The sequence below is a fragment of the Zeimonas sediminis genome (assembly GCF_023721795.1).
GTDB classification, from domain to species: domain Bacteria; phylum Pseudomonadota; class Gammaproteobacteria; order Burkholderiales; family Burkholderiaceae_E; genus Zeimonas; species Zeimonas sediminis.
In genome coordinates, this window is record NZ_JAMQYE010000001.1 from 2,290,066 (window position 1) to 2,345,287 (window position 55,222).

The 55,222-nt window shown below is 72.1% G+C and carries 54 protein-coding genes and 1 riboswitch (1 of these 55 cut by a window edge); of the genes, 20 read left to right on the top strand and 34 right to left on the bottom strand.

Going from position 1 to position 55,222, the window contains the following annotated elements; all coding sequences use genetic code 11:
* From M6I34_RS10790 to M6I34_RS10815, 6 genes are all read right to left on the bottom strand, one after another.
* Window positions 1-17: the start of a helical backbone metal receptor gene (locus tag M6I34_RS10790; RefSeq protein WP_272485684.1), read on the bottom strand. 799 nt of this gene lie to the left of the window's left edge; only the first 17 of its 816 coding nucleotides appear in the window; it begins with the start codon at window positions 15-17; its stop codon lies beyond the left edge, outside the window.
* 15 nt (window positions 18-32) lie between these two features.
* Window positions 33-842, bottom strand: a complete 810-nt coding sequence (locus tag M6I34_RS10795) for an SDR family oxidoreductase (RefSeq protein ID WP_272485685.1) — start codon at window positions 840-842, stop codon at window positions 33-35.
* Between the two features lie 4 nt (window positions 843-846).
* On the bottom strand, window positions 847-1,488 hold the full coding sequence (locus tag M6I34_RS10800; RefSeq protein WP_272485686.1) for a thiol:disulfide interchange protein DsbA/DsbL: 642 nt from the start codon (window positions 1,486-1,488) through the stop codon (window positions 847-849).
* A gap of 25 nt (window positions 1,489-1,513) precedes the next feature.
* Window positions 1,514-2,074 (bottom strand): SPOR domain-containing protein, encoded by a 561-nt coding sequence (locus tag M6I34_RS10805; RefSeq protein WP_272485687.1) that lies wholly within the window; start codon window positions 2,072-2,074, stop codon window positions 1,514-1,516.
* Window positions 2,074-3,882: an arginine--tRNA ligase gene (argS, locus tag M6I34_RS10810; protein ID WP_272485688.1), complete on the bottom strand. Its 1,809-nt coding sequence runs from the start codon at window positions 3,880-3,882 to the stop codon at window positions 2,074-2,076. The genes M6I34_RS10805 and argS overlap by 1 nt, the downstream gene beginning before the upstream one ends.
* Window positions 3,883-3,943: 61 nt before the next feature.
* On the bottom strand, window positions 3,944-5,626 hold the full coding sequence (locus M6I34_RS10815; protein WP_272485689.1) for an acyl-CoA synthetase: 1,683 nt from the start codon (window positions 5,624-5,626) through the stop codon (window positions 3,944-3,946).
* A gap of 179 nt (window positions 5,627-5,805) precedes the next feature.
* On the opposite strand from M6I34_RS10815, the gene trxA reads away from it, so the two are divergent.
* From trxA to M6I34_RS10830, 3 genes are read left to right on the top strand one after another with little or no spacing between them, the layout of a single operon-like run.
* Window positions 5,806-6,192, top strand: coding sequence for a thioredoxin (gene trxA, locus M6I34_RS10820; RefSeq protein WP_272485690.1), 387 nt, complete (start codon window positions 5,806-5,808; stop codon window positions 6,190-6,192).
* Between the two features lie 45 nt (window positions 6,193-6,237).
* Window positions 6,238-6,621: a DUF6394 family protein gene (locus M6I34_RS10825; protein ID WP_272485691.1), complete on the top strand. Its 384-nt coding sequence runs from the start codon at window positions 6,238-6,240 to the stop codon at window positions 6,619-6,621.
* 16 nt (window positions 6,622-6,637) lie between these two features.
* Window positions 6,638-8,428 carry a potassium channel family protein gene (locus tag M6I34_RS10830; RefSeq protein WP_272485692.1) on the top strand — a complete coding sequence of 597 codons (1,791 nt, stop codon included), beginning with the start codon at window positions 6,638-6,640 and terminating at the stop codon, window positions 8,426-8,428.
* Window positions 8,429-8,500: 72 nt separating this feature from the next.
* Here M6I34_RS10830 and metC read toward each other — a convergent pair whose 3' ends face one another.
* The 7 genes from metC to M6I34_RS10865 form a co-directional block, all read right to left on the bottom strand.
* A complete protein-coding gene (gene metC, locus M6I34_RS10835) occupies window positions 8,501-9,769 on the bottom strand; it encodes a cystathionine beta-lyase (RefSeq protein ID WP_272485693.1) in 1,269 nt (422 codons plus the stop codon).
* A 37-nt stretch (window positions 9,770-9,806) separates the two neighbouring features.
* Window positions 9,807-11,741 carry a PAS domain S-box protein gene (locus tag M6I34_RS10840; protein ID WP_272485694.1) on the bottom strand — a complete coding sequence of 645 codons (1,935 nt, stop codon included), beginning with the start codon at window positions 11,739-11,741 and terminating at the stop codon, window positions 9,807-9,809.
* 112 nt (window positions 11,742-11,853) lie between these two features.
* On the bottom strand, window positions 11,854-12,264 hold the full coding sequence (locus tag M6I34_RS10845) for a carboxymuconolactone decarboxylase family protein (RefSeq protein ID WP_272485695.1): 411 nt from the start codon (window positions 12,262-12,264) through the stop codon (window positions 11,854-11,856).
* Between the two features lie 83 nt (window positions 12,265-12,347).
* Complete coding sequence (locus tag M6I34_RS10850; protein ID WP_272485696.1) at window positions 12,348-13,331, bottom strand: LLM class flavin-dependent oxidoreductase; 984 nt, start codon at window positions 13,329-13,331, stop codon at window positions 12,348-12,350.
* A 9-nt stretch (window positions 13,332-13,340) separates the two neighbouring features.
* Window positions 13,341-14,585, bottom strand: coding sequence for a purine-cytosine permease family protein (locus M6I34_RS10855; RefSeq protein ID WP_272485697.1), 1,245 nt, complete (start codon window positions 14,583-14,585; stop codon window positions 13,341-13,343).
* A riboswitch (TPP riboswitch) is annotated at window positions 14,576-14,683 on the bottom strand. It overlaps the preceding gene by 10 nt.
* A gap of 100 nt (window positions 14,684-14,783) precedes the next feature.
* On the bottom strand, window positions 14,784-16,397 hold the full coding sequence (locus M6I34_RS10860) for a rhodanese-like domain-containing protein (protein ID WP_272485698.1): 1,614 nt from the start codon (window positions 16,395-16,397) through the stop codon (window positions 14,784-14,786).
* Window positions 16,398-16,479: 82 nt separating this feature from the next.
* Window positions 16,480-17,772 carry a nucleoside recognition domain-containing protein gene (locus M6I34_RS10865; RefSeq protein ID WP_272485699.1) on the bottom strand — a complete coding sequence of 431 codons (1,293 nt, stop codon included), beginning with the start codon at window positions 17,770-17,772 and terminating at the stop codon, window positions 16,480-16,482.
* A gap of 62 nt (window positions 17,773-17,834) precedes the next feature.
* Between M6I34_RS10865 and M6I34_RS10870 the strand changes: the two genes are divergently transcribed.
* From M6I34_RS10870 to M6I34_RS10905, 8 genes are all read left to right on the top strand, one after another.
* Complete coding sequence (locus M6I34_RS10870; RefSeq protein ID WP_272485700.1) at window positions 17,835-18,533, top strand: glutathione S-transferase family protein; 699 nt, start codon at window positions 17,835-17,837, stop codon at window positions 18,531-18,533.
* Between the two features lie 43 nt (window positions 18,534-18,576).
* The gene (locus M6I34_RS10875) at window positions 18,577-19,410 is read left to right on the top strand and encodes an aldo/keto reductase (RefSeq protein WP_272485701.1); all 834 of its coding nucleotides are present in this window, start codon (window positions 18,577-18,579) and stop codon (window positions 19,408-19,410) included.
* A 102-nt stretch (window positions 19,411-19,512) separates the two neighbouring features.
* Complete coding sequence (locus M6I34_RS10880) at window positions 19,513-20,079, top strand: NADPH-dependent FMN reductase (protein ID WP_272485702.1); 567 nt, start codon at window positions 19,513-19,515, stop codon at window positions 20,077-20,079.
* Window positions 20,046-20,462 carry a c-type cytochrome gene (locus tag M6I34_RS10885; protein ID WP_272485703.1) on the top strand — a complete coding sequence of 139 codons (417 nt, stop codon included), beginning with the start codon at window positions 20,046-20,048 and terminating at the stop codon, window positions 20,460-20,462. Before M6I34_RS10880 ends, M6I34_RS10885 begins: the two co-directional genes overlap by 34 nt.
* Window positions 20,459-21,280 (top strand): CPBP family glutamic-type intramembrane protease, encoded by an 822-nt coding sequence (locus M6I34_RS10890; RefSeq protein ID WP_272485704.1) that lies wholly within the window; start codon window positions 20,459-20,461, stop codon window positions 21,278-21,280. Before M6I34_RS10885 ends, M6I34_RS10890 begins: the two co-directional genes overlap by 4 nt.
* A gap of 62 nt (window positions 21,281-21,342) precedes the next feature.
* On the top strand, window positions 21,343-22,143 hold the full coding sequence (locus tag M6I34_RS10895; protein WP_272485705.1) for an SDR family NAD(P)-dependent oxidoreductase: 801 nt from the start codon (window positions 21,343-21,345) through the stop codon (window positions 22,141-22,143).
* A 29-nt stretch (window positions 22,144-22,172) separates the two neighbouring features.
* Entirely contained in the window at window positions 22,173-23,282 is a 1,110-nt protein-coding gene (locus M6I34_RS10900) for an AbrB family transcriptional regulator (protein ID WP_272485706.1), read from the top strand.
* Between the two features lie 54 nt (window positions 23,283-23,336).
* Complete coding sequence (locus M6I34_RS10905; protein ID WP_272485707.1) at window positions 23,337-24,584, top strand: aspartate aminotransferase family protein; 1,248 nt, start codon at window positions 23,337-23,339, stop codon at window positions 24,582-24,584.
* Window positions 24,585-24,663: 79 nt separating this feature from the next.
* Here M6I34_RS10905 and hpxZ read toward each other — a convergent pair whose 3' ends face one another.
* Genes hpxZ through M6I34_RS10925 form a run of 4 tightly spaced genes read right to left on the bottom strand, consistent with a single transcriptional unit; the run spans window position 24,664 to window position 29,883 of the window.
* Window positions 24,664-25,050: an oxalurate catabolism protein HpxZ gene (hpxZ, locus tag M6I34_RS10910; RefSeq protein WP_272485708.1), complete on the bottom strand. Its 387-nt coding sequence runs from the start codon at window positions 25,048-25,050 to the stop codon at window positions 24,664-24,666.
* 16 nt (window positions 25,051-25,066) lie between these two features.
* On the bottom strand, window positions 25,067-27,766 hold the full coding sequence (locus M6I34_RS10915) for a branched-chain amino acid ABC transporter ATP-binding protein/permease (protein WP_272485709.1): 2,700 nt from the start codon (window positions 27,764-27,766) through the stop codon (window positions 25,067-25,069).
* On the bottom strand, window positions 27,763-28,641 hold the full coding sequence (locus M6I34_RS10920; protein WP_272485710.1) for a branched-chain amino acid ABC transporter permease: 879 nt from the start codon (window positions 28,639-28,641) through the stop codon (window positions 27,763-27,765). Before M6I34_RS10920 ends, M6I34_RS10915 begins: the two co-directional genes overlap by 4 nt.
* A 45-nt stretch (window positions 28,642-28,686) precedes the next feature.
* Complete coding sequence (locus tag M6I34_RS10925; protein WP_272485711.1) at window positions 28,687-29,883, bottom strand: ABC transporter substrate-binding protein; 1,197 nt, start codon at window positions 29,881-29,883, stop codon at window positions 28,687-28,689.
* A gap of 303 nt (window positions 29,884-30,186) precedes the next feature.
* Here M6I34_RS10925 and M6I34_RS10930 point away from each other — a divergent pair, with 303 nt between their 5' ends.
* The 5 genes from M6I34_RS10930 (at window position 30,187) to M6I34_RS10950 (ending at window position 34,200) form a co-directional block, all read left to right on the top strand.
* Window positions 30,187-30,708 carry a nuclear transport factor 2 family protein gene (locus M6I34_RS10930; protein WP_418953552.1) on the top strand — a complete coding sequence of 174 codons (522 nt, stop codon included), beginning with the start codon at window positions 30,187-30,189 and terminating at the stop codon, window positions 30,706-30,708.
* On the top strand, window positions 30,705-31,628 hold the full coding sequence (locus M6I34_RS10935) for a polysaccharide deacetylase family protein (RefSeq protein ID WP_272485712.1): 924 nt from the start codon (window positions 30,705-30,707) through the stop codon (window positions 31,626-31,628). The genes M6I34_RS10930 and M6I34_RS10935 overlap by 4 nt, the downstream gene beginning before the upstream one ends.
* The gene (locus tag M6I34_RS10940; protein WP_272485713.1) at window positions 31,625-32,848 is read left to right on the top strand and encodes an amidase; all 1,224 of its coding nucleotides are present in this window, start codon (window positions 31,625-31,627) and stop codon (window positions 32,846-32,848) included. The genes M6I34_RS10935 and M6I34_RS10940 overlap by 4 nt, the downstream gene beginning before the upstream one ends.
* A 31-nt stretch (window positions 32,849-32,879) precedes the next feature.
* A complete protein-coding gene (locus M6I34_RS10945) occupies window positions 32,880-33,635 on the top strand; it encodes a GntR family transcriptional regulator (RefSeq protein WP_272485714.1) in 756 nt (251 codons plus the stop codon).
* A gap of 73 nt (window positions 33,636-33,708) precedes the next feature.
* Window positions 33,709-34,200, top strand: coding sequence for an RcnB family protein (locus M6I34_RS10950; RefSeq protein WP_272485715.1), 492 nt, complete (start codon window positions 33,709-33,711; stop codon window positions 34,198-34,200).
* Here the strand turns inward: M6I34_RS10950 and queE are convergent.
* Together queE and M6I34_RS10960 are read right to left on the bottom strand one after the other, a co-directional pair.
* Window positions 34,197-34,835, bottom strand: coding sequence for a 7-carboxy-7-deazaguanine synthase (queE, locus tag M6I34_RS10955; protein ID WP_272485716.1), 639 nt, complete (start codon window positions 34,833-34,835; stop codon window positions 34,197-34,199). The genes M6I34_RS10950 and queE overlap by 4 nt on opposite strands.
* A gap of 43 nt (window positions 34,836-34,878) precedes the next feature.
* Window positions 34,879-36,033, bottom strand: a complete 1,155-nt coding sequence (locus M6I34_RS10960; RefSeq protein ID WP_272485717.1) for a 6-carboxytetrahydropterin synthase — start codon at window positions 36,031-36,033, stop codon at window positions 34,879-34,881.
* On the opposite strand from M6I34_RS10960, the gene M6I34_RS10965 reads away from it, so the two are divergent.
* Complete coding sequence (locus M6I34_RS10965) at window positions 36,013-37,140, top strand: restriction endonuclease (RefSeq protein WP_272485718.1); 1,128 nt, start codon at window positions 36,013-36,015, stop codon at window positions 37,138-37,140. The two genes, M6I34_RS10960 and M6I34_RS10965, sit on opposite strands and share 21 nt — an antisense overlap.
* A 6-nt stretch (window positions 37,141-37,146) precedes the next feature.
* Here the strand turns inward: M6I34_RS10965 and M6I34_RS10970 are convergent, their stop codons facing one another.
* Window positions 37,147-37,995, bottom strand: a complete 849-nt coding sequence (locus M6I34_RS10970) for a PA4780 family RIO1-like protein kinase (RefSeq protein ID WP_272485719.1) — start codon at window positions 37,993-37,995, stop codon at window positions 37,147-37,149.
* Between the two features lie 44 nt (window positions 37,996-38,039).
* On the opposite strand from M6I34_RS10970, the gene dbpA reads away from it, so the two are divergent.
* Window positions 38,040-39,509, top strand: coding sequence for an ATP-dependent RNA helicase DbpA (dbpA, locus tag M6I34_RS10975; protein WP_272485720.1), 1,470 nt, complete (start codon window positions 38,040-38,042; stop codon window positions 39,507-39,509).
* A 12-nt stretch (window positions 39,510-39,521) separates the two neighbouring features.
* Here the strand turns inward: dbpA and M6I34_RS10980 are convergent, their stop codons facing one another.
* A complete protein-coding gene (locus M6I34_RS10980; protein ID WP_272485721.1) occupies window positions 39,522-40,529 on the bottom strand; it encodes a hypothetical protein in 1,008 nt (335 codons plus the stop codon).
* Window positions 40,530-40,816: 287 nt separating this feature from the next.
* On the opposite strand from M6I34_RS10980, the gene M6I34_RS10985 reads away from it, so the two are divergent.
* Window positions 40,817-41,974, top strand: coding sequence for an NADH:flavin oxidoreductase/NADH oxidase (locus M6I34_RS10985; protein WP_272485722.1), 1,158 nt, complete (start codon window positions 40,817-40,819; stop codon window positions 41,972-41,974).
* 5 nt (window positions 41,975-41,979) lie between these two features.
* Here M6I34_RS10985 and M6I34_RS10990 read toward each other — a convergent pair whose 3' ends face one another.
* The 7 genes from M6I34_RS10990 to M6I34_RS11020 all read right to left on the bottom strand — a co-directional run bounded on the left by M6I34_RS10990 (window position 41,980) and on the right by M6I34_RS11020 (window position 48,224).
* Window positions 41,980-42,273, bottom strand: a complete 294-nt coding sequence (locus tag M6I34_RS10990) for an XRE family transcriptional regulator (protein ID WP_272485723.1) — start codon at window positions 42,271-42,273, stop codon at window positions 41,980-41,982.
* A 25-nt stretch (window positions 42,274-42,298) separates the two neighbouring features.
* A complete protein-coding gene (locus M6I34_RS10995; RefSeq protein ID WP_272486660.1) occupies window positions 42,299-42,691 on the bottom strand; it encodes a type II toxin-antitoxin system RelE/ParE family toxin in 393 nt (130 codons plus the stop codon).
* Window positions 42,692-42,856: 165 nt separating this feature from the next.
* Window positions 42,857-44,323, bottom strand: coding sequence for an MFS transporter (locus M6I34_RS11000; protein WP_272485724.1), 1,467 nt, complete (start codon window positions 44,321-44,323; stop codon window positions 42,857-42,859).
* Window positions 44,324-44,372: 49 nt separating this feature from the next.
* A complete protein-coding gene (locus tag M6I34_RS11005) occupies window positions 44,373-45,650 on the bottom strand; it encodes a TRAP transporter large permease (protein WP_272485725.1) in 1,278 nt (425 codons plus the stop codon).
* Window positions 45,651-46,220 carry a TRAP transporter small permease gene (locus tag M6I34_RS11010; RefSeq protein ID WP_272485726.1) on the bottom strand — a complete coding sequence of 190 codons (570 nt, stop codon included), beginning with the start codon at window positions 46,218-46,220 and terminating at the stop codon, window positions 45,651-45,653.
* A 43-nt stretch (window positions 46,221-46,263) separates the two neighbouring features.
* Entirely contained in the window at window positions 46,264-47,265 is a 1,002-nt protein-coding gene (locus M6I34_RS11015; RefSeq protein ID WP_272485727.1) for a TRAP transporter substrate-binding protein, read from the bottom strand.
* A 59-nt stretch (window positions 47,266-47,324) separates the two neighbouring features.
* Window positions 47,325-48,224, bottom strand: coding sequence for an amidohydrolase family protein (locus tag M6I34_RS11020; protein WP_272485728.1), 900 nt, complete (start codon window positions 48,222-48,224; stop codon window positions 47,325-47,327).
* Between the two features lie 259 nt (window positions 48,225-48,483).
* Here M6I34_RS11020 and M6I34_RS11025 point away from each other — a divergent pair, with 259 nt between their 5' ends.
* Window positions 48,484-49,731, top strand: a complete 1,248-nt coding sequence (locus M6I34_RS11025; RefSeq protein ID WP_272485729.1) for an MFS transporter — start codon at window positions 48,484-48,486, stop codon at window positions 49,729-49,731.
* A 54-nt stretch (window positions 49,732-49,785) separates the two neighbouring features.
* Here the strand turns inward: M6I34_RS11025 and cnbZ are convergent, their stop codons facing one another.
* The 6 genes from cnbZ to M6I34_RS11055 all read right to left on the bottom strand — a co-directional run bounded on the left by cnbZ (window position 49,786) and on the right by M6I34_RS11055 (window position 55,200).
* Complete coding sequence (gene cnbZ / locus M6I34_RS11030; protein WP_272485730.1) at window positions 49,786-50,538, bottom strand: 2-amino-5-chloromuconate deaminase CnbZ; 753 nt, start codon at window positions 50,536-50,538, stop codon at window positions 49,786-49,788.
* A gap of 25 nt (window positions 50,539-50,563) precedes the next feature.
* Window positions 50,564-51,322, bottom strand: coding sequence for an ABC transporter ATP-binding protein (locus tag M6I34_RS11035; protein WP_272485731.1), 759 nt, complete (start codon window positions 51,320-51,322; stop codon window positions 50,564-50,566).
* A complete protein-coding gene (locus M6I34_RS11040; RefSeq protein WP_272485732.1) occupies window positions 51,319-52,065 on the bottom strand; it encodes an ABC transporter ATP-binding protein in 747 nt (248 codons plus the stop codon). Before M6I34_RS11040 ends, M6I34_RS11035 begins: the two co-directional genes overlap by 4 nt.
* A complete protein-coding gene (locus M6I34_RS11045) occupies window positions 52,062-53,003 on the bottom strand; it encodes a branched-chain amino acid ABC transporter permease (RefSeq protein ID WP_272485733.1) in 942 nt (313 codons plus the stop codon). Before M6I34_RS11045 ends, M6I34_RS11040 begins: the two co-directional genes overlap by 4 nt.
* Entirely contained in the window at window positions 53,000-53,866 is an 867-nt protein-coding gene (locus M6I34_RS11050) for a branched-chain amino acid ABC transporter permease (protein WP_272485734.1), read from the bottom strand. Before M6I34_RS11050 ends, M6I34_RS11045 begins: the two co-directional genes overlap by 4 nt.
* A gap of 98 nt (window positions 53,867-53,964) precedes the next feature.
* Window positions 53,965-55,200, bottom strand: coding sequence for an amino acid ABC transporter substrate-binding protein (locus M6I34_RS11055; protein ID WP_272485735.1), 1,236 nt, complete (start codon window positions 55,198-55,200; stop codon window positions 53,965-53,967).
* Window positions 55,201-55,222: the final 22 nt, after the last annotated feature.

Consider the following 55,222-nt stretch of genomic DNA (forward strand, 5'->3'; position numbering starts at 1 on the left):
ACGATCCGCGCATGCATCGCACTGCCCCGCCGTCAGCCGTCGGCGCCGACGCGCGCCTTGCGCGGCGCGCGCGCGAACAGCCGGTCGAACACGGGGTTGGGCAGCCCGCGCAGCAGCCCGGCCACGATTCGCATCTGCCACGGAATCACGACGAAGCCGCGGCCGGCGTCGATCGCCCGCACCGCGCGCCGCGCGAACACGTCGGCGTCGGTCAGGAAGGGCATCGGGTAGCGGTTGCCGGCGGTCATCGGGGTGCGGATGTAGCCGGGCGCGATCGTGACGACCCGCAGCCCGCTGCCGCGCATCTCGACCCGCAGGCTCTCCATGTACGCGATCGCGGCGGCCTTCGAGGCGCTGTACGCGCCCGCGCCCGGCAGGCCGCGAATGCCGGCCACGCTGGCGATTCCGACCAGCGTGCCGCTGCCGCGCGCGCGCATCGGGCCCACGAAGGGCGCGAAGGTCTCCGGCAGCGCGATCAGGTTGGTCTCGACGATCCGGCGAAACACCTCGGCGTCGGCCGCCTCGCCGGTGATCGTGCCGGCGCTGATGCCGGCATTGGCGATGACCACGTCGGGCACGCCGGCCTCGGCGACGAAGCGGCCGGCCGCCTCGGCGAGCGCAGCGCGGTCGGTGACGTCGGCGACCAGCTCGAGCGCGGACGCTCGACCGCCCGACTCGGCGCGAACCGCCTCGCCGACCTCGCCCAACCCGGCGGCACGCCGGCCGAGCAGCCCGATCCGGGCGCCGGGATGCCGCCGCGCGTACTCGATCGCGAGTGCCGCCCCGAGCCCGCTCGAGGCGCCGGTCACGAAGACCGTCGGCGCGCGACCGGCAGCGCTCATCGCATCACTTGCGCGCCCTGCGCTCGATCTCGATCAGCTGGTCGAGCATGCGCAGCGCGCCGGCGTTCGAGCCGACCATGCTGGGCGCGGTGTAGTACTTGCCGTTGACCGCCATGGCCGGCACGCCGTCCACGCCGTAGGCGTCGACGACCTGCGCCGCGCGGCGCATCTTGGTGCGCACCGCGAACGAGTCGAAGGTCTCGCGGAAGGTCTTGCCGTCGATCCCGTGCTTGCCGAGCAGCGCGACCATCTTGTCGACCGTGTCGAGGCGGTCGCGGTCGACGTGGATCGCGCGGAAGATCGCGTCGTTGACCTCGGCGGCCTTGCCCATCGACTCGAGCGTGTAGAAGAGCTGCTGGTGCCTGCGCTCGCCGAAGGGCACGTGCAGCTTGCGGAACACCACGTCGTCGGGCAGCTTGGCCACCCAGTCCTTGAGCAGCGGCTCGAGCGAGTTGCAGTGCGGGCAGCCGTACCAGAAGAACTCGATCACCTCGATCTTGCCGGGCGGTACGTCGGTCGGCTGGGCCGGTCGCACCGGCCGGAAGTCCTTGCCCTCGCGGGGGGCCTGCGCCAGCGCACCGATGGGCGCAGCGATCGCCGCCGCACCGGCGGCCATGATCATCGAACGTCGGATTCGATCGGTCATTGCGTTGTTCCTCTTGTTGGCGGCGTCAGCGCTGGCGGACCACGGACGACTCGAAGCCGCCGTCGATCAGCCGCGCCCGAGCGCGGTTCGCCTCTTCCTGTGTCGCGAACGGCCCGATCCTGACACGGTGCATCGTCTGTCCGTTGACCTCGGCCTGCACCACCCGGGCCTCGAAGCCGAGCAAGGCCAGCCTGGCCTTCATGCCTTCGGCGTCGTCGACCGAGCGGAAGGCCGCGACCTGCAGCAGGTAGCCGCCGTCGGCGGTAGCGGGCGCCGAGCCGGCCGGCGCGCCGGCAGCCGGCGGCTGGGGCGTTGCCTGCGACGGCGCGGCGGCGGGCGCGCCCCCGGGCGCCGTGCCGCCCTCGGGCGCGGGCTGGCGCCCGAGGAGCGGCGCGTTCGGGTCCGGCAGCGGCGCGCCGGCCTCCGGCGCGGTCACCGTTTCGGGGGCCCGGTGCGACTTCTTCACGAAGGGCACCGGCGCGCGGGTCACGAACAGCGCGACGACCACCGCGATGCCCAGGCCCAGGACCAGACCCGCCAGGAATCCGAGCAGCGTTCCACCGCGCTGCGACCGGGTCTTCGCCATCACATCCTCTCGGGGGCCGACACGCCGATCAGCGCGAGCCCGTTTCGCAGCACCTGGCGCGCGGCCACCAACAGGGCCAGCCGCGCATTGCGCAGAGCCTCGTCGTCGACGAGGAACCTCTCGGCATTATAGTAAGAGTGAACTTCCGAGGCTAAATCCTTGAGATAAAAGGCAATGGCGTGCGGCGCCAGTTCATCGACCGCCTCGGCCACGCGCTCCGGAAACTCGGCGAGCCGGGCGATCAGCGCGAACTCCCTGGGCGACGCGAGCGGCGACAGGTCGACCCTGCCGGCAGCCGCCTCCGAGGCCAGCCCGGCGACGTCGCCGCCCCACTGCGCGAACACCGAGCACAGCCGCGCGTGCGCGTACTGCACGTAGTACACCGGGTTCTCGTCGCTGCGGGCGAGCGCCAGGTCGACGTCGAAGACGAACTCGCTGTCGGCCTTGCGCGAGATCAGGAAGAAGCGAACCGCGTCGCGGCCGCGCTGCTCGTCGGCGCCGGTCGGCTGCCCGGCCTGGTCGCGCAGCTCGCCGCTCCAGGTGATCAGGTCGCGCAGCGTCACGTAGGAGCCGGCGCGCTTGGAGATCTTCACCTCCTCGCCGCCGCGCATCACGGTGACCATCTTGTGCAGCACGTAGTCCGGATAGCCTTCCGGGATGCCGGCGCCGAGCGCCTGCAGGCCCGCGCGCACCCGCGCGATGGTTCCGTGGTGGTCGGAGCCCTGGATGTTGATCGCGCGCTGGTAGCCGCGCTCCCACTTGGTCACGTGATAGGCGACGTCGGGCACGAAGTAGGTGAACCCGCCCTCGGACTTGCGCATCACGCGGTCCTTGTCGTCGCCGTAGTCGGTGGTGCGCAGCCACAGCGCGCCGCCGTCCTCGTAGGTGCGGCCCGCTGCGACCAGCGCGTCGACCGCCTTCTGCACCCGGCCGTCGGCATACAGCGACGACTCGAGGTAATAGTTGTCGAAGCGCACGCCGAAGGCGCGCAGGTCGAGGTCCTGCTCGCGGCGCAGGTAGGCCACCGCGAAGCGCCGGATCGCGTCGAGGTCTTCCGGGTCGCCGGCGCCGGTCACCTCGGGCACCCGCTCGGCCGAAACGGTGGCGCGGGCCAGGTAGTCGTTCGCGATGTCGACGATGTAGTCGCCCCGGTAGCCGTCGGCCGGGAAGGACGGGTCGTCGGGCGACAGCCCGCGGGCGCGCGCCTGCACCGAGCGCGCCAGGTTCTCGATCTGGGCGCCGGCGTCGTTGTAGTAGAACTCGCGCGTGACCGCCCAGCCGTCGGCCTGCAGCAGCGCCGACAGCGCGTCGCCGAGCGCACCCTGCCGGCCGTGCCCCACGTGCAGCGGGCCGGTCGGGTTGGCCGACACGAACTCGACGACCACCTTGCGGCCGGCGCCCCGCGCCCCGCGGCCGAAGGCCTCGCCGTCGGCGAGCACCTGCGGCACCGCCGCGCGCTTCGCATCGTCGCGCAGCCGGATGTTGATGAAGCCGGGCCCGGCGATCTCGAGCGCCTCGATCATCGAGGCGAGCGTGTGCGGCGGCGCCACAGCGCCGTCGTCGGTCGAGCAGTCGACGTCGAGCTCGCGCACCCGCTCGGCGAGGTCCTCGGCGATCTTGCGCGGCGCGGCCTTCAGCGGGCGCGCCAGCTGCATCGCCAGGTTGCAGGCGAGGTCGCCGTGGGCGGCCTGCTTGGGCCGGTCCAGCGTGACCTCGGGCGCGGGAAGATCGACGCCGGCCCGCGCGGCCAGCTCGGTGGCAGCCTGCGCGAACAGCGCGGCCAGCCGGGATTTCTGTTCCTTCAGCATGGGGCGCGATTGTACTTGGCCGCGCCCTGGAACACCCGAACCGCCACCTCGGCGCGCGTTCTCAGCCGATCGCGTCCGCGGAGCCTACCTTCGCCCTTAGCAGGTGCTTCTGGATCTTGCCGGTCGAGGTCTTGGGCACCTCGCCGAAGCGCACCTCGCGCGGGCACTTGAAGTGGGCCAGCAGCTTGCGACAGTGCGCGATCAGCTCCTCGGCCAGCGCCTTCTCGGCCTCGGGCGAATCGGGCATCCGGTCGGCCTTGAGCTCCACGAAGGCGAGCGGCGTCTCGCCCCACTTGGGATCGGGCCGCGCGACGACCGCCGCCGCGAGCACCGCCGGATGCTTGTAGAGCGCGTCCTCGACCTCGATCGAGCTGATGTTCTCGCCGCCCGAGATGATGATGTCCTTGGCCCGGTCCTTCAGCTTCACGTAACCGTCGGCGTGCAGCACGCCCAGGTCGCCGGTGTGGAACCAGCCGCCGCGGAAGGCCTCCTCGCTCGCCTTCGGGTTCTTCAGGTAGCCCTTCATCACGATGTTGCCGCGGAACACGACCTCGCCCATCGTCTCGCCGTCGCGCGGCACCTCGGCCATGGTCTCCGGATCGACAACCGTGAGCCCCTGCTGCACCTGGTAGCGAACGCCCTGCCGGCCGTTCTTGTCTACCCGGCCGGCAAGGTCCAGCGATTCCCAGGCCTCCTGCTTCACGCAGACCGACGCCGGACCGTAGACCTCGGTCAGCCCGTACACGTGGGTGACCTCCCAGCCCATCCGCTCCATCCCCTCGATCATCGAGGCCGGCGGCGCCGCGCCCGCCACCATCGCCTTGACCTGCCAGTCGATGCCCGCCTTGAGTTCCGCGGGCGCGTTGATCAGCGTGCTGTGCACGATCGGGGCGCCGCAGTAGTGGGTGACGCGGTGCTCGCGGATCAGCGAGAGGATCAGCGCCGCGTCGACCTTGCGCAGGCACACGTTGGTGCCCGCCACCGCCGGAAGCGTCCACGGGAAGCACCAGCCGTTGCAGTGGAACATCGGCAGCGTCCACAGGTAGACCGGGTGGCGCGGCAGCGCCCACGACATCACGTTGCCCACCGAGTTCAGGTAGGCGCCCCGGTGGTGCACGACCACACCCTTCGGATCGCCGGTCGTGCCCGACGTGTAGTTCAGGCCGATCGCGTCCCACTCGTCGGCCGGCAGCGACCAGGCGTGCGCCGGGTCGCCCTGCGCGATCCAGTCCTCGAACTCGACCTCGCCGATCCGCTCGCCGGGGCCTTCGTGGACCGGATCGTCGACGTCGACGACGAAGGGCGCGGCCAGCCCCTGCTGGGCGTTGATCGCGAGCGCCTGCCTGGCGACCGGCGAGAACTCCCGGTCGACGACCAGCACCTTCGCGCCCGAGTGCCGCAGCTGGAAGGCGACCGTGGCGGCGTCGAGCCGGGTGTTGATCGTGTTCAGCACCGCGCCGGTCATCGGCACGCCGAAGTGGGCGTCGATCATCGCCGGGATGTTCGGCAGGATCACCGAGACCGTGTCGCCGTCGCCGATGCCGCGGGCGGCCAGCACCGACGCGAGCTGCCGGGCCCGCCGGTACATCTCTCCCCAGCTTCGCCGGATCGGCCCGTGGATCACCGCGCAGCGGTCCGGGAACACGTCGGCCGCCCACTCGACGAAGCTGAGCGGCGTGAGCGGCACGTGGTTCGCCGGGTTGCGGTCGAGATCCTGACGGTAGGGGTTCGGCTGGGTGGGCATCTCGCGTGTCTCCTGGTGCGCGCCCCGGATCGCCTGGGGCCGCGCGTCTTCCTCGGTTCGGTCCGGCGATTGTAGGTCGACTCGCGTCGCGGCGGCGTCACCGCGTAGACTTCACGGTGGCGACGGGGCGGCTGCGCGGGCCGTCGGCCCCGGCCCCCACCCTGACGGAGCGAACCGACATGGCCGCAGAAGCGCTGACCGCCGAGAATTTCGACGCCACGATCACCGGCAACGACGTCGTCGTCGTCGACTTCTGGGCGCCCTGGTGCGGCCCCTGCAAGGGCTTCGCGCCGGTGTTCGACGCGGTGGCCGACGAGAACCCCGACCTGAAGTTCGTCAAGGTCAACACCGACGAGGAGCAGGCGCTGGCCGGCCACTTCGGCATCCGCTCGATCCCCACGCTGATGATCTTCCGCGAGCAGGTCATCGTGTTCCAGCAGCCCGGCGCGCTGCCCAAGGGCGCGCTCGACGACATCCTGCGGCAGGTGCGCGGCCTCGACATGGCCGAAGTCAAGCGCGCCGCGCGTCCCTTCGACCCGGACGCGGCGGACGACGCGACGCACTGACGCAAGCCCGGCCGGCTTTCGCTCTCGCCCCTCCGGAGTCCCACGATGAATCTCGGCAAGGTCGTCTTCGGCTTCTCGATCCTGCTCGCCGCCACGCTGAATTTCGGCTTCGTGTACGGCGACATCGACAACCCGTCGCACCATCACGTGTCGGAACTCTTCGCCGCGATCGTCGTGAACCTGATCGCCACGATCATGAAGTTCGGCGACCGCACCCAGGTCGGCGCGGTGCATCTGGCCACCAGCCTCGTCGCCGACGTGCAGCTGATCCTCGCAGCGCTGGTCTGGGCCTGGACGGCCCACGCCGCCGGCGCCGGCGAGTCCCCTGCGGCGACGGCCAGCATCGTTTCGCTCGCCGCCGGCGCGCTGTTCGCCAACGTGGTGTCGGTGCTGCTGCTGATCGGCGAGACCCTCGCGCTGCGGCGCTGACACGGAGGCCGGCCCGATGGCGGACGGCGACGCGGCGGACCGCAGCGGCCACGGCGGCGGGGCCGAGCGCGCCGCGCGTGGCGTCGGCTCGCCGCTGGCCGCGCAGAGCGTGCTCTTCATGGTACTGCGCCGGCTGCGCACGCCGCTGATCGTCATCGTGCTGTCCTACTCGGTGTCGGTGCTGGGCCTCACGCTGATCCCGGGCGTCGCCGACGACGGCTCGCCGGCGCCGCCGATGAGCTTCTTCCACGCGTTCTACTTCGTCAGCTACACCGCCACCACGATCGGCTTCGGCGAGGTGCCTGCCACCTTCTCCGACGCGCAGCGTATGTGGACGATCGTCATCATCCACCTGACCGTGATCGGCTGGACCTACGCGCTGCTGAACGTGCTGTCGCTGTTCCAGGACCGGGCGTTCCAGCGCGCGGTCGGGCAGATCCGGCTGGCCGGGCGCGTGCGGCGCACGCGCGAGCCCTTCCACCTGATCTGCGGGGCCGGCGACACGGGCCAGCGGCTGGCCCGGCTGCTCGACCGCCGCGACATGCGCTTCGTGATCGTCGAGAAGGACGAGGGCCGGATCGCCGAGCTCGAGCTCGAGGACCTGCGCATCGACCCGCCGATCCTTCACGCCGACGCCGCGCTGCCCCAGTCGCTGCTCACCGCCGGCCTGCGCCACCCGATGTGCCGCGGCGTGCTCGCGCTGACCCCCGACGACGGGGCCAACCTGGCGATCGCGACCGCCGCCCGGCTGCTCAACCGCGGTGTGCCGGTGATCGCCGGCGCGCAGTCGCCGCGCACCGCCACCAGCATGCGGGCCTTCGGCACCCACCACGTGATCAGCCCCTTCGACACCTTCGCCGACCAGCTGATCCTGGCAATGCGCGAGCCGGGCTGCTACCGGCTGCTCAGCTGGCTGACCGCGCCGCTCGACGCCGAGCTCGAGAAGGAGCACGAGCCGCCGCGCGGGCCCTGGGTGGTCTGCGGCCACGGCCGCTTCGGCCACGCGGTGAGCCGGCGACTGATCGCCGAGGGGCTGCAGGTGACCGCGGTCGACCCCGCCCACGACGACGGCGACGCCGACCCGGCCGAGGGCCTGCCCGCCCGCCTGCGCGGGGTGGGCACCGAGACCGAGGTGCTGGCCCGCGCCGGCATCGACGAGGCGGTCGGACTGGTCGCCGCCGCGGACAACGACGTCACCAACCTGGCGATCGCCGCGCTGGCCCGGTCGCGCAACCCGAAGCTGTTCGTCGTGCTGCGCCAGAACGAGGCCGCCAACCAGGTGCTGTTCGACGCATTCCGGGCCGACATGGTCATGAAGCCGAGCGAGATCATCGCCGACGAGTGCGTGGCCCTGCTGACCACCCCGCTGCTCGACCGCTTCCTGGCGGTGGTCCGCCGCAAGAACGACGCCTGGGCCGACGAGGTGATCCACCAGCTGCGCAAGCGGGTCGGCACCCGCTCGCCGCGCGCCTGGACGGTTCGCCTCGACCCGGCCGAGGCCCCCGCAGTGAGCGCTCGCCTGCACGCGGAGAACCGCCCGACCACGATCGGCGAGTTGCTGCGCGACCCTCGCAACCGGAAGGACCGCTTGCCAGCCCAGGCGCTGATGCTGTTGCGTGGCGGCGGCGAGCTGCTGCTGCCGAACGACGACACGGCGCTCGCGGCCGGCGACCGGATCCTGTTTGCGGGCCGCGGCGACGCGCGGCGGCGGATGCAGGCGGCGCTGTTCGACGAGAAGCTGCTCGAGTACCTGTGCACCGGCCGCGACACGCCCGGCGGCTGGCTCTTCGAGCGGCGCGCCGGCTGAGCCCGCGACGGGCGGAGCACCGCCGGCGCGAGCCGGATGGCAGGCCGCGGGCAGGGCCAGGCCTGCGCGGCGCTAGTCCTGCGGCGCTTCGTCGCGAACCCGCCGCATCGCCTCGAAGCCGGCTTCCAGGTCGGCGATCAGGTCGGCAGGCTCCTCGAGCCCGACGTGCAGCCGCACCAGCGGGCCGCCCTGCCAGGGCCGGGCCGTGCGCAGGCTGCCGATCTTCGCGGGCATGATCAGGCTCTCGAAGCCGCCCCACGAGTAGCCGATCCCGAAGTGCCGGCGCCCCTCGCATAGCGCCGCGAGCGCGCGTTGCGCGCCGGCCGCGTCGGCGCCGAACGCCTCGGCCCGCAGCTCGAACGAGAACAGGCCGCTGGAGCCGCCGAAGTCGCGCTTCCAAAGCGCGTGCTGCGGATGGCTCTCCAGCGCAGGGTGCAGCACCGACGCCACCTCCGGGCGCCCGGCCAGCCAGCGGGCGACCCGCAGCGCCGACTGCTCGTGGGCGCGCATCCGGACCTCGGCGGTGCGCAGGCCGCGCAGCACCAGCCAGGCGTCGTCGCCGCCGACGCATACGCCGAGCTGGCGGACCGCGGTCCAGAGCCTGGGCCAGTGCTCCTCGCGGATCACGACCGCTCCCATCAGCAGGTCGGAGTGCCCGCCCCAGTACTTGGTGAGCGGCAGGATCGACGCGTCGACGCCCCAGTCGAAGGGCCGCGAGAAGACCGGCGAGGCCCAGGCGTTGTCGATCATCGTGAGCACGCCGCGGGCGCGCGCCTCGACGCAGATCGCCGGCACGTCCTGGATCTCGAAGGTGTAGCTGCCCGGGCTCTCCAGGTACACGATCCGCGTCTCGGGCCGGATCAGCTGCGCGATGCCGGCACCGATCGTCGGGTCGTAGTACTCGGTTCGCACGCCGTAGCGGGACAGCATGCCGTCGCAGAAGGCCCGGGTCGGGCCATAGACCGAATCCGACACCAGCAGGTGATCGCCGGGCGACAGGAAGGCGAGCAGCGCGGTCGAGATCGCCGACAGCCCGGAAGGCATCAGCGCCGCGCGGCACGCGTGGCCCGGCGCCTCGACCTCGGCAAGCGCGTCGGCCAGCGCCAGCGTGCCGGGCGTGCCGGCGGTCGCATAGGTCGTGGCGTGGCGCTCTCCGCGGCCGGTGGCCTGCCCCGCCGCCTCGGCATGCGCCAGCGAATCGAACAGCACGGTCGAGGCGCGCCAGGCCGGCAGGTTGGCGGTGGCGATCCGGTCGTCGAAGCGCCGGCCCGCGTCGACGACGCGGGTCCGCGGCGCGGGACCGTCGCTCAGTGGATCGGTGGGCGGTTCGTCGCGATGCATGCGGAGATGGGAATGGAGCCGATCGGCGATGTGCCGATTATCGCCCGCCCTCGCCGCCGGCTAGCGAGAAGCGGAAGCGGGCGCCGCCCCCGGGCGCGCCATCGGCCTCGAGCCTGCCCCCGTGCCGCCGCAGGATCCGCCCGACGGTGGCCAGGCCGATGCCGTTGCCCGGGAACTCCGACGGCGAGTGCAGCCTCTGGAACACCCCGAAGGACGGGTCCCGCCAGGCCCCCGGCAGGCCGGTGCCGTTGTCGGTGACCTCGCAGGCGGCCCCGCCGTCCTGGCGTGCGTGCGCCGCGAAGCGGACCCTCGCCACCGGCTCGCGCGCGGTGAACTTCAAGGCGTTGTCGAACAGGTTGTCGAGCACGACCGCGATCAGCCGCCGGTCGGCCCGCACCACGAGGCTGCCCTCGGCTGCGAACTCGATCTCGCGACCGGCGTAGCGCGCCTGGACCGAGGCCATCGTCTCGCGGGCCAGCGCCACGATGTCGAACTCGCCCAGGTCGAGCGGCTCGCGCGACACCCGCGACAGCCTCAGGATGTCCTGGATCAGCTGCCCCATCCGCTGGGTGTTGGCGACGATCCGGCCCAGGTATTCCCGGGCCGTGTCGTCGACCGAGCCGACCTCCCCATTCGACAGGGCCTCGCTGAAGCCCTGGATCACGTGAAGCGGCGCGCGCAGGTCGTGCGAGACGGTCCACGAGAAGGCCTCCAGGTCGGCATTGGTCTGTTCGACCAGCTCCCGGCTGCGCTCGAGCTCGGTGATGTCGGTGTCCACGCCGATCCACTGCTCGATCGCTCCGTCCGACCCCGACACGGGGGCCGCATAGAACAGCGTGGTGCGCCAGCCGCCGTCACGCGCGCGGATCCGGCGCTTGCCCTGCATCGGCTCGCCTTTCTGCCGCGCGGCGAAGAAGGCCTTGCGCACCGCGGGCAGGTCCTCGGGGTGGACCGCCTCGAACCAGTCGAAACCCAGCCAGTCCGGCGGATCGCCGCCGACCATCGTGTACCAGGCCCGGTTCAGGTAGGTCAGGGCCCCGCGCGCGTCCGCGCTCCACACGACCTGCGGCGCGAGCTCGGCCAGCGCCCGGTAGCGACGCTCGCTCGCCTCGAGCTGCGCGGTTCGCTCGGCCACGCGGCGCTCCAGTGCCTCGTTGGCCTGGCGCAGCGCCTCGGCCGCCCGGTACTCGCCGGTTCGATCGACCGGCGCGACCATCCGCAGCTTGCGGCCGTCGACCTCGACCGGCCGGCCGAAGGTGTCGACCAGCAGTTCCTCGCCGCGCGCGGTGCGGTGGCGCCAGGGCACGCCCTGCCGGATCGCTTGCGGATCCACGAGTGCCGCCTCGAGCTGCGGCACGTGCTCGGGATCGCGCAGGTCGCGCAGCGTCATGCGCAGGAACTGCTCGCGGCTGTAGCCGTACTTCTCGATCGCCGCCGGGTTCACGTCGACGATCTGCAGGCTCCCCGGCTCGTAGAGCCAAAGCGGCAGCGGGTGCGCCTCGAACAGCGCGCGGTAGCGCTGCTCCGACGCGACCAGCCGGCGATTCGCGTTCGCACGCTCGAGCGCGTAGCGGATCACCCTCGCGAGCGGGGCGGGGTTCAGCGCGTCGCGCCGCAGGGAGTCGTCGGCGCCGGCGCGAAGCGCGGCGATCTCGGCGTCGTCGTCGGCCTGTTGCGCGACTGGCCCCTGGCGCGCCTGGGTCAGCGCGACCAGCGGCAGCAGCGGATGGCGCGCCCGCACCACGCGCAACAGTTTCAGCGCGCTGTCGCCCTCTCGGCAGCCGACGAAGGCGATGTCGAAGCCGGAGGCGTCGTCGCGCATCAGCGCGTCGCGCGCGTCGACGCAGCGCAGGAAGTGCACCAGCGACGCCGAGCCGCCCAGGCCGTGGTCCAGCGCGTCGCCGAACGCGGCCGCGGCGTCGGCGTCCTCGTCGACCAGCAGCACTCTAAGGATGCCCGATCCCTGCTCCACGCCTGCTCCGTTGCCTCGTTCGAGACGGCCGCCCCGGTCGCGGCCCGTGCGTCGCGAGCCTACCACTGCCCGAAGAACACGCCCGCCTTGCCCGCGCCGATCGGTGCCGGCCTCACCCGGCCGCGCCTGCGTCGAAGGCCGGATCGACCGGCACCTGCAGGCCGGTGACCAGCTGGTTGGTCTTCGCCGCAAGCGCCACCACCTTGAGCAGGTCGGCGTGCTGCGCGTCGGTCATCCCCTTGGCGCGCGCCGCGGCGGTGTGGGAATGCACGCAGTACGAGCAGCTGTTGGTGACCGACACCGCAATGTAGAGCAGCTCCTTGGTCAACGGATCGAGCGCGGACGGCGCGACCATGACCTCCTTGACCTCGGCCCAGGTGCGCTCGAGCAGCGCGGCGTCGAAGGCCAGGTAGCGCCAGAAGGCATTGACGAAATCGGACCTGCGGGTGGCGCGGATGTCGTCGAACACCGCGCGCACGCGGGGATCCGACTCGGGATCGGGACGCGGAGCGATCGTGGCCATGGTGGGAACCCCGGAGGTTGGCGATTCCGCGATCTTAGGGCCGGCGCCCCCCGGCGCGCGAGCCCGGCCGCCCCGGGGCGGATTCAGCCGCGGCCGATCTCGGCGAGGATCTCGTAGGAACGCAGCCGGGCCGCATGGTCGTAGACCGCGCCGCTGGCCATCAGCTCGTTCGCGCCGGTCTGCTCGACGAAGCGCTCGAGCTGCGCCTTCACGCTCGCCTTCGAGCCGACGAAGGAGCAGGCCAGCATCCTCGATGCCTGCACCTTCTCGGCCGGCGTCCAGTAGCTCTCGATGTCGTCGATCGGCGGCGAGAGCTGGCCGCGCTGGTTGCGGATCATGTCCACGAAGCGCTGCTGGATGCTGGTGAACAGCCGGCGCGCCTCGTCGTCGGTGTCGGCGGCCACCACGTTGATGCCCGGCATCACGTAGGGCTTGTCGAGCTGGGCCGAAGGCTGGAAGCGCTCGCGGTAGATCCGGATCGCGTCGAACAGCGCGTCGGGCGCGAAGTGCGACGCGAAGGCGTAGGGCAGGCCGTAGTGCGCCGCCACCTGCGCGCCGTACAGGCTCGAGCCGAGGATCCACAGCGGCACCCGCAGGCCGGCGCCCGGCACCGCGCGGATGCGCTGGCCCGGCTGCACCGGCTCGAAGAAGGCCTGCAGCTCGAGCACGTCTTCCGGGAAGCGGTCGGCCGAGTGCCAGTCGCGGCGCAGCGCGCGCAGCGTGGCCTGGTCGGTGCCCGGGGCGCGGCCCAGCCCCAGGTCGATGCGGCCCGGGTAGAGGGACTCGAGCGTGCCGAACTGCTCGGCGATCACCAGCGGCGAGTGGTTGGGCAGCATGATGCCGCCTGCGCCCACCCGGATCGTGCTGGTGCCGCCGGCCACGTAGCCGATCACCACCGAGGTCGCGGCGCTGGCGATGCCGGTCATGTTGTGGTGCTCGGCCATCCAGTAGCGGCGATAGCCCCAGCGCTCGCAGTGCTGCGCCAGGTCGAGCGTGTTCCGAAGCGCATCGGCCGGCGCATCGCCGACGCGGATCGGGACGAGGTCGAGGACGGAGAGCGGGATCATGCCGCGATGCTACCGCGACAGCCGCGCCAGCACGAAGGTCAGCGCCAGCGTCGGCAGCGCCGAGCCGAGCTGGGTCGACACCTGCGGCAGCAGGTGGAAGGTCGCCACGCCGAGCAGCCAGATCGCGACCGCGCCGCGATTCACCCTGGCCGAGCCGACCAGCGAGGCCACCTCCGCCCGGCCGCCGAGCCGGCCCAGGATCACGCCGTAGAGCGGCACGAACACCGAGCTCAGCATCAGCAGGAAGGGCTCGAGCGAGTGCATCGGCAGCACCATCGCCAGGCCGGTGCACAGCACGGCCAGTGCGATGCCCCAGGTGCGGGTGCCCCACTTCGGCACCAGGCTGTGTCCGGCCACCGAGCCCGAGTACAGGTCGCCGTAGGCATTGTCGACCTCGTCGACCAGGATCAGGCCGAGCGCGATCAGGCCGCCCTGCGCGAGCAGCAGCGCGGACACCAGGTCGGTCGACGGCGTGGTCAGCGCGACCAGCACGCCGAGCGAATAGCACCAGGCATTGGCGATCGCGTAGCCGAGCCAGGTGCCGCGCAGCGCGCTGCCGCCGTCGCGGCCGTGGCGCGAGAAGTCGGCCACCAGCGGCAGCCACGAGATCGGCATCGCGATCACCAGGTCGAGCGCGCCCATCGTGCTCATGCCGCCCGAACCCGGCCGGTTCCAGATCTCCGACCAGCCCATCGCCTGCGCCTTGCCGAGGAACTGCCAGCTCAGCCACAGCAGCGACAGGATCACCAGCGGCAGCGCGTAGCGCCCGATGAAGCGGCGCACCAGCGTGACCATCGATCCGGTCAGCAGCCCGATCAGCAGCAGGCCGAAGGCCAGCGTGACCAGGACCAGCGGCAGCGAGACCCCGGCGCGCTGCCCGATCGCCAGCACGCCGTCGCGCATCACGACCATCTCGAAGGTGGTCCAGCCGATCAGCTGCACGATGTTCAGCAGCACCGGCAGTCGCGCGAAGCTGCTGCCGTAGGCCGCGTGCATCAGGCCCGCGCTGGACAGCCCGCTGTCGCAGCCGAGCTTCGCGGTCCACGCGAGCAGCCCGGCGCCGAGCACCGAGCCGAACACGATCGCGATCGCCGCGGCCTGGGTGCCGAGCGCCGGCACGAGAAAGGAGCCGACCTGCATCACCAGCAGGCCCACGCCGAGGCTCAGCCAGAGCGAGGCGTGGTCGCGCCAGCCGAACAAGCGCTCGGCGGCAGAAAGCGGAATCAGGGCGGTGTTGCGGGCGATCGTCGTCATGGCGGCTTCCCTGCGCGGGCATTACCCCGATCAGGTTCGAAGGGTTTGCTCTCAGCCTCGCCCGAGCGGATCCGGGCGCGGCACCCCCAGCAATGCGCCGGCGGCGGGCATGGCCGCCAGCGCGGACAGAGTGTAGCCGAAGCCCCCGGCGCGCCGGCCGCCGCGTGCGATTGCGGCAGCCCGGGCAGTCCGCGCGCCTCAGCCGGCGGCCGGAAACTCCGGGAAGGCGATCCCTTCGCGCGCCAGCTGCTCGACCAGGCCCACCTCCCAGCTCAAATACTCGGCCATCGCCTTGCCCAGGTCCTCGTGGTCGTAGGGGCTGTACCAGACGTCGTCGGGCTCGCTGGCCAGCCGCTCGAAGCCGCCGGCCAAGGGCAGGCCGGCGGCGGCCCAGGCGCGCGTGCCGCCGGCCAGCACCCTCACCTTGCGCCCCGGCGCCGCCGCGATCGCGTCGGCGGCGGCCAGCCGGGCGAACTCGCCGTCGTCCGACGCCAGCACCAGTTCGCCCTGCGCGGGCAGCTTCGCGAAGGCCTCGTCGAAGCGCGCCCGCACCGCGAACCAGGCGCCCGGGACGTGGCCGGCGCGATAGCGAAGGCTGCTCGCCAGGTCGACGACCACCGCCGCGCCCGCATCGACGAGCGACTGCAGCTCGCCGGCGGACACGGTCTCGCAGGCGCGCCCCGCATCGTCGCCGAGCGCGGGTGCCGGCTCGGGCCCCTTCTCGAGCGAGAGGCCCGCGGCCCTCAGCCCGCCGGCGAGCACGCACGCGTCGCCCCAGCCGATCTGCCTGAGCCACGACGCGGTCATCCGCGCGCGCACGCCGTTGTCGTCGACCAGCACGATCCGGGCGCCGCGAGTTCCGGCGTAGAAGTCGGTCGATTGCACCAGCTGACCACCGGGCGCCGAACGCGAGCCGGGCAGGTGCCCGGCCTCGTACTCCTCGGGTGTGCGAACGTCGAACAGGTACAGCGTCCGCCGGCCGGCCTCGTCCTGGAAGCGCCGCAGCGTGTCGGCACCGATCTCCTCGACCCCGAAGCGCGCGGCCACCCGACGCGAGGCCTCGACCGCCCGCGCGAGGCCCTCGACGCCCGGCGGCGGCGCGACCGCCCGGCTGCCGTGCGCGAGCGCCTCGCCCGCCAGGTGCCAGCCGCCGGTGCCGTTCCTCAGCGCGACCACCGGATTGGGAATCCCGGCGTTGATCAGCGACTGCGCGCCGATGATGCTGCGCGTGCGCCCGGCGCAGTTCACGACGATCGTCGTCGCGTCGTCGACCAGGCCGAAGGCGCGGTGCACCAGCTCGGCGCCCGGGCAGTCGATGCCGCCCGGTAGGCTGAAGCGATGGAACTCGTCGAAGGGCCGGCTGTCGAGCACCACGACCGGCCTGCCCTCGGCGCGCCAGGCCTTCAGCTGCGCCGGGTCGATGCTCGGCGTGCCGTCGCGATGCTCGACGACCTCGCCGAAGGCCTTGCTCGGCACGTGCACGCCGGCGAACACCTCGAAGCCGGCGTCGCGCCAGCCCCGCAGCCCGCCGTCGAGGATCGCCACGTCTTCGTAGCCCCAGGCGGAGATCCGTTCGGCAGCGCGCCGCACGAGCCCGCCGCCGTCGTCATCCATCAGCACGACGCGCGTGCCGCGGCGCGGCACCAGAAGGCCGAGCCGGCGCTCGAGATGGCTGAAAGGCGCGGGCACCGCCCAGAAGGCGTGAGCGCGGCTGAAGACGCCCTCCTCGCGCACGTCGAGGAAGGCGATCTCCTGCCCGTCGGAGAGCATGGCTCGCACCCGCTCGGCGGACACGGCGCGCATCGTCGTCATCGGCATCTCCTGAAAATCGATCGACCTGCTTCGCTCGCCCACCGGACTCGCTCGAGCTGGCCTGGCTCGTCTGCGGACTCGCTCACCCGAACAGCCAGCTGCAGATCGCCACCGCCGCGATCACCGCCACCACGTCGGCGGTCAGCGCGGCCGCCAGCGCGTGACGCATGCGCCGCACCTGCACCGCGCCGAAGTACACCGCCAGCACGTAGAAGGTGGTTTCGGTCGAACCCTGCAGGGTGGTCACCAGGTAGCCCACGTAGCTGTCCGGCCCGGTCGCCGGGTCCTGGATGATCGAGGCCATCACGCCGTAGGCGCCGGAGCCGGACAGCGGCCGCAGCAGCGCCATCGGCAGCGCCTCGGCGGGCAGGCCGAAGCGCGAGGTGAGGCCGCCGAGCACCGACACCATCGCGTCGAGCGCGCCGCTCGCGCGGAACATGCCGACCGCCACCAGGATCGCGACCAGATAGGGGATGATCCGCAGCGCCACCTGGAAGCCTTCCTTGGCGCCGTCGACGAACACCTCGTAGACGGCCACCCGGCGCAGCGCGCCGAACAGCAGGAAGCCGACCATCAGGCCCGGCAGGATCCACGGCGACACCGCGCGGCCCCACACGATCGTCGCCGGGATCATCGCGACGATCGCGCCGAGCGCGAGCATCGACACCCACAGCGGGTAGCCGCGGTCGGCGGCCTCGACGCCAGTGCCGGAGCCCTCGCGAACCCAAGGACGATCGATCGCCGCGGCCGCCGGATCGGCCGGACCGACCGGCGCGAAGCGCTGGTACAGCTTGGCCGCGACGATCGCGGCGATCGTCGAGCAGACGGTCGCGAACAGCGTGGTCGGCAGGATCGCAGCCGGGTCGGCCGAGCCGGCGGCAGCCCGGATCGCGATCACGCCGGTGGGCAACAGCGTGATGCCCGAGGTGTTGATCGCGAGGAAAAGCGCCATCGCGTTGGTCGCGGTGCCGGGCCGCGCGTTCAGCTTGTCGAGCTCCTGCATCGCGCGGATGCCGAAGGGCGTGGCGGCGTTGCCGAGCCCGAGCGCATTGGCCGACATGTTCAGGATCATCGCGCCCATCGCCGGGTGGTCGGCCGGCACGTCGGGAAACAGCCGCGTCATCAGCGGCCGGATCAGCCGCGCGATGATCACCAGCATGCCGCCGGCCTCGGCCACCTTCATCAGCCCCAGGAACAGCGTCATCACGCCGACCAGCCCGATCGCGAGCTCGACCGCGCCGCCGGCCGACGCGATCATCGCCGCCGACAGCTCCTCCATCGGCGACTTCGCGCCCTCGGTCGCCACGTGCCCCGCCTGCCGCCAGGCCGCCGCGCCGAAGGCGATCAGGACGATTCCGAGAAAGATCCGGTTCATGGCGGGCCGCGGCTGGAAAATGCCCGATCATAAGGGCCCGCCAACCTACCGGACAGGCTTCGATGATCAGGTTCTACTACAACGCGGCCCCGAACCCGATGAAGGTCGCGCTTCTGCTCGAGGAGCTCGGGCTGCCCTACCAGCCGATCCCGGTCGACACCCGCAAGGGCGAGCAGCACGCCCCCGAGTTCCTGCGGGTGAACCCGAATGCCAAGGTGCCCGCGATCGTCGACGGCGAGGCGGTCGTGTTCGACAGCAACGCGATCCTGCTCTACCTGGCCGACAAGGCGGGCCGCTTCGTGCCGACCGACCCGGGCTCGCCCGAGCGCGGCCGGATGCTGGCCTGGCTGATGTTCGTCGCCAGCGGCATCGGCCCCTTCTCTGGCCAGTCGGTGCATTTCCGGCACTACGCGCCCGCGCCGCAGGAATACGCGCTGAACCGCTACGACTTCGAGGCGCATCGCCACTGGAAGGTCGTCGACGACCGCCTGGCGCAGAGCCGCTGGCTGGCCGGCGACGACTACGGCATCGCCGACATGGCCCTGTGGGGCTGGGCCCGCCTGGTGCCCCACGTGCTCGGCATCGACGACGCGTGGCAGCGCTACCCGAACGTCAAGCGGCTGCTCGACGAGATCAACGCGCGGCCGGCAGCGGCCCGCGTCGAGACGCTGCGGGCGAGCCACGCCTTCAAGACGCAGATGGACGCCGACGCGAACCGCTTCATGTTCCCGTCGAACGAGCGACTGCGGAAAGAGACCTGAAACCGGCCGCGCTGCCCTCGCGGCCTCGAACCGGAATGCGCGCATGAGATTCGTGACCCTTCCTTCCGGCGAGCGAGTCCCCGCCCTCGGCCAGGGCACCTGGACGATGGGCGAGCGCCGCTCTGCGCGCGCCAGCGAGCTTGCAGCGCTTCGCGCCGGCCTGGACCTCGGCCTGTCGCTGATCGACACCGCCGAGATGTACGGCGAGGGTCTCGCCGAGGAACTGGTGGCGGAGGCGATCGAGGGCCGGCGCGACCAGGTCTTCGTCGTCAGCAAGGTCTACCCGCACAATGCCTCGCGGCGCGGCGTGGCCGCGGCTTGCGAGCGCAGCCTGAAGCGGCTTCGAACCGACCGGATCGACCTGTACCTGCTGCACTGGCGCGGCCAGGTGCCCCTCGCCGAAACGGTCCGGGGCTTCGAGGACCTGCAGCGCGCCGGCAAGATCCGCCACTGGGGCGTCAGCAACCTGGACCTGGCCGACATGGGCGAGCTGTGGGCGGTGCCGGGCGGCGCGCGCGCAGCGACCAACCAGCTGCTCTACAACCTCGACCGGCGCGGCATCGAGTGGGACCTGCTGCCCTGGCTGCGCGAGCGCCATGTGCCGGTGATGGCCTATTCGCCGATCGAGCAGGCCCGGCTGCTGCGCCATCGGGGCCTGCGCGACTTCGCGCAACGGCACGGCATGACCCCGGCGCAGGCGGCGCTGGCCTGGCTGCTGCGCCACGACGACGTGATCGCGATCCCGAAGGCCTCGCACGCCGAACGGGTGCGCGAGAACGCCGGGGCGCTCGCGCACCGGCTCGACGCGGCGCAGCTCGCGGAGCTCGACCGGCTGTTCGCGCCGCCCGACCGTGCGACGCCGCTCGACATGCTCTGAGGCCGGACGCGGCCCTCCCGGCTTGCCGGAACGGGTGCCGGAACGCCCCGCGCCGCGCCGGCTTAAGATGCTCTCTCGCGCCCTGCAAGGAGGAGAACGCCCATGAGCCCGAAGCTCAACGTGATCACGGTCAGCACCCGCCCCGGCCGGGTCGGTCCCTCGGTCGCCAATTGGTTCCGCGACTTCGCCACCGCGCACGGCAAGTTCGACGTGCGGGCGGTGGACCTGGCCGAGTTCGCGCTGCCGGTCTACGACGAGCCGAACCACCCGGTCATGCAGAAGTACGTGCACGAGCACACGAAGCGCTGGGCCGCCAGCGTGGCCGAGGCCGACGCCTACGTGTTCGTGCTCCCCGAGTACAACTTCAACCCGCCGCCGTCCTTCTACAACGCGCTGAACTACGTCTACAAGGAGTGGAACTACAAGCCGGCGGGCTTCGTGAGCTACGGCGGCGCTTCCGGCGGCCTGCGCGCCACGCAGATGGCCAAGCAGCTGGTGACCACGCTGAAGATGATGCCGATGTACGAGGGCGTCATGGTGCCGATGGTGGCCCAGCAGCTCGACGAGCAACGCAATTTCCGGTCCAACGAGCTGATCGACAAGTCGGCCGGCGCGATGCTCGACGAACTGCTGAAGTGGGCGACGGCGATGAAGCCGATGCGGGGCTGATCGTGGACGAGCTTTCGTTCGCCGGCCGGCAGCCGCGCCGGCGCCATCCGCTCCGGCCGTTCGCGGCGCTCGCTCTGGCGGCCGGCCTGTGCGCGCCGGCACTGGCCGAGGACCTGCCGGCCGGCGCCGCGCTGGCCGTCGAGATGGGCTGCTTCAACTGCCACGGCAAGGGGCCGCGCCGCGACGCGCCGGGCTTCCCGGAGCTCGCCGCGGAGTTCGCGAAGCATCGGGGCGATCCCCAGGCCGCGGCCCGGATCGGCGCCGAGCTGCGCGAAGGCGAACCCTTCCACGCCCGCATCGTGGCCCACGAGCAGATGTCCGCCGGCACCGCCACCAAGCTGATGCAGTGGATCATCGACGGGGCGCCGCAGGGCGCGCGGTGAGCTCGCCGAAGACTGCGCCTGGCTTCCTGCGACGCTTCCTGCCGGTGCTCGCGCTCGGGGCGGGCGGCGCGACCGGCCTGCTGGCGATGCCGCCCGCGATCGACCCGGCCGCGCTGCCGCCGGAGCTTCGCGAACTTCCCGACGCGACGCGCCGGCTGCTGCTGCTCGTCAACCCGCTGGTGCTGGTGGCGGTGGCCGCCGCGGTCGGCGCCGGCCTGGCGCACCGGGCAGGCCTGCGCAGCCTGGCCGCCGGAACGGCAGTCGTCGCCTCGTGGCGATCGCTCGGGCGCAGCCTGCTTCGGGCGAGCGTGCTGGGCCTCCTGCTGGCCGCCGCGATCTCCGCGGCCGACGCAGCGCTGGCGCCCTGGCTCGGCGAGACATGGCTCGAACTGGTCGCGCGCGCCGAGGCCCGGCCGGCGCTGCCCGCGCTGGTGGGCGGCGTGCTCTACGGAGGGCTCGCCGAGGAGGTCATGCTCCGGTGGGGACTGATGAGCCTGCTGGCCTGGCTGGCGATGCGAGCGGCCGGCCCCGCCCGTGGACCCGCCGGGTCGACGGCGGCCGGGGCAGGCGGCGCGTCGCTGCGCCCGACGGCCGCCTGGCTTGCGATCGCGATCGCCGCTCTCGCGTTTGGCGCGGCCCACCTGCCTGCCGTCGCGGCCGCCGTCGAGCTCACGCCCGCCCTGGTCGCCCGCACGATCGCGCTGAACGCGCTCGGCGGCCTCGCGTACGGGTGGCTGTTCTGGCGCCACGGCCTCGAACACGCCTTCGCCGCCCACGCCTCGACCCATGTCGGCTTCTTCGTTCTGAAAGTGCTTTGACGGCCAGCGGGCGCGAGCCGGGCCTTCCTATAATCGTCGACCCCCCTCCCCGAATCGCGCCGATGAACGCCACCGCCCCGAACCCTTCGCCGAACGTCGCCCTGGTCACCGGCGCCGCCCGCGGCATCGGCCTGGCCGTCGCCCGCCGCTTCCTGCGCGAAGGCTGGAACGTCGGCCTGCTCGACATCGACGCACCCGAGCTCGCGAAGGCGATGGCAGCGATCGGCGAGCCCGGGCGTACCCTGGCGCTCGAATGCGACGTGGCGATCGGCGCGCAGGTCGACTCGGCGGTGGCCAGGCTCGTCGAGCGCTTCGGCCGGATCGACGCGTTGGTGAACAACGCGGGCGTCGCGGTGTTCAAGCCACTGCTCGAGCACACCGCCGCCGAGTGGGAGCGTGTCATCGCGGTGAACCTGACCGGCCCCTTCCTGTGCGCGCAGGCCTGCGCGCCGGTCATGCTGCGCAACGGCGGCGGCAGCATCGTCAACATCGCGTCGATCTCGGGGCTGCGCGCGAGCATGCTCAGGGTCGCCTACGGCACCAGCAAGGCCGGCGTGGTCCACCTGACCAAGCAGCAGGCGGCCGAGCTCGGCAACCTCGGCATCCGCGTCAACGCGATCGCGCCCGGCCCGGTCGACACCGCGATGGCGAAGCAGCTGCACACGCCCGACATCCGCGCGGACTATCACGACGCGATTCCGCTGAACCGCTACGGCACCGAGGACGAGATCGCCGCCGGCGTGTGGTTCCTGTGCAGCCCCGAGGCGAGCTACGTGAACGGCCAGACGCTGGCGGTCGACGGCGGCTTCGACGCGGTCGGCATCGGGCTCCCGAGCCTGCGCGGCGCGCGCCGCGGCGACTGACCCGGCTCCTCACACCGCGACGAGCCAACGTGTCGACCGGCCCTGGCGCCGCCCCGCCACACGGCCCCGCCGCCCCGCCCGACGGCGAGCCCGGACTGCCGGCAGCCTCGCGCGCCTTCGCGCTGGCCGTCGTCGTCGGCACCGTCGGTGGCGCCCTGTTCGCCTGGATCGGCACGCCGTTGCCCTGGCTGCTCGGGGCGCTGTTCGCCTGCGCGGCGTCGAACCTCGCCGGCGCAGGCCTGCGCGCGCCGGTCGTCGCGCGGCACGCCGGGCAGTGGGTGATCGGCGCGGCGCTCGGGCTCTACTTCACGCCCGATGCGCTCGAGCGCCTGCTCGCGCTGGGGCCCTACATCGCTGCGGGAGCCGTGTACGCGATCCTGCTGGGATTCGCCTTCGCGTGGTCGCTCTTCCGCTTCGCACGGGTCGACGTGCCCACCGCGTTCTTCGCCGGCGCGATCGGCGGCGCCTCGGAGATGGCGGCGCAGGGCGAGCGCGCCGGGGGCTCGGTCCAGCTGATCGCGGCCGCGCACGTGATGCGCATCCTGCTGGTGGTCTCGACGCTGCCCTTCGTCTACCAGTGGCTGCGGGTGCAGGGCACCGACGCGTGGACGCAATCGGCCGCGGCGGTCGAACCCGCCGGCCTGGCGCTGCTGGTCGGGGCCACCTGTGCGGGCGGCCTGCTGGTGCGCAGGCTCGGCGCGCCGAACGCATGGGTGATCGGCCCGCTGCTGGTCGCCGGCGGCCTCACCGGATCCGGCGTCGCGCTGAGCAGCCTGCCGGCCTGGGTGATCGTGGCGGGCCAGGTGCTGATCGGCATCGCGCTGGGCAGCCGCTTCCGACCCGGATTCTTCGCCGAGGCGCCGCGCTTTCTCGCAGTGGTGGCCGCGTCGACCCTGGCCGGCATCGCGGTGTCGGCCCTTTTCGGCTGGGCGCTGGCGCGCGCGGCCGGCATCTCGCCGGCCACGATGATCCTCGCCACCTCGCCCGGCGCGATCGCCGAGATGAGCCTCACCGCCAAGGCGCTGCGGCTCGGCGTCCCGGTGGTCGCGGTCTTCCACGTGATGCGCTACGTGGTGCTGGTGCTGACCGTGGGCGTGCTGTACAGGCTGGCGCTTCACGCGATCGCGCGGCGGTGCTAGCTTTCCGGTCCGTGCCGGCAATGGCACGACTGCCACGACACGAGGGCCAGACCGATGGAACAGAGCCAGGGCCGCGGACGCGCCGCGTTCGAACCGCAGTCGCCGGCACGCTTCGACGAATCGAAGCGCCGGATCGCGGCGGCGAGCCGCTTCATGCCCGGCGGCGTGTCGAGCAACTTCCGCCACGGCATCGCACCCACGCCGCTCGTGTTCGAGCGCGCCGACGGCCCCTGGCTGTTCGACGTCGACGGCAACCGGCTGATCGACTACTACCTGGGCATGGGGCCGATGATCCTCGGCCACACCCCCGAGCCGGTGCGCCGGGCGGTCGCCGCACAGCTCGAGCGCGGCATCCTCTACGGCGGGCAGAGCGCGGTCGAGGCCGAGGCCGCCGAGCTGTTCTGCTCGCTGGTGCCCTGCGCCGAGAAGCTGCGCTTCGCAAGCTCCGGCAGCGAGGCGGTCCAGGCCGCGCTGGCGCTGGCCCGCGCGGCCACCGGCCGGCGCACGGTCGTCGACTTCGAGGGCCACTACCACGGCTGGATTCCGCGCGGCGACGTCGAGCTGCTCGCCTGGAACGACCTGGCCGCCGTCGAGGCCCGGCTCGCGGCCGGCGACGTGGCCGCGGTGATCATGGAGCCGGCGATGTGCAACGCGGGCGCGATCGCGCCCCTGCCCGGCTATCTCGAGGGCGTGCGCGCCGCCTGCTCGCGACACGGCACGGTGCTGATCTTCGACGAAGTGATCACCGGCTTTCGCGTGGCGCCCGGCGGCGCGCAGCAACTGTTCGGCGTCACGCCCGACCTGGCCACCTTCGGAAAGTGCGTGGCCAACGGCTTCCCGGTCGCGGTCGTCGCCGGCCGCGCCGAACTGCTCGACCTGTTCGTGAGCGGCGCCGCGATGCACGGCGGCACCTACAACGCCAACCCGATCAGCATGGCCGCCACGGTGGCGACCCTCCGCGCGCTCGCCGACGGCAGCGTGATGAAAGCGATCGAACCGCTCGGGCGCAAGCTGATGCAGGGGCTGGACTCGGCGCTTCGCGCGGCCGGCATCCAGGCGGTGGTCGCCGGGTTCCCGCAGATCTTCCACGTCGGCTTCGGGCTCGCCGGGCCGGCCCGCGACCATCGCGACCTGGCGCGCGTGGACAGGGCCCGCTACGTGCGCTTCTGCGGCGAGCTGCTCTCTCGCCGCGTGCGCGCGCTCGAGCGCGGCGCCTGGTTCCTGTCGGCGGCCCACGACGCAGCCGTGATCGACGAGACGATCGAGGCGGCCGCGGCCGCGGCGCTCGCCATCCGCGAGTGAGGGCCGGCGGGACGGCCGCCCGGCGTAGCAGCCGCCCGGCCAGGAAGGCCCGGGGCCGGTCAGCCGCGGCCCGACGCGCTCACCGGTCCATCCACGACACGTGCGCCGCCACGATCCGCCAGCCTTCGGGCATCCGGACCCAGGTCTGGGTCTGGCGGCCGACGCGCGACTCGCCCTCGCGAACGAACTCGGTGCTCGCGTGGCCGAAGCGGTCGCCCCAGGTGGTGATCACCGTGTTGCGCAGCGTGCGCATCAGCCCCTTGGGCGAGCGCGTCTTGCGGAAGGCCTGGATCTCGTCGTAGCCGTAGAGGTTCTCGGTGGCGCCCAGGCGCACCGTCAGCGGGCTGTCCAGGAACAGCTCGTCGAGCACCGCCACGTCGTTGCCGGTCAGCGCACGCTCGTAGCGCGCGAAGGCCTCGCGCAGCTCGGCCAACGGACCGGGAAGATCGATCGCGATCGCGTCCATCAGGCTTCTCCGGCCATCAGTGTCCGCCCAGGTAGGCGCGTGCCAGGTTCGGATCGTTCGCGATCTCCACGGCCGTGCCCTGGGCCACGATCCGCCCGCCCTCGATCACGTAGGCGCGGTCGGCGAGCGACAGCGCCAGCGCGGCCATCTGGTCGACGAGAAGCAGCGTCATGCCCTCCGCGCGCAGCCGATCGAGCGCGGCGAACAGCTCGGCGATCACCTTCGGCGCGAGCCCCAGCGAGGGCTCGTCGAGCAGCAGCACCTTCGGCCGCGACATCAGCGCGCGCGCGATCGCCAGCATCTGCTGCTCGCCGCCGGACAGCAGGCCGGCGCGCTGGTGAAGGCGCTCGCGCAATCGGGGGAAGCGCTCGAGCATCTGCTCGACGCGCGCGTCGCGGTCGGTCGGGTCGAGGAAGGCGCCGAGCCGGATGTTGTCGAGCACGCTGAGCTCCGGGAACACCTGGCGGCCCTCGGGCACGAGCACCATGCCGAGCGAGACGATCCGCTCGGCGCCCAGCGCGTCGAGCGCCCTACCTTCCAGGTGGATGCCACCGCCCGCGAGCGGCCGGTGCAGGCCGGCGAGCGCGCGCATCAGCGTCGACTTGCCGGCGCCGTTCGCGCCGAGCAGCGCAACCACCTCGCCGCGGCGAACGTTCAGGTCGATGCCGTGCAGCACCGGCTCGGCGCCGTAGCCCGCCACCAGCGCGCCGACGCCGAGCACCTCGGGCCGGGGCTCGTGCGCCTCGGCATCCGCCACGCCGGCGCCGCCGTGGCCGGGCTCGACGGCCGCGGCGCGGCCGATCGCTGCCGCTGCCTCGGATCCGCCTTCCGCGCTGCCCCTGGCGCCGCCGTCGGCCGACTCACCGAGATAGGCCTGGCGCACCGCGGGATCCGCTTGCACCTGTGCCGGCGTGCCCACCGCCAGTCGCTGCCCGGCGTCGAGCACGACGACCCGATCGGAGATGCCCATCACGAGCGGCATGTCGTGCTCGACCAGCAGCACCGCGATGCCCGACGCCGCGATCCGCCGCAGCAGGCCTGCGAGCCGCGTCTTGTCCTCGCTCGACAAGCCGGCCGCCGGCTCGTCGAGCAGCAGCGCGTCGGGGTCGAGCGCCAGCGCCCGCGCGATCTCGACCAGCCGGCGGTCGACGTGCGGCAGCGAGTCGGCGCGCGCCGTCGGCGAGCCGAGGTAGCCGCACCAGGCGAGCAGGTCCCTCGCGCGCCGGCGCAGCGGCGCGGCCTGCAGGCGCGACAGGCCGAGCAGCGGCCCGAGGCGGCCGCGGGCCATCGCCAGCACCACGTTGTCGAGCACGCTCAGGCTGCCGAAGAGCTGCGAAGTCTGGTAGGTGCGCGCGATCCCGGCCCGCGCGACCCGCAGCGCCGGCAGGCCGCCAAGCGGGCGGTCGCCGAGCCGGAAGCCTCCCGAGGTCGGGCGGTAGAAGCCGCCGATCATGTTCAGCGCGGTGGTCTTGCCGGCCCCGTTCGGTCCTATCAGCGCGGTCACCTCGCCGGCCTTCGCCTCGAAGCTCAGGTCGCCGACCGCTCGCACGCCGCCGAACTGCATCGTCAGCGAATCGGCCAGGATCCCGCGCCTCGGGCGGGTCGCGACCAGCGGCAGCCGCCCGTCGTTCGAGACCTCGGCGCCCCGACCCCCGGACTGCGCCGGCACGTCGACGCCGGCAATGCCGCCCGCCGCCGCCCCGGGCAAGCTCGAGCGCAGCCACCCGAGCAGCCCCCGCCACATGCCGACGATGCCGCCCGGAGCCGCCCACAGCACCACGAGCAGCAGGCCGCCGAAGAACAGCAGCCGGTACTCCTCCAGGCTCGCCAGCAACTCGGGCAACAGGCCGACGACCAGCGCGCCGACCAGCGGGCCCGCGACCGACCCCGCGCCGCCGAGCATCACGACCAGCACGAACAGGATCGACTGGACGAAACCGAAGGTGTGCGGCGTCACGAAGCCAGACAGCGGCGCGAACAGCGCGCCCGCCGCGCCGGCGCAGACCGCCGACACCGCGAAGGCCACGGTTCGCAGCGCGAGCGGGTTCAGGCCGATCGATTCGGCCGCCGTCTCCGAGTCGCGCGCGGCGCGCATCGCCGCGCCCCAGGTGCCGTTGGCCAGCCGCGCGCAGGCCGCCAGCCCGATACCGGCCGCCGCGAGCGCAAGCAAGGCCACCGCGCGCTCGCCCTGCGCGAGCCCGCCCAGCGAAGGCGCGCCGATGCCCATGATGCCGTTCTGACCGCCGGTGAGCTCGCGCATCTCGACGATGCCGTGCTCGACGATGAAGCCGAAGGCGATCGTGATCATCGCCAGGTAGGGCCCCCTGACCCGCAGCGCCGGAATCGCGAGCACCGCCCCCATCGCGCCGGCCAGCAGCGCCGCGACCGGCCAGGCCAGCCAGAAGCTCAGGCCCGCCTTCGTGGTGAGGATCGCGACCGTGTAGGCGCCGATCGCGTAGAAGCCGACGTGCCCGAACGAGACCTGCCCGCTCAGGCCGATCAGCACGTTCAGGCCGACGCCGACCAGCGCGAGCAAGGCCACGTTGGCGAGCACGAACACGTAGTAGCCGTTGACCGACAGCGCGAGCAGCGCGCCGGCCACCAGAAGCGCGAGCGCAAGGCCGATCTGCGCCGGCGTGCCGATGCCCAGCACGAGGCCCGAGGACCGCGGCACGACGAGCCGGGACGGCGGCGGGGCCATGCGGATCGCGCTCATACCTTCCTGACCTCGGCCCGGCCGAACAGGCCGTTGGGCCGCCACGCCAGCGCCAGGATCACCAGCGCGAAGGTGATGATCTGCGTGTACCCCGAACCCATCGTGGCGGTGACGAGCGCCTCGACGATGCCGAAGATCAGCCCCGCGATCATCACGCCCCACGCGCTTGTGATGCCGCCCAGGATCGCGACCGCGAAGGCCTTCAGGCCGAACAGGGTGCCCATGTCGGAGTGCACGTTGAACAGCGGCGCGATCAGCACCCCGGCGATGCCCGCGAACAGGGTCGACAGCGCGAAGGCCGCGGCCACCGCCCGCTTGATCGGGATGCCCATCAGCCGCGCCGCCGCCCGGTTCTGCACGACGGCCAGCATCCCGGTGCCCCAGCGGGTGCGCCGAGACAGCGCGTGCAGCGCCGCCGCGAGCGCCAGCCCGACCACCGGGATCAGCAGCTGCAGCGGATACACGCCCAGCCCCAGCCCGCCGATCTCGAGCGGTGTCTGCGCCAGCGGCGAGGGAAGGCTGCGCGGCTCCTTGCCGAAGGTGAACATCACCAGGTTGTCGAGCACGATGCCCAGCGCCACGGTGGCCATCAGCCAGGCGTCCGACCCCCGGCTGGCGAAGGGCCTCACCGCGGCGAACTCGACCACCAGGCCGTAGGCCGCGCACAGCAGCAGCGCCAGCGCGATCGCCGCCGGCAGCGGCCAGCCCAGCGTCTGCGCGAAGGTGAAGGTCAGCACCGCGCCGAGCATCATCGAGCTGCCCTGCGCGAAGTTGACCGTGCCGGACACGGCGAAGGTCACGTAGAAGCCGAGGGCCATCAGGCCGTACATGCTTCCCAGGCCGAGGCCGCTGATCAGCGCCGAGGTGATGATCATCCGTTGAGCTCCCTGTCGACCTTGCGCCTCGCCGCGAGCCGGCGCTCAGTTCTCGATGCCGACCGGCAGGATCCGGTTGTCGATGAACTGCGCCCAGACGTAGTCCTGCGGGCCGACCGCATCGTGCACGCCGGGCGAGAACGGCTTGTCGTAGGTCTTGATCAGCCCTTCGTAGCGGCCGATCTTGTAGAAGCCCTGGCGGATCGCGTCGCCGTCAGTGGAGCCCGCGGCCTCGATCGCCAGCGCGGCGAGCTGCATGCCGTCGTAGGCGTTGGCCACGCCGACCGCGGGCGTGATGTCGTCCGGGCCCTTGATGTTCGGGTACTTGGCCTTCAGCGCGGCGATCACCTTCTCGCCGACGGGCGACTGCTTGCCGAAGAAGCTGTAGGTCTGCACGAAGTGGACGTTCTTCGCGCTGGGGCCGGCCAGTTCGGTGAAGCGACCGCCCGCCGGGCCCCAGTGCGACACGATCGGCACCTTCCAGCCCATCCGGTCGAGCGACTTCACGACCTGCGCCGAGGGGCCCACGTTGCCGACCATGAACAGCACGTCGGCGCCCGCGCTGCGCAGGCGCGAAAGCTGCGGCACCACGTCGACGTCGTTGGCCTCGAACTTCTCGATGCCGACAGCGCTCATGCTCTTCGCAGCCAGCGCGGCCTTCAGGCCCTTCTCGTTCGACTCGCCCCAGGGGTTGTTGATCAGGATCATCCCCGGCTTGCCCGCCTTGAAGGTCTTCTGCGCGTACTCGAGCATCGCCACGTTGACCAGCTCGTCGACCGCCGACACGCGGAAGGCGAAGTTCGGGTTCGCGCCGTTCTTGGTGACCGGCGTGCCGGCCGCCCAGGGCCCCATGAACGGCACCTTCTCCTGGTTGGCGATCGGCACGATCGCGAGCGACACCGGCGTGTCGAGCCCGCCGAACAGCACCGCGACCTTCTCCTTGAAGATCAGCTCGCGCGCCGCGATCACGCCCTTGGCCGGGTTGGCCTCGTCGTCGCGGCGAACCAGCTCGAGCTTGCGCCCGCCGAGCAGTCCGCCCTTCGCGTTGATCTCGTCGATCGCGATCGTCAGGCCGCGGGTGATCGCCTCGCCGGCCTGCGCCGACTGGCCCGACAGCGCGGTCACGAGGCCGATCTTGATCGGCTCGGCCGCCTGCACGGCGGGCGAGAAGAGGCCGGCGGCGAGCAGTACCGCGCCGGCGAGCGCGGCGCGGCGGCCGAAACGGGGACGGGAAGCGGTCATGGCATCTCTCCGTTGAAGCGGTTGCGACGGCCGAAGCGATCGCGCCGGCCGGGTCCTTCGGCCCCGCCGAATGGCGAGGCACACGATGCCGACCTTGCAAGTCCCGTGCCACGAACGACGCCGCAACGGACGCGACGCACGCCCCGCGCCTGTGAACCGTGGCTGCACACAATGGAGCGCGCGGATTGTGAACAATCCCGGCACGGCTCTTGCTCGATCGAATCGCGTTCGCCGGCCGCCTTCGCGATGCACCACGAAGGCGCCCCGGCACCCGACAACGAGCAACAGGGAGCGAACATCGCGATGCACGATGCCCACGAACGGGGCGCCACGGCGCACCAGGCGACCCCCGGCGACGCGCCTTCAACGCCGGCCGCGATCGTCGACACCTACCTGAGCCTGCTGATGATCCCGGACCCGGACGCCGCGCGCCGCTTCGTGGCGCCGGACCTGCGAATCCGCTTCACCGGCGGGCGCGAGATGCGCGACCCGTCGGAATGCGCGGCCTTCAACGCGACGCGCTACAGGTGGGTGAAGAAGCGCTTCGAGCGGACCGAGGTGGTCGCCGGAGGCACCGACGAGGAAACGGTCGTCTACAACATCGGCACGCTGTACGGCGAGTGGCCCGACGGCACGCGCTTCGAGGGCAACCGCTACGTCGATCGCTACGTGCTGCGCGGCGGCCTGATCGTGAAGATGGACGTGTGGAACGACAGCGCCGAGTGGCTGCTGTCGCGTCGGACATCCGCCGGCGGGCCCGAGGCCGAAGCCGTCACCGGCGCCAGTGCCGACGCAGTCGCCGTCGGGGAGCCGGGCACGCGATGAGCGCCGCCTACAAGGGCCCCCTGCCCACGCACGGGCGCTTCGGCTACCGCCCGATCCTTCGGCGTCCCGACTGGCGCTGGCCGAACGGCTCGCGCCTGGCCGTCTACCTCGGCTTCAACATCGAGCACTTCGCGTTCGGCGAGGGCATGGGCGCGGCGATCGGCCCCGCCTCGCCGCAGCCCGACGTGCTGAACTACGCGTGGCGCGAGTACGGCAACCGGGTCGGCGCGTGGCGCTGCCTCGAGCTCTTCGATTCGCTCGGCCTGCCGTCGGCCGCGCTGATCAACACTGCCTTGTACGACCACTGTCCCGAGCTCGTGGCCGCCTGCGTCGCGCGCGGCGCCGAACTGGTCGGGCACGGCCACACGAACGCCGAGCGGCAGGGCGTGCTCGACGAAGCGGGCGAGCGCGCGCTGCTCGCCGAGTGCCGCGCGCGGATGCAGGCCGAGAGCGGCCAGGCCCCGACGGGCTGGCTGTCGCCGTGGATCTCCGAGAGCCCGCTGACGCCGGACCTGCTCGCCGAGACCGGCTATCGCTACACGCTGAACTGGTGCCACGACGATCAGCCGGTCCCGATGCGCACGCGCGACGGCGCGATGCTGTGGTCGGTGCCCTATCCGCAGGAGCTGAACGACATCCCGATGATCGTCGCGCGGCAGATGGACGGGAAGGACTTCGCGCAAATGATCGTCGACAACTTCGACGAGATGCTCGAGCAGTCGCGCGGCCAGCCGCTCGTGATGGGCATCGCGCTGCACCCCTACCTGGTGGGCCAGCCCTACCGGCTGCGCCACCTGCGCCGCGCGCTCGGGCAGATCGCCGCCGCGCGCGACCGCGGCGAGATCTGGTTCACGACGCCCGGCGCGATCTGCCGCCACATGGACGAAACCTTTCCCGAACCGCTGGAGCTGCTCGCATGACCCAAGAGGACGACTTCCCGATCGACGACCGCGTCAACGCCTGGGTGCCGCACGGCCGCTTCGTGCTGCGCGGCGCGGCCGACGGCCCGCTGTCGGACCTCAGCTTCGCGGTGAAGGACATCTTCGACGTGGCCGGCCATCCGACCGGCGCCGGCAACCCGGCCTGGCTCGCCACGCACCCGGTCCCGACGCGCAGCAGCCCGGTCGTCGAGCGACTGCTGGAGGCCGGCGCCACGATGATGGGCAAGGTCCTGACCGACGAGCTCGCGTACAGCCTGCACGGCGACAACGCCCACTACGGCGCGCCGATCAACGCGCGCGCCCCGGGCCGGGTGACCGGCGGCTCGTCGAGCGGCTCGGCGGCGGCGGTGGCCGCCGGGCTTGTCGACTTCGCGCTGGGCACCGACACCGGGGGCTCCACGCGCATCCCGGCCAGCTACTGCGGGCTGTGGGGATTGCGAACGACCCACGGTTTGCTGTCGGCCGAGGGCATGGTGCCGCTGCATCCGTCCTACGACACGGTGACCTGGCTGGCCCACGACGCTCGCACTTTCAGCCGGGTCGGCACCGAGCTCCTGCCCTCGTCCGGCTTCTGGCCGTCGCGACTGCTGGAGTTCGACGACGCCAGCGCGCTGGCCGACCCCATCTTCGACCTGCCGATGCGCTGCGCCCGGCGCACGCTCGAGTCGCTGGTGGGCACCGACATCCAACCGGCGCGGGCGTCGCAGGGTTCGTCGCTCGAGGCCTGGCGCCAGGTCTACGTGACCACGGGCGCGCACGAAGGCTGGAAGGTGCACGGCGCGTGGATCGCCGCGAACCGGCCCGCCTTCGGCGCCGCGATCGAGGGCCGCTGGCGCGCGGCCAGCCAGGTGAGCGACGAGGCCGCTGCCGCCGCGGGCAAGCAGGCCGCGGCGATCCGCTCGCGGGTGCGCGCGCTGGTCGGCAGCGACGCGGTCGTCGTGCTGCCCTCGGCCGCGAGCGTGGCCCCGCTGCGCGACGCCGATCCGGCCGAGGTCGACGCGGTGCGGATGCGCACCATGGCGATCACCTGCATCGCCGGGCTGGCCGGCCTGCCCCAGGTCAGCATCCCGATGGAGTCGCCGGACGGCCAGCCGGTCGGCATCTCGCTGATCGGACCGGCCGGCAGCGACCTGGCGCTGATCCGGATCGCGCAGCGGGTCTGGCAAGCGCGCCGCCTGGTGCCGGCGCCGATGGCCTGAGGCCGGGCCGTGGCCTGACGACGAGGCTTCGATGGACGAGCGGATCTACCGCGCGATCTTCGACGCGGTGATGGACCAGCGGCTCGCGCCCGGCACGCGCCTGCCCGAGGCCGCGCTGTGCGAGCTTTTCGGCGCGACGCGACCGGTGGTGCGGCGCGTGCTGCAGCGGCTCGCCCACGACCGGATCGTCGAGCTGCGCCGCAACCGCGGGGCGATCGTCGCGGTGCCCTCGCCCGAGGAAACCCGGCAGATCTTCGAGGCGCGACGCGGGCTCGAGGCGGCCGTGCTGAGGCTGGCCGCCGAGAAGGCGACCGCCGCGGACCTGAAGGCGCTGCGCCGCCAGCTCGAGGCCGAGCACGACGCGATGCACCGGATGGCTCAGCCCGCGTGGGCGCGGCTGGCCAGCAGCTTCCACCTGCAACTCGCCGCGCTCGCCCGCAATCCGATCCTGGAGGGCCACCTGATCGAGCTGATCTCGCGCTGCTCGCTGATCGTGGCGGTCTACCAGCCGCCCGGCAACGCCACTTGCGAGCACGACGAGCACGCGCGGATCGTCGACTGCATCGCGCAGCGCGACGCCGGCGGCGCGATCGAACTGATGGACTCGCACCTGCTCGCGCTCGAGCGCAACGTGGCGCTCGAGCCGAGGCCGCCGCAGCGCACGCTGGGGCAGATGCTGGGCGTCCTGCCCGACGCGCGGGCAGCAGCGAATCCTTCGAGGGCCGGGGCCGCGGCGCGCGCCCCGAAGCAGACTGCGAGTGTGCCGAAGCAGCCTGCGAGTGTGTAAACCGAGGTAAACCCGCGCGCGGCGAATTGCGGCCTGGGCGATCATCGGTCATCCGCACGATGGAGCGATCCGAATGAAAGCCTCGACTCTCGTTTCCGCGATCACCGCCGCCACGCTCGCCGTCGGCTCGGCCGGGGCGATCGCCCAGCCCCGCGGCGAGCCGAAGCGCGTCGAGAAGCCCCAGCGCCAGGACTCGCGCGAGCACGAGCGGCGCGAGACCCGCGACCGCGAGTGGCACCGCGAGGAATACCGGCGCCAGCAAGAGTATCGGTATCGCGGCGACTCCCGGCCGGGGTATCGCCCCGGCCCGCCGCCCCACGCGGGCCACCCCGGGCCGCCCCCGCATTCCAGTGCCGGCGGCCGCGGCGCCGGCCCGCGCCACGACATCTACCGCGGGGCGCGCCTGCCGAGCTACTACCGCACGCAGCACTACGTGGTGCAGGACTGGCGCTATCACCGCCTGCCCCCGCCGCCGCGCGGCCACTACTGGGTGCAGGTCGGCGCCGACTACCTGCTGGTCGCGATCGCCACCGGCATCATCGTCCAGCTGATCCTGGCCAACTAGTCGATGCCGACGATCTTGTGGGTCTGCAGGCTCAGCCGCCAGCGCGGGTGGGCCAGGCAGTAGGCGATCGCGGCGCGGGTGTTCGCTTCCTGGTCCGGGCCGTCCATCGGCTGCAGGAAGAAGTGCCCGAAGCGCAGCGACTCGAAGCGCTCGGGCATCGCCAGCGGCTGCGGATAGACGAGCTTGAGCTCGTCGCCCTCGGTCAGCACCACCGGCGCGCCGGCCTTCGGGCTCACGCAGACCCAGTCCAGGCCCTTCGGGGCCGGCTGGGTGCCGTTGGTTTCCACCGCCACCTCGAAGCCCTCGGCATGCAAGGCATCGATCAGCGCTTCGTCGAGTTGGAGCAGCGGCTCGCCGCCGGTGCAGACCACGTAGCGCCTGCCGGAGGTGTCGCCGGCCGGCCACTTCGACGCGATCGCGCGGGCGAGCTCCGCCGCCGTCCTGAACTTTCCGCCGCCCTGTCCGTCGGTGCCCACGAAGTCGGTGTCGCAGAAGGTGCAGACCGCGTCGGCGCGGTCTTCCTCGCGGCCGCTCCACAGGTTGCAGCCGGCGAAGCGGCAGAACACGGCGGGGCGACCGGCCTGCGCGCCCTCGCCCTGCAGCGTGTAGAACATCTCCTTGACGCTGTAGGTCATCGCCTCGGCCCGGTCTGAAGTCGCGGCACGCGCACCTGCGGGCTCACACCGGCAGCGCGGGGCCTTCCTCGCCCCACGACAGTATCGCGCCGCTGCCGCGCGTTTCGTACAGGTCGATCCGGTCGAGCGCCGGCAGCACCGGCAGCGCGCGGTCGCGGATCCACCTGGCCAGGCTGGCCGGGTCGTTGTCCTCGACCCCGGGCAGCTCGTGCAGCGGCTGGTGGTCCAGGTCGCGGAAGATCGGGTCGAACAGCGCCTTGACGTCGCCGAAGTCCACGGTCCAGCCGCGCACTGCGTCCAGCGGCGCGCACAGGTGCAGGCGCAGGTTGTAGGTGTGGCCGTGTATGCGCCGGCGCGCATCGCCCTCGGGCGCCCGGCGCAGCCGAAGCGAGCTGTCCAGGCTCAGCTCCTTCCAGATCCGGTAGTGCCGGCCGTCGTAGTGCGCGCCGCAGGTGGCGGTCTCGTACACGGTCACCCACGACAGCTCGGGCAGCTGCGGCTTGAGCCGCTCCCAGATCCAGGCGCCGATGATCTCGCTGGTCGGGTTCTCGAGGCCGGGGATGTCGTTCAGGCAGGCGTGGTGGAACTGCGCGTGGATCGGCGCCCAGCAGGCGTCGAGATGGTCGTAGTCGATGCCCAGGTCGCGGGCGCCGAGGTCCTGGTCGGCATGCAGGATCACCTCGAAGCCGTGGCCGTGCATCCGGCCGCACTTGTGTCCGGCGGGCACCCCGGTCAGCTGGTGCGCGGCCTCGAACACGTAGCGGCGCCACACGTGGGCGTGGTCGTTCGCGTCGAGGTCCACGCCCGAGTGCTGCGTGCTCTGGATGCCGACCTGCTCGAGCCCGGGCACGCCAACGGCAGTCCCCGCATCGTCCGGCCCGCCGGCCCCGGCCGCGCCCGGCCTCGCGGCCTCGAGCCGCGCGCGAATCCAGCGCGCCAGGTTCTCGTCGGTCGGGGCGGCGACCTGCTCGTTGAGCAGGTTGTAGTCGAGCGGCGCGACCGCGTCGACGAGTCGCCCGCGCAGGTCGTCCACCTCGCCGCCCGGGAAAGAGGCCCAGCCTTGCGGCAGGCGCGCGCGAACCTTGGCCAGGAAACTGTGGCCGTGCAGGCGGCGCGAGCGGTGGCCCTCGGGCAGCACGTCGATCCGGCAAGCGGACTCGAAGCCGGCCGCGGCCACGTGAAGCAGGTGATCGGGCATCTGTCGGAGAGGAGGCAGTCGGTCCGGGATTCTACCGGGCCGGCCCGCGCAGGGCCGGCGCGCAGGATCGGCGCAAAGGGCCGGCACGCCACGGCCCGCCGGCCTGGCGCGAAGGCCGCCACTGCCGGCAGTCGGTCCGAAATCGCCCCTCGGCGGGCGACCCGGGCAGCGCACACGCGACCTCGATATTTTCGGGGCAATACGGATCGCAAGGCAGGAAGTCACGATATGTCCCGCACACGACAAGCCGACCGGCGCCACTCCCAGGGGCACGCGACCTGCGCCGTCCAGCTTCTTGCCGGTGCCGGCCTGCTGACCCTGATGCCCTCGGTCATGGCCGAGTCGCCCTTCACGCAGGCCCTCGAGTACGCGCAACCGCTTTCCTGGGTGATGCTCGCGGCAGGCCTGGGCGTGCTGCTCGGCCGGCGGTGGCTGGTCGGCAAGCGCGCGCCCGCGGTCGGCATCGCCGACGTCGTGCGCAGCGAGGCCCGGCCGGACTGCGCCGCAGCGGTCGCGGCCAGCAGCCGGCCCAATCGCATCGATGCCGGCGTCCTCAGGCGGATCCCGGAGCGGCGGTTCGAAGCCGTCGTCGAGGCGCTCTTCGCCGGATCGGGCTGCCGGGTCGGCGCCCGGTCCCGAATCGCCGAAGGCGGCGTCGATCTCTGGCTGCAAACCGAGGGCGCGTCGTCGCCGACGATCGTCGTCCGTTGCAAACAGCGGGTCGGCAGGACCGTGTCGATCGACGAGATCCGCGAACTCGAGCGCGCGATGAGCGCGCAGGGCGTGCGCGACGGCCACTTCGCGACGACATCGCTGCTGACCCCGGACGCGATCGCGTTCGCGCGCAGCCGCGGCATCCGGATGCACGATGCCGACGGCATCGTCCGGATGGCGTCCAGGCTCACGGCGGCCGGACTCCAGACCATGCTCGCGGCGGCGGCCGAGGACGATCGTCCGGCCGGGCTCGACCGGGGCGCGGCACAGGCCCAGGCCGCGGGGCCCGAGGCCGGGCCAGCGGACACCGCGGGGCCCGATGCCTCGGAGACGCTGCGTTCGACGGTGGTGCAGTTGCCCGAGAGGTTCCGGGCGAGCCGGGTCGCCGCCTGAGCCGGGTCAGCCCGCCGCCTGGAGCCGCAGCCGGCGCGCCGCCTCCTCCTCGCGCGCATCCTCGATCTCGCGCAGAACCCCTTCCAGGTCGACCGCCCCGGCTTCCCGCTCGAAGCGGCCGGTGAGCGCCACGCCGGGACGCAGCTCGCCGCGACGATAGAGGTCCCAGATCTCCGGGCCGTACTCGGTGGCCAGCAGGTCCGGCGCGAACCGCCCGAAGAAGGCGCGCAGGTTCGCGACGTCGCGCAGCAGCATGCGCGGGGCGTGGTTGTTGCCCGCGGCGTCCACCGCCTGGGGCAGGTCGATGATGACCGGGCCGTCGGCGCCGAGCAGGATGTTGAACTCCGACAGGTCGCCGTGCACGACGCCGGCGCAGAGCATCCGCACCACCTCCTGCAGCAGTGTGGCGTGGTGCCTGCGCGCCTCCTCGGGCGTGAAGGCGACGTCGTTGAGCCGCGGCGCAGCGTTGCCTTGCTCGTCGCTGACCAGGTCCATCAGCAGCACGCCGTCGCAGAAGTTGTGCGGCCGGGGCACGCGCACGCCGGCGGCGGCGAGCCGGTGCAGCGCGTCGACCTCCGCGCTCTGCCACGCCGCCTCGGTGGCCTGCCTGCCGTAGCGGGTGCCCTTGGCCATCGCGCGGGCCTGGCGGCTGTTCCGGACCCGGCGGTTCTCGGTGTAGTCCACCGCCTGGCGGAAGCTGCGCTCGGTCGCCTCCTTGTAGACCTTGGCGCACAGGGTCCGGCCGCCGCTGCGCACGACGTAGACCGCGGCCTCCTTGCCGCTCATCAGCTGGCGCACGACCTCGTCGATCAGGCCTTCGTCGACGAGCGACTGCAATCTCTTCGGTGGTTTCATGGCCGCCATTCTGCGCCCGCCCGGCGGGTCTGCCACAATCCGGGATGACCGACGACAACACCTCCTCGCGCTCCGGCGCAATCTCGCCGCGCGCCGGCGCGGCCTCCCCGCACGCCGGCGCGAACCCCGCGCCCGCCGACGCGACCTTCGACACCCTTCCCCTCTCGCCCGCGGTCCTGGCCAACCTTCGGCGCCTCGGCTACGAGCGCATGACGCCGATCCAGGCCGCCAGCCTGCCGCTGGCCCTGGCCGGCCGCGACCTGGTCGCGCAGGCCAAGACCGGCAGCGGCAAGACGGCGGCCTTCGCGCTGCCGCTGCTCGCCCGGCTCGACGCCCGCAGCTTCGCGGTGCAGGCGCTGGTGCTGTGCCCCACCCGGGAGCTCGCCGAGCAGGTCACGCAAGAGATCCGGCGCCTGGCCCGCGCCGAGGACAACATCAAGGTGCTGACGCTGTGCGGCGGCGCGACGATGCGCCCGCAGGTCGCCAGCCTGGCCCACGGGGCGCACGTGGTCGTGGGCACGCCCGGCCGCATCATGGACCACCTGGCGCGCGAGTCACTGTCGCTGGCCGCGCTGAACACGCTGGTGCTCGACGAGGCCGACCGGATGCTCGACATGGGCTTCGCCGACGACATCGGCTACGTCGTGAACCGGTGCCCGTCGGACCGCCAGACCCTGCTGTTCTCGGCGACCTATCCGCCCGGCGTGATCGGCATGGCGAAGCGCTTCATGCGCAACCCCGCCGAGGTCAAGCTCGCCGAGCGCCACGCGGCCACCAAGATCCGCCAGCGCTTCTACGAAGTGGAAGAGGACCAGCGCCTGGCGGCGGTCGGCCTTCTGCTCGATCACTTCCGGCCGGTCAGCACGCTGGCCTTCTGCAACACCAAGCAGCGCTGCAGCGAGCTGGCCGAGTTGCTGCGGGCGCAGGGCATCGTGGCGCTGGAGCTGCACGGCGACCTGGAGCAGCGCGACCGCGACCAGGTGCTGGTGCAGTTCGCCAACCGGAGTTGCAGCGTGCTGGTGGCCACCGACGTGGCCGCGCGCGGCTTGGACATCGCCGGGCTCGAGGCGGTGATCAACGTCGACGTGACCCCCGACGCGGAGGTGCACGTGCACCGCGTGGGCCGCACCGGCCGCGCCGACGAGGCCGGCTGGGCGTTCAGCCTGGTGAGCCCGAACGAGATGGGGCTCGTCGCCCGGATCGAGAAGATGCAGGGCGCCGAATGCGAGTGGCACTCGCTGGGCGAGCTGACGCCCTCGCCCGACCCGCAGCCGCTGCGCCCGCCGATGGTCACGCTGCAGATCCTCGGCGGCCGCAAGGAGAAGATCCGCCCCGGCGACGTGCTGGGCGCGCTGACCAAGGACCTGGGCTTCGACGCCGGCCAGGTCGGCAAGATCAACGTGAACGAGTGGTCGACCTACGTGGCGGTGGCGCGCGAGATCGCCCGCGACGCGCTGCGCGGGCTGAACGCGGGCAAGGTCAAGGGCAAGACGGTGAAGGCGCGGCGGATCTGAGCCGGGCCGTGCTCACAGGCCCTTGCCGAAGCTGACGATGCGCACGTCGAGCGCGACGTCGCGGGCGAGGCCCAGCGCGCGCCGCATCGCCGCGTCGATCCACTCGGGCTCGTTGCCGAAGGCGCCGCCGCCCAGCCGGGTCAGGTAGACGATGTTCGAAGCGCCGCGCGCCGCATTGAGCGCCGCGGCCCACAGCGTGGCCTCGTAGGCGCCCTCGAGCACCAGCGTGGCGAAGGCGCGCCAGCGGCGCGCGGGAATGCCGGTGTAGGCCACCGGCAGCGCCGAGCAGAAGGCCTGCGACACCACCGGCCGCGGCTCGCTTCGCGCGTCGGTCACCTCGACGTCCCAGTGCAGGCCGATGCGCAGCCGGTCGCGCAGCGCGTCGACTTCCGCTGCGCTCGCCGCCGCGAGCCGCGCCTCGATCTCGCCCAGGCCCTCTGCCGTGCAAAGCGCATAGCCGTTGCGCATCTTCCAGAGCCGCTCACCCTGGTTGCCGAGCGCGGCGCCGAGATCGGCGAGCGCATCGACCTGCCGCGCGGCGGTCTGGCCGGACTGCCCGTTCGCCGGGGCGAAGTAGTTGCGATAGATGGTCGCCGCGCCGGCGGCCACCGCGCAGGCCGGCCCCTGGGTGTGGTCGCCGGCATAGCGCGACACGCCGTCCTCGGGCGTGACCTCGGGGCCGATCATCTCGAGCAGGTTGAACTGCGACGCGACCTGGAACAGCGCGCCCTGGTTGGCCGGGTCGGCGTGCATCGCGCGGACGTCGCCGGTGACCTTCGAAACGCGCAGCGGGCCGTTCGGCGACCCGCCTGCGCCGGCCACCACGCCCGCCGCCGCGTCCCGCAGGGCCGCTCCCGCCCGGGCGCGCAGCTCGGCCACCGACGCCAGCTCGAGCCTCCCGATGCCCCAGGAGCGGCCGTTCACCCGCGAATGCAGGCGCTCGCCGCGGACCTCGAGCCGCGCGCGGGTCTCCTCCCAGGGCAACTCGCGAAAGCCCGTCAGCCGCTCGAACCAGTCCATGCCCACTCTCCCGATCTCGCCCGCGGCCTGCTCCCGGATGCGTCCCGCGGCCTGCGCCCCGAGTCTCGCTTGGGGCCTGCACCTGCGTCTCGCGCCGAGCCTACGCCAATCGGGGCTCATCCGATGAGCCAGCGTTCCGCCGGCCGCCGGGTCCGCATCCGGCGTGCCGGGATCTGGCAGGCTACCCGTCGGCCAGCCGCCCGCTTCGGTACCATCCGCGCATCGCTGCCCGCAAGCATGCGCGCGTCGCCGCGCGCGGCAGGCGAGACCGAGGAGATCCCGACACCATGAGCACCCCGCTGCTGTTCACCCCGATGGCCCTGCGCGGCCTGACCCTGCGCAACCGCATCGTCGTCGCGCCGATGCACCAGTACGCCGCCGAGAAAGGCTTCGCGAACGACTGGCACCTGATGAACGCCGGGCGCTACGCCGCGGGCGGCGTCGGGCTGGTGATGATGGAGTCGACGAAGGTCGAGCGGCGCGGCTGCGGCACGGTGGGCGACCTGGGCCTGTGGGACGACGCCTTCGTGCCGGGCCTGAAGCGGATCGTCGATTTCGCGCATTCCTGCGGGTCCGCGATCGGCATTCAGCTCGGCCACTCCGGACGCAAGGCCCGCGCCGCCCGCCCCTGGGAAGGCGGCCGACCGCTTCGGCCCGACCCGGCCATCGAGGACTGGGACGCCTGGGAGCTGGTCGCGCCCAGCGCGCTGCCCGCCGACGAGAACTCGCCGGTGCCGCGCGCGCTGTCGGCGAGCGAGATCGCCGACGTGGTCCAGGCCTTCGGCCGCGCCGCGGCCCGCGCGCACGCGGCCGGCTTCGACACGGTCGAGATCCACGGCGCCCACGGCTTCCTGATCCACGAGTTCCTGTCCCCCGCGGCCAACCAGCGCACCGACGCCTACGGCGGCAGCGACGCGAACCGCCGGCGCTTCGCGCTCGAGGTCGCCGAGTGCGTGCGCGCGAACTGGCCAGAGGGCAAGCCGCTGTTCATGCGGCTGTCGGTCGACGACGACGCCGGCTGGGGCCCGGCCGAAAGCGTGGCGCTCGCCAGGGAACTGAAGACAGTCGGCGTGGACGTCGTCGACTGCAGCGCCGGCGGCATCCTGGCCCGGCCGGTCAGCAGCGCGCCGATCGGCTACGGCTACCAGGTGCCCTTCGCGCAGCGGCTGCGCGAGGAAGCCGGCGTGAAGACGATGGCGGTGGGCCTGATCGTGCACCACGACCAGGCCGAGCGCATCCTGCAGGAAGGCCGCGCCGACCTGATCGCGCTCGCGCGCGAGATGCTCTACAACCCGAACTGGGCGCTCGACGCCGCCTGCAAGATGGGCCTGCCCGATGCGTTCGCCACGGTGCCTCCGGCGGCGGGCTGGTGGCTGGGCAAGCGGGCGGCGGCGATGCCGGGGCTGGTGACGTCGACCGGCGGGTCCAAGAAGGGTGGCGCGTAGCGCGACTAAGAGGTCCGCTCTCGCTCCAGATCCGCGAAGTTCCTGATCCTGATCGAACCTTCCGGAAAGCGTGCGATCACCTCCAGCTCGCCCCCCATGGCCTCGATATGGGCGCGCAAGGTCGAGATGTACATGTCGGTGCGCTTCTCGATCTTCGCGATCGAGGGCTGTTGCACGTGCAGCGCTTCGGCCAGTTCCCTCTGGGACAGCCCTCGCGCCTTGCGGAGCTCCGACAGGGCCATTTCGGCGAGCATGGCGCGCTGCTTCGATTCGGAACGCGCCCGGGACTCGGGCGACATGCGCGCCCGAAGCTCCGCGAATTTTCTAGCCATCTATCAATCCTTCCCTGCGAAGTTGCACGAGGTGCTCGTCGTACAGGCGATCGGCAATCGGAACATTGACCGCGTACCAGCGGTCGTCGCCCGTCTTGTCGCCGCCGAGCAGCAGGATTGCCGAGCGGCGGGGATCGAAGGCGTAAAGCGTTCGTAGCGGACGCCCCTCATGCTGTGTGCGCAGTTCGCGCATGTGGCCATGCCTCGAAGCGCGCACCCCGCTGCTATGCGGATACCCGAGGGCTGGCCCGCATGCCTCCAGCAGTCCGACCGAGGCCGCAACGGATTCTTGCTCGCCCTCGGAAAGGCTCGCCCACCAATCACCGAACTCGTTCGTGTATTCGACGTCCCATCGGGGAGGGCAATCATAACCCCCTCGGAATATTCCGGCAACGGAATGTTTCGATGCCGCCGGTCAGACGAGGATCGATGCGTACAGGGTCGGCACGGAAAGCGCTTTTCCGCGACACGTCGGGCCCGGCGAGACCCCTTCACATGATGGAGAGAGATGCCTGCAGAGTCTGTTGCACCGACGGCCGAGGCGATCGAACTAGGCTGGAGGACGTGATCGCCGCCGCGCCCGCCGGTCCCCCGCCGCGAACGCCGCCGCGAACAGCCCAAGCCCGGCGCCCAGCGCCACGAAGCTCGCGGCGTAGTCCTGGGTGAGCCCCTGCAGCCAGCCGATGCCGGTGGCGCCCAGCACGATGCCGAGCAGCCGGGTCACGCTGACCAGGCTGCCCGCCACGCCGCGCTCCTCGATCGGCAGCATCGTGGTGGTGGCCTCCATGTAGCCGACCTGGAACAGCCCCTGTCCGATGCCGCTGGCCAGCATGCTCAGGCCTAGCAGCCAGGGCACCGGCCCCGCGTAGAGGATCGCGGAGGTCAGCAGCAGGCCGAGCGCGGCGCCGGCCAGCCCGCCGGCCATCAGCCGCGCGGGCCAGGCCTGGCCGGCCTGCGAGCCCCAGCCCAGGCGCCGGATCATCCGCCCGGCCAGCAGGCTGCCCAGCACCGAGCCGGTGGGGTAGCCCGACAGCAACAGGCCGGCAGCCGCGATCGACGCGCCGGCGTCGCGGGTCAGCACGTAGGGGATCAGCATCAGGTTGCCGAAGCAGGTGAGGTTCACGATCACCGACGCGGCCTGCACGCCCGAGAAGCGCAGCGAGCGGAAGGCCTCGACCCGCAGCACCGGATGCGCGACCCGCGACTCGTGCCGCGCGAACAGCGCCGCGCCGCCCAGGCCCAGCGCGAGCAGCACGAACGCCTGCGGCCGGACACCCTCGGGCCGGGTGAACTCGGCCAGCGAGAGGACCAGGCAGGCGAGCACCGCGGTCAGGCCGAAGGCGCCGATCCAGTCGAAACCCTGCCCCACGCCGTCGGTGCCGGCGCCGGAACGCGGCGCGGACCGGCTGCCGGGCGCGTAATCCGGCCCGTCTCCCGCCGCCGGCACGCTGCCCGGCGCCGCGAGGCGGGGCACCAGCGGCAGCAACAGCAGCGCGGCCAGCGCCACCGGCGCGCGCGACCAGAACACCGCCGGCCAGCCGAAGGCCTGCAGCAGCAGGCCGCCCACCCAGGGCCCGACGGCGGTGGCCAGGCTGAACGAGGCCGCGTACCAGGCGAGCGCGCGCGCCTTCTCGGCAGGCGGGAACAGCAGCGTGGCCAGCGCCGGCGCGCAGGCCACCGCGACGCCCACCGCGGCGCCCTGCAGCACGCGCAACCACGCGAGCGTCGGGTAGTCGGGCGCAAGCGCCACCGCCAGGTGCGCGAGCACGCTCGCGGCAAGCCCGATCGCGAACACGCGCCGGTGCCCGAGCCGGTCGCCGAGGTGCCCGAAGACCAGCGCCATGCTCGACTGAGCGAGCACGAAGGGGATCACCAGCCACTGGAGGTCGCGCAGCGGCAACCCGAAGGCCCCGGTGATCACCGGGAACGCGGTGTTCAGCATGGTGTCCAGCGGCGCGACCAGCGAGCCGAGGCAGACCACCAGGAGCGCCAGCCGGGCGCGGGTCGATGCGGTCATCGGAGGGACTCGGGCGACGCGGCCGCCGCGCGCGACGAGGCGGCGCGCCTCAGATCAGGCCCTGCAGCGCGAGGCTCACCGCCGGCACGTAGGTGACCGCCAGCAGCACCAGCACCATCACGCCGACCATCGGCCACATCGCCTTCGAGATGTCCCAGATGCCCAGCCGGCTGACCGCCGCGCCCACGAACAGCGCGTAGCCGAAAGGCGGCGTCGCCATGCCGATCGTGAGGTTGCTGGTGACCATCGCGCCCAGGTGGATCGGGTCCATGCCCAGGCCGTTGCCGGTGGTGGTCAGCACGCCGCCGAGGATCACCATCGCGGCCACGTTGTCCATGACCGCGCCGATCAGCAGCAGCAGCGCGTTCAGCGTGAGCAGCACCACCCAGGACTCGTCGGAGATCGAGGTGAGCAGGCTCGCGATCTTCGGCGGCAGCTGCTCGAAGGCGACCAGCCAGCCGAAGCCCGCCGCGGCGGTGATGATGAACATCACGATCGCGGTCGTGCGCAGCGAGCCCAGCGTGATCTTCGGCAGGTCCTTCAGCTTGACCTCGCGGTGCACGAACAGGCCGATCACCAGCGCGTAGAACGCGCCGACCACGGCCGCCTCGGTCGGCGTGAACACCCCGCCGTAGATGCCGCCCAGGATGATCACCGGCCCGCCCAGCGCCCACTTGCCCTCCCAGAACGCGCGGCGCATCTCGGCGGCGGTGGCGCGTGGCTCGCCGGCGATGTCGCGCCGGCGCGCGTAGTTCCAGCACAGCGCCATCAGCCCGATCGCGAGCAGGATGCCCGGCACCAGGCCGGACAGGAACAGCCGCGCGATCGACTGCTCGGCGATCACGCCCCAGATCACGAAGGGAATCGACGGCGGAATCAGCGGCCCGATGATGCCGGCCGACACCGCCAGCGCGGTGGCGAAGGCCCGGTCGTAGCCGCGCTTCTCCATCTCGGGGATCATGATCGTGCCGATCGCGGCGGTGGTCGCCGGCGCCGAGCCAGAGATCGCGGCGAAGAACACCGCGGCGATCACCGCCACCATGCCCAGCCCGCCGGTCACGTGGCGCACCAGCACGTTGGCCACGCCGACCAGCCGGCGCGACAGGCCGCCCGCGGTCATCAGGTCGCCGGCCAGCACGAAGAACGGGATCGCGAGCAGGCTGAACGACTGCGAGCCCGAGATCATCTTCTGGGCGAGCGCGATCACCTCGATGTCGGACGCGATCAGCGCGCCGAGCGTGGCCAGCCCGAGCGCGAACGCGAAAGGCACGCCGAGCACGAGCAGCGCGGCGAAGCCGGCGCTGAGGATCCAGGCGGCGGCAGACATTCAGCGCCCCCCGTTCGCCGGCGCGCCGGCGTCCGACCCGGTCACGCCCGTTTCCGGCGCGGGCGCGCCCACGGGCGCTGGCGGCCTGGCGCCGGCATCGCCGAACGAGGCCAGCAGCCGCGCCAGCGCGTGCAGCGCCACCAGCGCGCCGCACACCGGCGCCGCCAGGTGCAGCGCCTCGATCGGGTAGGCGATCGCCGCCGAGGTCTGGCCGATCGTCTCGGCCACGTAGGCGTACCCGCCCACCGCGAGCATCACGCCGAAGGCCAGGATGCCGAGGTGGACCAGCCGGGCCAGCCAGCGGGCCGCGGCGCCGGAGAGCATGTCGGGCACCAGGGTCAGGCGCACGTGGAATTCCTCGCGCACGCCGAGGCTGCCGACCAGCAGCACCACCCAGGTGAACAGCAGCAGCGACAGCTCCTCGCTCCAGCTGAGCGCCACGCCGAAGAAGTAGCGGGCGACCACCTGCAGCACCAGCACCGCGAGCATGACCAGCGTCATCGCCACCGCCGTCCAGGCGGAAACGGCGGCCGCGACGGCGCTGGCGCGTTCGAGCAGGCGGAACGTCACGATCGGCGACTGCGCTCCGGGTCCCCGCTGTGCCATCCGGGCCTTACTGCACCGCCTTCAGCGCCTGGTCCATCAGCTCGGGGCCGATCGACGAGCGGAACTTGTCGTAGACCGGCTTGACCGACTTGCGGAAGGCCCCGGCGTCCTTGATCTCGTTGACCTGCATGCCCTTGGCCTTCAGGTCGGCGACCAGCTTCTGCACGTTCTCGCCGCTGGTCTTGCGCTGCGCGGCAGTGGCGGCGGTGCCGGCCTCGCGCACGATCTTCTTCAGGTCGTCGGGCAGCTTGTCGAAGCTGCGCTTGGACACCAGCAGGCCGATCGCCGAATACGTGTGATTGGTCAGCGACAGGTACTTGGTGACCTCGTTGTACTTGTTCGCGTTGATCACCGCGATCGGGATCTCCAGGCCGTCGATCGTGCCCTGCTGCACGGCGGTGAAGGTCTCGCCCCAGGCCATCGGCACCGCGCTGCCGCCGAGCGACGAGAACATGTCGATGAAGACCGGGTTCTGCATCACCCGGTACTTCACGCCGGTCACGTCGGCCGGCTCGGTGACCGGCTTGCGGTTGTTGATCATGTTGCGGAAGCCGCCCTCCATGAAGCCGAGCAGGTAGACGCCCTTGGCAGCCAGCTTCTTCGCGAGCTGCTCGCCGACCGGGCCGTCGAGCACCTTGTGGGCCTGCGCCTCGTTCGCGTACAGGAAGGGCATGTCGTTGAGCTGGAAGCTCGGCTCCACGTTCGCGATCACCGCGTTGGTGATGATGCCGGCGTCCACGGTGCCGAAGCGCATGCCCTCGAGCATGTCCTTCTCGTCGCCGAGCTGGCGATTCGGGAACAGCTGCACCTCGATGCGGCCGCCCGAGCGCTTCTCGACTTCTTCCTTGAAGGCCCGCGCGCCGATCGCGTAGGGATCGGTCGCGCCGTCGGCGGTGGTCCAGCCGAGCTTCAGCGTGGTCTTCTGCGCGAGCGCGGGGGCCGAGGCCAGGCCGGCGGCCGCGACCGCCAGGGCGACCGACAGCGTCTTGAGCTTCAGGGTGATGGACATGGTCGTTCCTCCTTTGGATGCGTGATCGTCTCTTCGCGTGCTGTGTGCCCGCCGCGGCCTCAGCCGGCTGCGAGCTTCGGGAAGTCGTAGAGAACGGTGGGGTTCTCCACCAGGATACGCCGGCGCGTGTCGGCATCGGGCACCCAGTCTGCCAGCATGTCGACCAGGTCGGCGTCGTTCGGCATGGCGGTGGCGATCGACGGGTGCGGCCAGTCGGTTCCCCACACCATCCGGTCGGGGCGCCGCTCGACCAGCGTGCGCGCGATCGGGGTCACGTCGTCGAAGGGCAGCGCCTTGCGCGCGGTGATCCGGTACGGGCCGGACAGCTTCACCCAGCAGCGGCCGGTGTCGAGCAGGCGCAGCAGCGCGGCGAAGCCGGGATCGCCGGGCGCCTTCGCGGCCGCGCAATGGCCCATGTGGTCGATGACGACCGGCGTCGGGAAACCGGCCAGCTCGCGGTCGAGCTCCGGGTGATTGCTCACGTCGATCAGGAACTGCACATGCCAGCCGCGCGCCGCGATTCGCTCGGCCAGCGGCCGCGCCGCCGAGATCGGCACGCCGCCCTTGAACAGCACGTTGACCCGCACGCCGCGCACGCCGCCGGCATGCAGCGCGTCGAGCTCGGCCTCTGGCACGTCGGGCGCGAGCACCGCCACGCCGCGCAGCCGCTCCGGATGCGCGTGCAGCGCGTCCATCATCGCCGCGTTGTCGGTGCCGTACACGCTGGGCTGGACCAGCACGCCGCGCTGCACGCCGAGCGTGTCGTGCATCGCCAGGTACTCGGCCAGCGGCGAGTCGGGCGGCGTGTAGCTGCGCGGCGTGGAATACGGAAAGCGCGAGGCCGGCCCGAACACGTGCGCGTGGCAGTCGCAGCTGCCCGGCGGCAGGGCCAGCGCGGGGCGCCGCGGATGGCGATCGGGGCCGGGAATCGGCGGCGCCTCGTCGTGGTCGGGGGACATCGTGTCTCCGGGATGGCCGCGCGCTCGCCTGCCGGGTCGCGGTTTCGCTTCCATGTCGGAACGCGGCACTGCCCGTGCGACGGCGCGGTTTCGTTCTAGGGTCGTGCAGTACACGCGATCCGGCAACGATCAGTCAAGCGCCGCTGCCCGCGCGCGGTCCGTTTGCTCGCAGTTCGCCCGACGCGCGCCGGGCGGGCGACGACGATTTTGCGGACAATGAGGGATTCTCCCGATCGCCCGCACGCGCCCCGCCCGGCCCATGTCAGCCGACCCACGATCCACCGACGCCGATTCCGCGCCCGCCGGCCCCGGCCGCTGGACGATGCTGCTCGCGCTGGTCTCCGCGTTCGCGATGAGCCAGGCCTTCCGGACGGTGGCGTCGATCATGGCGCCGTCGCTGCAGCAGGAGTTCGGCCTGTCGGCGCAGGCGCTCGGGCTGTTCGCGGCCACCTTCCACTTCTCTTTCGCCGCGCTGATGCTCGCGATGGGCATCGGCGTGGACTTGCACGGCTCGCGGCGCACCGTGCTGACCGTGTTTCCGCTCGCGATCGCGGGCGCGGCAGTGGCGGCGCTCGCGCCGAACTTCGCCGTGCTGCTGCTCGGCCAGGCGATGATCGGCATCGGCTGCTCGCCGGCCTTCGTGGCGAGCACCGTGTTCATCTCGCGCAGCTTTCCGGGCGAGCGCTTCGCGGCGATCTCGGGCATCGCGATGGCGGTCGGCACGATCGGCATGCTGCTGACCGGCACGCCGCTGGCCTGGCTGATCGAGGCGAGCTCGTGGCGGGCCGGGTTCGGCGTGCTGGGCGGGCTGTCGGTGCTGTCGTGGCTGGCGATCCACCGGCTGGTGCGCGAGCCGGCACGCGGCGACGGCCTGGCGCCGCAAACGCTGCGCGACGCGCTGCGCGGCTTCGTGGCGCTGCTGCGCATGCCGCACACCTGGGGCATCGTGGCGATCGGCGGCGTCTGCTACGCGTCCTTCGTCACCCTGCGCGGCCTGTGGCTCGCGCCGATGATGGTCGAGCGCTACGGCTTCACGCTGGTGCAGGCCGGCAACGTGGCGGTCGCCGCCACGCTGGCCGCGCTGTTCGGCCCGCCGGCCTTCGGGCGCATGGACCCGGGCCCGGGCAGGCGGCGCAAGGTGATCGTGGCCTTCTCGCTTGGCGCGGTGGCCTTCTTCCTGGTGCTGGCAGCCGACCCCGGCGCGCTCTTCACCGCGATCGGCATCCCGGTGTTCGCCCTGCTGTCGGGCTACTCGATCCTGCTGTACACCGAGGCGCGCGGCGCCTACCCGGCCGCGATGGCCGGCCGCGCGATCTCGCTGTACACGATGGCGATGTTCCTCGGCGTGGCGGTCATGCAGTGGCTGACCGGCGCGGTGGCCTCGGCGGCGGCCGGCTGGGGTGTGCCCACGTTCGCGGCGGTGTTCGGCACGGTGGCCGCGATGCTCGCGGCCGGCACGATCGCCTTCGCGCTGTCGCCGAAGCCGCGGGCCGACGATGCGCGATGAAGGGCCGCGACGACCCCGGCCCGGGCGAAGCGACCCGAGCCGCGTGCCCGCCGGTCAGACCGCCAGCACCCGCTCCAGCGGCACGCCCCGGCAGTCCATCTCGTATTCGAGCTCCTGGACCGGCGGCCGGTTGAAGTGCCAGGTGATGCCGGCGCGCATCGCGCCGCGCCGCACCAGCTCGTCGCCGAGGAACGGGTGGATGTCGTGCACCGTGTAGACCTGCGTGGCGGTGCAGTCCTCCCAGCCGAAGCCCAGCGCGCGCAGCCGGTTCTCCATCTCGCCGAGCACCCAGCGCGCCTTGGTGCGCAGGCCGGCCGGCGACACGTCGCCGCGCGCGACCACGTTGTCGCGGTAGTCGCCCTTGCCCTCGGCCGACTCGCCGCTGCCGGCCACCACGAAGGACGGCGCCGCATCGGCATCGGGCACCGTGTAGCAGAAGGCGTGGAAGCCCGGCTCGGCCGGCGGGTCGAGCTCGGGGCACACGTTGCTGCGCGCCACCGGGTTCACGTCGCCGCTCATCAGCCCCCAGCGGCGCAGCGTGACGATGTAGATCGCGTTGAAGTCGCGAAAGCCCTGCTCGGTGAACGGCGCGGGCGAGCGCAGCTCGCAGGCGCAGAACGCGGTGTTGGGCCGGCCGATCGAGGCCAGGTGGCGCTCGATGCGCTCGAAACCCTCGGCGAGCGGCACCACCTTCGAGAAGCGCACGCGCTCGATCCGGAAGCCGGGCTCGGCGGCCACGCCGCCGGAGTACTGGGACACGGCAGGGATGTAGCGATAGCCGCCTGCGGCGAGAACCTGGGTGCTCATCTTGTTCGTCTCCTGGAACTGGGAATCATTCGGCGAGCACGCCCAGGTAGGCCTGGCGCACTGCCGGGTCGCGCAGCAACTCCTGGCTGGGCCCGTGCTGCACCACCTTGCCGGTGTCCATCACGTAGGCCGAGTGCGAAAGCTCGAGGGCGGTCACGACATCCTGCTCGACGACCAGGATGGTGAGGCCCTCGTCGCGGTTGAGCGCCACCAGCGCCTCGATCAGCTGCTCGACGAGCAGCGGCGACAGGCCCAGCGACAGCTCGTCGATCATCAGCAGACGCGGCGCGCTCATCAGGCCGCGGCCGATCGCGCACATCTGCTGCTCGCCTCCCGACATGGTGCCGGCAGCCTGGTTGCGTCGCTCCTTGAGCTTCGGAAAGATCGTGTAGATGCGGTCGAGGTCGCGCTGCAGCTCGGCCCGGCCGATCCGGCGCAGGAAGGCGCCCATGATCAGGTTGTCCTCGACCGTCATCGCGCTGAACAGCCGGCGGCCCTCGGGCACATGGGCAATGCCGCGCCCGAGCACCTGCGCCGGGTCGCAGCCCTGGATCTCCTCGCCTTCCCAGAGCACGCGGCCCGCGCGCGCCGGCACCAGGCCGGACAGCGTGCGCATCAGCGTCGACTTCCCGGCGCCGTTGGAGCCGATCAGCGCGGTGATCTCGCCCTCGCGCACCGCCAGGTCCACGCCCCAGAGCACGGTGATCTCGCCGTACCCCGATTGAAGGCCCTCGATCCTGAGAAGCTCCCGGGCACCGGCCCGCGCCTGCGCCTGCCCGCTCATGACGCCTCCGCCGCGACCTGCGCGTACTTCTTGCCGAGATAGGCCTCGACGACCTTCCGGTCGGCCACGACCTCGGCGGGCGAGCCGTCCGCGATCAGCGCGCCGTTGTGCAGCACGACGATCCGCGAGCACACCGACATGACGACCTTCATCAGGTGCTCGATCAGCACGATCGTGACGCCCGAACCGGCGATCTGCCGGATCAGGTCCATCGCCTGCTCGACCTCGGCCGAATTCAGGCCGGCGTTGACCTCGTCGAGGAACAGCAGCTTCGGATTCATCGCCAGCGCCTTCGCCAGCTCGAGCCGCTTGCGCATGGCCAGCGTGAGGCTGGCCGCCGGCTTGTCGGCGGCGAACGCAAGACCGACGAACTCGAGCTTCTCCGCGGCGACGCGATTCGCCTCGCGAATGCCCGCGCTGCTCGAGAACAGCGCGGCCGCGGCCACGTTCTCCCTGACGCTCAGCTCGGGAAACGGCTGCACGATCTGGAACGTGCGCGCCAGCCCGTTGCGCGCCGTCTGGTAGGGCCGGTAGCGGGTGATGTCGCGCCCCTCGTAGATCACCCGCCCGCTCGATGCGCGGTGCACGCCGGTGATCACGTTGACCAGCGTGGTCTTGCCGGCGCCGTTCGGCCCGATCAGGCCGAGGACCTCGCCGCGCCCGATGCTCAGCGAGACGTCCTGCAGCGCGAGCAGGCCCCCGAAGCGACGGGACACCGACTCCAGCTTCATCAGCTCGGTCATTGGCGCACCCTCGCGGCCTTGAACCGGCGGCCGATCGACACCAGCCCGTGCGGCAGGAACAGCAGCAGCACGACGACCAGGAACCCGAGCACCCCGGAATGCACCTGCAGATAATTGCGCCAGACGATCTCCTCGATGCCGAGGAAGGCGAAGGCGCCGAGCACCGCGCCAGCCGTCGAGCCGAGGCCGCCGAGCAGGGCCATCACGATCGGCTTGACCGAGAACAGCACGTCGTAGACGTCGGGCGGCTCGATGTAGTGGACCCACGCCGCGTAGAGCGTGCCCGCCATGGCCACGAACACGCCCGACAGCGCGAAGGCCAGGCTCTTGTACAGCGTGGCGTTGACGCCGATCATGTCGGCCGCCGACTCGTTCTGCCGGATGCAGACCAGGCCGAAGCCGAGCTTCGACTTCTCGACCGTCACCACGACGACCAGCGTCAGCAGCAGCAGGCCCCACATCGCGAGAAAGAAGAAGGTCGCCTCGGCCGCCGGCCCGCCTGCGGGCAGGGTGCCGAGCGGGATGTTCAGGCCCATGCCGCCGCCGGTCAGGTCCGTGGCCGTGTTGGTGAGCTCGCGCAGCACCTCGGCCACCGCGAGGCTGGCGATCGCGAAGTAGTGGCCCCGCAGCCGAAGCAGCACGGCGCCCAGCAGCATCGCGCCGCCGAAGGCGATGGCACCCGCGAACGCGAGCGCCACGAGCAGCGCGGCCCCCTTGGTGAGCAGCACGCCGCCCACGTAGGCGCCCAGCCCGAAGAAGGCCGCGGTGGCGAACGACGGGTAGCCCGCCAGGCCGCCGATCACGTTCCAGGACACCGACATCACCGCGTACATGCAGAGGAAGGTGCCGAGCCGCAGCGTGTACGACTCGCCGACCAGCGGCAGCGCGCCGAGCGCGAGGATCGCCGCGAACAGAAGGACGTCGCGCGGGCGGATCATTCGAAGCCCCGCTTGCCGAGCAGGCCTTGCGGCCGGAAGATCAGGAACAGGATCAGCAGCGCGAAGGACAGCGTGACCGCGTGCTCGGGCCCGAAGGCCATCGCGCCGAAGCTCTCCACCAGCCCGAGCACCAGGCCGCCGACCACCGCCCCGGGCACGCTGCCCAGCCCGCCCAGCACGCAGACCACGAAGGCCTTGCCGAGGTAGGGCGTGGCCGACAGCGGCGAGATCGGGAAGATCAGCGCGAGCAGCACGCCGGCGCAACCCGCCATCGCCGCGCCCAGCCCGAATGCGGCGGCATAGGTCGACTTCACCTGCACCCCCATCAGCGTGGCCGCATCGCGGTCGAGCCGCACCGCGATGATCGCGCGGCCGACCTTCGACTTCCGCAGGATCACGTACAGCGCCCCGGTGAGCACCAGCGCGAAGCCCATCGCGACCAGCCGGTCGATCGGAACCACGATGTCGCCCAGCGCCACGGTGCCGAGCGGCGGCTCGAGGATCAGGCGACGATAGTCGGCCTTGAAGGCCAGGATCATCGCGTTGTTCAGGATCAGGTCCAGGCCGAAGGTCAGCGTGAGCGTGACCAGCACCGGCGCCGCGATCACCCGGTTCAGCAGGCCTCGCTGCACCGCGTAGCCGATGGCGTAGAACAGCGGCGCCGCGATCGCCAGCGTGAGCCACGGGCTGAGGCCCATGGAGTTGTACGCGCCCCAGGCCAGGTAGGACCCGAGCACGATGAACGAGCCGTGCATCAGGTTGATCACGTTCAGCACGCCCCAGACCAGCGAGAAGCCGGCCGCGATGCAGGCGTACAGGCAACCGAGCACGATCCCGTTGACCAGGATTTGTAGCGTGAACATGGCGATCCGGTGGGCCGATCAGGAGGGCGCGGCGCGGCTCGGGCAGGGCGCGCGCGCTGCCCTGCCTGCGCCGCGCGAGCGGCGAGTCGGTCCAGCGCTTACTTGACGCCCAGCTTGAACTCGCCCTGCTTGATCGCGGGCGGATGGACCACGACCGGCTTGCCGCCCTGGATCTGGAACACCGGCGGCTCGAGCGAGTTGATCTGGCCGGTCGGGCCGAAGCGCACCGGCCCCCAGAAGGTCATCGCGTCCATCGCCGCGAGCTGGTCGCGCACCTTCGCCGGGTCGAGCGTGCCGGCCTTTTCGATCGCCAGCTGGAACAGGACGCCCGCGACCGAGGCCGAGGCCTCGCCGTAGTCCGGATCGGCGTTGTACTTGGCGCGGAAGGCCTTCACGTAGTTCTCGGTCGTGCCGAAGATGTCGACGCCCTTGTACTTGACGGCCGGATGCCACCAGGCCGCGCTGCTGACGTTCTCGGCGCCGGCACCCGTGGCCTCGACGAACTCGCGATACGCCGGACCGGCGATCATCGTGACCACCGGCGCCTCGATCCGCTGGTCGGCCATCTGCTTCTTCAGCAGCACCAGGTCGTTGATGTAGCCGGTGGCGAAGATCCAGTGCGGGCTCACCGACTTGATCTGGGCCAGCGCCGCCGAGTGGTCCATCGTGTTGATCGCGTACTTCTCGAACACGACCACGTTCATGCCCTGCTTCTTCGCCGACTTCTCCATCTCCTGCGCGATGGCCAGCGGGAAGAGGTCGTTGCGCGCGAGGATCGCTACCCGCTTCACGCCCGGCGCCTTCTCGGCCACGATCTGCGACAGCGGGTCGGTCAGGGTCTCGTTGGGCGTGAAGGTGCCGAACAGGTACTTGTAGCCCTGGTTGTAGACCTGGGAAGACGAGGCGGTCGGCGCGATCGTGGGAATGCCGTACTTCTCTGAGACCGTGCTGGCGGCCTTCGCCGCGCCGGAGCCGAAGGGCGAGAACAGGAAGTTGACCTTCTCCTGCGTGATCAGCTTCTCCGCCGCCTGCACCGCGCGCGGCGTGTTCGACTGGTAGTCGGTGTAGACGATCTCGACCTTCATCTTCTTGCCGCCGACGTTGATGCCGCCGGCCGCGTTGACCTTCTCGGCCCACAGGTCGTAGCCCCGCTGCTGCTTCTGCGCCTCGGGAGCGAGCGGGCCGGTGATCGGCAGCGGCGCGCCGACGCGGATGGTTTCCTGCGCCGAGGCCTGCGCGCCGAACAGCGCGGGAGCGAGCGCGACCGCGGTCGCGGCCGCGATCTTCGCCAGGGGACGGGTCGTGCGCGTGGAGAGCGGGACAGTGCCAGGCATGCGGACCTCCGGGTCGAGAGAT

Bases quoted from the DNA above. Each gene is read 5' to 3' on its own strand.
- M6I34_RS10795 (WP_272485685.1), bottom strand. From the start codon at position 842: ATGAGCGCTGCCGGTCGCGCGCCGACGGTCTTCGTGACCGGCGCCTCG.
- M6I34_RS10800 (WP_272485686.1), bottom strand. From the start codon at position 1,488: ATGACCGATCGAATCCGACGTTCGATGATCATGGCCGCCGGTGCGGCG.
- M6I34_RS10805 (WP_272485687.1), bottom strand. From the start codon at position 2,074: ATGGCGAAGACCCGGTCGCAGCGCGGTGGAACGCTGCTCGGATTCCTG.
- argS (WP_272485688.1), bottom strand. From the start codon at position 3,882: ATGCTGAAGGAACAGAAATCCCGGCTGGCCGCGCTGTTCGCGCAGGCT.
- M6I34_RS10815 (WP_272485689.1), bottom strand. From the start codon at position 5,626: ATGCCCACCCAGCCGAACCCCTACCGTCAGGATCTCGACCGCAACCCG.
- trxA (WP_272485690.1), top strand. From the start codon at position 5,806: ATGGCCGCAGAAGCGCTGACCGCCGAGAATTTCGACGCCACGATCACC.
- M6I34_RS10825 (WP_272485691.1), top strand. From the start codon at position 6,238: ATGAATCTCGGCAAGGTCGTCTTCGGCTTCTCGATCCTGCTCGCCGCC.
- M6I34_RS10830 (WP_272485692.1), top strand. From the start codon at position 6,638: ATGGCGGACGGCGACGCGGCGGACCGCAGCGGCCACGGCGGCGGGGCC.
- metC (WP_272485693.1), bottom strand. From the start codon at position 9,769: ATGCATCGCGACGAACCGCCCACCGATCCACTGAGCGACGGTCCCGCG.
- M6I34_RS10845 (WP_272485695.1), bottom strand. From the start codon at position 12,264: ATGGCCACGATCGCTCCGCGTCCCGATCCCGAGTCGGATCCCCGCGTG.
- M6I34_RS10850 (WP_272485696.1), bottom strand. From the start codon at position 13,331: ATGATCCCGCTCTCCGTCCTCGACCTCGTCCCGATCCGCGTCGGCGAT.
- M6I34_RS10855 (WP_272485697.1), bottom strand. From the start codon at position 14,585: ATGACGACGATCGCCCGCAACACCGCCCTGATTCCGCTTTCTGCCGCC.
- M6I34_RS10860 (WP_272485698.1), bottom strand. From the start codon at position 16,397: ATGACGACGATGCGCGCCGTGTCCGCCGAGCGGGTGCGAGCCATGCTC.
- M6I34_RS10865 (WP_272485699.1), bottom strand. From the start codon at position 17,772: ATGAACCGGATCTTTCTCGGAATCGTCCTGATCGCCTTCGGCGCGGCG.
- M6I34_RS10870 (WP_272485700.1), top strand. From the start codon at position 17,835: ATGATCAGGTTCTACTACAACGCGGCCCCGAACCCGATGAAGGTCGCG.
- M6I34_RS10875 (WP_272485701.1), top strand. From the start codon at position 18,577: ATGAGATTCGTGACCCTTCCTTCCGGCGAGCGAGTCCCCGCCCTCGGC.
- M6I34_RS10880 (WP_272485702.1), top strand. From the start codon at position 19,513: ATGAGCCCGAAGCTCAACGTGATCACGGTCAGCACCCGCCCCGGCCGG.
- M6I34_RS10895 (WP_272485705.1), top strand. From the start codon at position 21,343: ATGAACGCCACCGCCCCGAACCCTTCGCCGAACGTCGCCCTGGTCACC.
- M6I34_RS10905 (WP_272485707.1), top strand. From the start codon at position 23,337: ATGGAACAGAGCCAGGGCCGCGGACGCGCCGCGTTCGAACCGCAGTCG.
- hpxZ (WP_272485708.1), bottom strand. From the start codon at position 25,050: ATGGACGCGATCGCGATCGATCTTCCCGGTCCGTTGGCCGAGCTGCGC.
- M6I34_RS10915 (WP_272485709.1), bottom strand. From the start codon at position 27,766: ATGAGCGCGATCCGCATGGCCCCGCCGCCGTCCCGGCTCGTCGTGCCG.
- M6I34_RS10920 (WP_272485710.1), bottom strand. From the start codon at position 28,641: ATGATCATCACCTCGGCGCTGATCAGCGGCCTCGGCCTGGGAAGCATG.
- M6I34_RS10925 (WP_272485711.1), bottom strand. From the start codon at position 29,883: ATGACCGCTTCCCGTCCCCGTTTCGGCCGCCGCGCCGCGCTCGCCGGC.
- M6I34_RS10930 (WP_418953552.1), top strand. From the start codon at position 30,187: ATGCACGATGCCCACGAACGGGGCGCCACGGCGCACCAGGCGACCCCC.
- M6I34_RS10935 (WP_272485712.1), top strand. From the start codon at position 30,705: ATGAGCGCCGCCTACAAGGGCCCCCTGCCCACGCACGGGCGCTTCGGC.
- M6I34_RS10940 (WP_272485713.1), top strand. From the start codon at position 31,625: ATGACCCAAGAGGACGACTTCCCGATCGACGACCGCGTCAACGCCTGG.
- M6I34_RS10945 (WP_272485714.1), top strand. From the start codon at position 32,880: ATGGACGAGCGGATCTACCGCGCGATCTTCGACGCGGTGATGGACCAG.
- M6I34_RS10950 (WP_272485715.1), top strand. From the start codon at position 33,709: ATGAAAGCCTCGACTCTCGTTTCCGCGATCACCGCCGCCACGCTCGCC.
- queE (WP_272485716.1), bottom strand. From the start codon at position 34,835: ATGACCTACAGCGTCAAGGAGATGTTCTACACGCTGCAGGGCGAGGGC.
- M6I34_RS10960 (WP_272485717.1), bottom strand. From the start codon at position 36,033: ATGCCCGATCACCTGCTTCACGTGGCCGCGGCCGGCTTCGAGTCCGCT.
- M6I34_RS10970 (WP_272485719.1), bottom strand. From the start codon at position 37,995: ATGAAACCACCGAAGAGATTGCAGTCGCTCGTCGACGAAGGCCTGATC.
- dbpA (WP_272485720.1), top strand. From the start codon at position 38,040: ATGACCGACGACAACACCTCCTCGCGCTCCGGCGCAATCTCGCCGCGC.
- M6I34_RS10980 (WP_272485721.1), bottom strand. From the start codon at position 40,529: ATGGACTGGTTCGAGCGGCTGACGGGCTTTCGCGAGTTGCCCTGGGAG.
- M6I34_RS10985 (WP_272485722.1), top strand. From the start codon at position 40,817: ATGAGCACCCCGCTGCTGTTCACCCCGATGGCCCTGCGCGGCCTGACC.
- M6I34_RS10990 (WP_272485723.1), bottom strand. From the start codon at position 42,273: ATGTCGCCCGAGTCCCGGGCGCGTTCCGAATCGAAGCAGCGCGCCATG.
- M6I34_RS11000 (WP_272485724.1), bottom strand. From the start codon at position 44,323: ATGACCGCATCGACCCGCGCCCGGCTGGCGCTCCTGGTGGTCTGCCTC.
- M6I34_RS11005 (WP_272485725.1), bottom strand. From the start codon at position 45,650: ATGTCTGCCGCCGCCTGGATCCTCAGCGCCGGCTTCGCCGCGCTGCTC.
- M6I34_RS11015 (WP_272485727.1), bottom strand. From the start codon at position 47,265: ATGTCCATCACCCTGAAGCTCAAGACGCTGTCGGTCGCCCTGGCGGTC.
- M6I34_RS11020 (WP_272485728.1), bottom strand. From the start codon at position 48,224: ATGTCCCCCGACCACGACGAGGCGCCGCCGATTCCCGGCCCCGATCGC.
- M6I34_RS11025 (WP_272485729.1), top strand. From the start codon at position 48,484: ATGTCAGCCGACCCACGATCCACCGACGCCGATTCCGCGCCCGCCGGC.
- cnbZ (WP_272485730.1), bottom strand. From the start codon at position 50,538: ATGAGCACCCAGGTTCTCGCCGCAGGCGGCTATCGCTACATCCCTGCC.
- M6I34_RS11035 (WP_272485731.1), bottom strand. From the start codon at position 51,322: ATGAGCGGGCAGGCGCAGGCGCGGGCCGGTGCCCGGGAGCTTCTCAGG.
- M6I34_RS11040 (WP_272485732.1), bottom strand. From the start codon at position 52,065: ATGACCGAGCTGATGAAGCTGGAGTCGGTGTCCCGTCGCTTCGGGGGC.
- M6I34_RS11045 (WP_272485733.1), bottom strand. From the start codon at position 53,003: ATGATCCGCCCGCGCGACGTCCTTCTGTTCGCGGCGATCCTCGCGCTC.
- M6I34_RS11050 (WP_272485734.1), bottom strand. From the start codon at position 53,866: ATGTTCACGCTACAAATCCTGGTCAACGGGATCGTGCTCGGTTGCCTG.
- M6I34_RS11055 (WP_272485735.1), bottom strand. From the start codon at position 55,200: ATGCCTGGCACTGTCCCGCTCTCCACGCGCACGACCCGTCCCCTGGCG.